The organism is Achromobacter sp. 18P8.1.1 (assembly GCF_057799415.1).
Map to the genome: position 1 here is coordinate 1 of NZ_JBYOKH010000021.1, position 56,828 is coordinate 56,828.

Sequence of the window (56,828 nt, forward strand, 5' to 3'; positions counted from 1 at the left end):
GATGAGGAAATCACCTCGACCCGTCTTGACCTGAGGGACTGACGTGCGGCAAGCCCAGATTCGCCAACTTCTTTTCCTGATCGTCCTGACGGTCATCTACCTCAGCTTCGAGCTGGGATTCAATGCGCGCCTGCTGGACGTGGTGGGCAGCCGCGCCACGCCGCACGACATCGAAGAGCTTGAGTTCTTCGGCCGCACGCTGTCCGGCATTGCCGCCGCGCTGGTAGTGCTGCAATTGCTGCTGACCCGGCGCCTGCGCACCGGTGGAAAGCCGTCATACCTGAAGATCGGCGTTGCCTGCGTCGTGACCGCGCTGGTGGTGTTCAGCGCCATCAAGGGGCTGGTGAACGTGCTGGTGGATAGCCGCGACGGGGATTTCCGCCGCATCGCCGCCAACGCCGGCTTGCTGCAGCGGTCGCTGGTGCAGGGGGACCTGCATCTGGACGGCCTGGTCGACGACGAGGTCTATGCGCGGCCCGAGGGCAAGGCGTTCCTGGCCGTGTTCCAGGTGCTGCTGTCCAATATCGACAACCTGGACGAGAAGGTCGAACCCAAGAAGCGCCAGGTGATCCGCACTGATCTGCAACGGCAGATGAAGACCTTCACGTTTGATGGCCGCGACGTCCGCATGACGGCGCCGGGGATCCGCGGCTATCACCAGGTCTACACCAGCGTGATGCAGTCTGTCGCCGATCGCTGGAAGCAGTATGCGGGCGTGCCGGTGGGCAACGACATCGGCCTGGCGCGCGAGCAGGACCGCGCTTGGAGCGACTACCGCAGGAACCTGTCCAAGCGGGGTTGGACGCCGGAGAGCGTGCCGGCGCGCTATCAGGGCCGCGTGGTGCAGGACGTGCGCAAGCGCATTCCGGTGCCGGGCGACTGGCAGCCTTATGACCGGGCCACCTTCAACGAGGCAGTGGCCCAGCAATATTGGAAGACCATGCGCAGCCGCACCGTCCATGTGGAAGGGGACGCGATTCCGCCGGGGCTATCGTACGAGGACTTCGTGGCGCGTCCCGGCGTGCAAAAGCTGCTGCGCCAGACCCTGATGGTGCCCGCCAGCATGAGCGTGGCCGCCAACTACACCGATGCGGCCAGCTTCAAGCGGCTGTACGACGGCATGTTGGACCGCGCCGTGGACGAGGCGATGCCGCGCTTTTCCGCCCGCAACGAAGACTTCGGCCGGGGCGGCCAGCACTACAAGCTGGGCCAGGATGCCGCGCGGGCGGCGATCGTGCCCCCGGTGGCGCTGCTGTTCTCCCTGCTGGGCGCGGTGGGCCACTTCGCCAAGCTGCTGTATCTGATCGCCAAGCTGGTCGTGTGGGTGCGCACGCCTGCCGGGCAGGAGCCGGGCCGCACCGCGACGCGCGCAGCCGGCCTGGCGCTGGTGTTGACGCTGGTATGCGTCTGGACCGCGTTTTCCTTCATGCAGAACGGCGTGACCCAGAGCGAACTGTTCCAGCAGATGTCGCGCGCGGAGTCCGGCCGGGATGATGAGTCGGCCGGCCAGGCGCTGCGCCGCCGCGCGCTGGCCAACATTGCGCACGTGGTGGTGGTGGGGCAGGCCTATACCTATCCCTTCAACGAGGCGGTGCGCACACGCGTGCTGGGCGGCATCAAGTACGGATACCACGGCGATGCGGATTAAGCGCTTGATCGCGGCGCTGCTTGCCGCCGTGCTGCCCGTGTCCGGCGCCAGCGCCGCCTGCCTGGGCATGCAGGTGCACGCCCATCGCGGCGCGCCGACGTTGCCCGAGAACTCGCTGGCGTCGATCAGCGCCGCCTACGCGGGCGGCTGGGACGGGGTCGAAATCGACATGCAGCGCTTGCAGGACGGCCGTTGGGTGCTGCATCACGACGTGCTTACGGGCAGGACGGTGGGCGGCGTGGGACGCAAGGCCGTGCTGCAACTGAACAGCGCCGATTGGCGCGGCGCAAAGCTGATAGGACAGGGCGGCGGGTCGCCGCCGCCGTTCCTGGACGACGCGCTGCGGGTTGCAGCCGCCCAACCCGCCAAGACGTTCAACGCCGAACTGAAGGTCGTCTACCGCGACTGCGCGCCGGTCAGCCAACTGGTCGCCGGCATGAAGCAATCGCTGCCGCACGGCAACTGGATGATTACGTCGGCCTTTCCAGAGGCGTTGCGCTGCGTGCGCGGTACCGACCGCCAAGGCTATCTGGGGCTGATCGTCTTTGACCCCCGGAATGCCGAATCCGTCAGCGCCAACCCCTTGGGCAAGTACGTGTCGCAGCGCGCCACGGCGCCCAAGCTCACCCGTCCGTGGCTGGCCAATCTGGCGAAAACCGTGGGCGCGCCGGTCGGCGTGCACGTGGACGCCCTGACGCTAGCTGCCAATCCCCAGCTGCTGCGCGACGCGGCGTCGGAGTCGGTACGGGTGTTCGTCTACGCGGTCGGCGGCGACGCCGCGCTGGCGCAGCAACTGCGTGCGACCAAGCAAAGGGAAGGCTATCTGCCGTCGGGCGTGATCATCGACGGTGACGCGCAGGCGTTTTGCCGGACGATGGGCGGGTAACACGAGTCGGCCACCGGTCGCATTGCCGACCGGATTTCCGCCTACACTTGGCGTCTCTCTTTTGCCGACCTCCCGCAAGGAAACGCCCATGACCGCACGCACCGCCTGGTTCCTGTCCTGCATGCTTTTCATGGGCGCTGCCCAGGCCGGGTCCGCCCCGGCCGAACTGTCCTGCACTTCGGAGAGCGGCAAGGTCGCGCTGAAAGGGGTGATCCCCTCGCCGTCATCTGAAGAACTGAACATCACGCTGAGCTATTTCGACGCGAACCTGAACTTCAACTCTGACACGAACGCCAACAGTCTCGTGGTAGAGGATTTTCCGCAATCGGTGTTCACGCTGCTCGCCCCATCCCCGGGAGGCGCGCTGACGCTCTATGCCTTGCCGTCCAGCGTGGCGGTGGCCAAGCAGGCCAACGGCGATATCGCGGGCAGCTTCCGGGCTAAGCTGGCCGGGCCCCGCCCTCGTTCGGCGGGCGGGGTGCAGACAGACCTCCCGCTCAAGGCCACGCTGCACTGCGATTACCGCTACTCGCTGTAGGCGGTTAGCGCGGGGCGATGATGGTGGCGGGCAGGTGCAGCGCCACCACTTCCGTGTCGCCATCCCTGAACGCCGGATACCGGCTTCGGACCAGCGGGTCGTGCCCGGGCACGATATGGTCCGGCGACTCTGCGTGCTTGAGCAGCGTTTCATAGCCTGCCAGCATGTCGGCCACGTTCAGCACGATGGGAAACGGCGCATCCAGGCCCATGTTGTCGTAGTAATGGCTGGCGTCGGAAGCCAGCACGATCCAACCGCGCGCCGTATGCACGCGCACGGCCTGCAGGCCTTGCGTGTGACCGCCGATGTGCAGCAGTTGCAGGCCTGGCGCGAGCTCGTCGTGGCCATGGTAGAAATCCACCCGCTTGTCATAGACCCCGCGCACCACGTCAAGCACGTCTTCCACCGCGTAGGCGTGGCGCAGCATGTCGAAGCGCATGTTGCAGCCGCAGGCGTAATGCAGCTCGCTTTCCTGCAAGTGCAGCCGGGCGTGCGGCAGCTTGCGCAGATTGCCGGCGTGGTCGTAGTGCAGGTGGGTCACGATCACGTCCTGGATGTCGGCCGCGGAGATGCCCAGGGTCTTCAACGCGTCGATGGGGCAGCGCAGGAAATCGCGGCCGCGCGCGCGGGCGGCCGCCTCGTTGAAGCCGGTGTCGACCAGCCAGACGCGCGGGCCCTGGCGGATGACCCAGACGAAATAATCCATCGGCATGGGGCCGTCGTGCGGGTCGGGCGGGGTAATGAAGTTCTGGCCGCGTCGGCGCGCGACGGTGGCATAGCGCAAGGCATAGACTTCGTGGTTCGGCAGCGTCATGCGATTCCCCGGGCGGTGCGGATGTGGTCGAGTTCGGGCCTTAGGTAGTCAAGCAGGCGTTGCGGGTTCTCCACCATGGGAAAGTGGCCCAGCTCGGGCATGGCGGCAAAGCGCGCGCCGGGAATCCGCGCGGCGACGCGGCGGCTGTCTTCGGGGCTGGCGGAGTAGTCGTAGGCGCCGGTCAGGAGCGACACGCCGAAGCGCCGGGTATCCAGGCCCGTCAGGTGTTCGGCGGCGTCGAAGTCTTCGCTGTAGAACCAGAGGTCGTTGGCGTAGACGTTGAAGCCGCCTTGCGCGTAGATCCACGCGGCGTCGCGGCGCGCCGCCAGTGTGGCCGCCGGGCCCATCAGCCCGCGCACGTAGGCCGGGTTGTGCGCCGCCTGGTTGACCTGCGGATGGCACAGCATGGGTGTGCGCCGGCCGGTGGCCTTCCAGGGGGCTTCCAGCGCCACGACGCCCGCCACGTCGTCCGGGCTGCGGGCAGCGGCAACGAGCGCCATTGCAGCGCCCATCGAACAGCCCAGCAGGACGGCGGGGGCGTCGGCCACCTGGCGGATGACGGCTACGCAGGTCTGCAGATAGGGGTCGCGGGTCAGGCCCGTTTCGGTCCAGGCCTGGCCGGGCAGTGGCATGCTGCGGCCGTGGCCGGGCATGTCGAAGGCGATCATGCGCCATTGGCGGCGCAGGCCGGGGTCCGCCATCAGCGCGTGGTACTGGCGTGAATCGGCGCCGGCGGTGTGCAGCATCAGCAGCGGTGGGCCATCCGCCAAGCCGCTGGTTTCATAGTAGAGGGACGTAGACGTCGCGCCCAGATCCAGGTTGGCGTAATGGCCGGTGATGGCGCTGCGGTCAAGCAGGGAAGGGGCCGCGGCGACCTGGCCACGCAGGATTTCGAACAGCCGTTCCAGGGGATGCAGCGCCTGGGCGATGGCCAGGGCGTCGCCTTTGACGCGCAGGCCCTGAGCCTGGCGATGTGCGGCGGTGAACGAGTGGTAGCCCGGAGGCGGGGTGGGATCCAGCAGCTTGCGCCAGGTATCGGGCGGAGCGCTGATGACGAGGCATTGCGAGGGTGCGGCGGGCTGGCCCGCCCAGGCAGGGATCCGGTCTTCCGGATCCGCGCCCACTTGCAGCCAGATGGCGCACGGCAGGCCCCTGGCTGCGGAGATGAATTCGCTATCCTGCTGCGCCAGGGCCGCCGCGGCCCTCAGTTCCTGGACGATCGCCTTCACTTGCGGATGCCTCCTCTTGTTGGCGCCTGAGCACCTCGAGCGCGGTGCGTTCCGCGTTCACGATATGGCTCTGTGCGGCCGCTTGGGCGCCTTGTGGATCCCGAGCATGGATGCGCTCGAAGATGTGATCGATTTCGGCCATGCTTTCCGGCAGCCGTTCGGGGCGCGCGAACGAGGTCGCACGCAGCAGGTTGATGCGCGACAGCAGGCCGGGCAGCATGTCCTTGATCAGATCGTTGTCACAGCCCGACAGCAGCACGTCGTAGAAATCGCGCTTGGCGGCCAGCAATGCCGATTTGTTGCTGCCCTTGGCCTGGCGGTGCAGCGCGTCCACGGCCTTGCGCAGGCGCTCGACGTCCGTGTCGCTGGCCAGCCTTGCGAATTCATGCGCGGCAAAGCCTTCCAGCAGGGCCCGCAGGGAATAAAGGTCGCGGGCGGCCTTCTCGGTGATGCGCACCACCGTCGGGCCGCGGTGCGGCTCGATGGAGATCAGGCGTTCGGCCTCCAGCGTGCGCAGCGCTTCGCGCAGCGTGCTGCGGCTGATGTTCAGCTGTTCGCACAGTTCGGCTTCGCGCAGGCGTTCGCCGCCCTTGATGCGCCCGTCCATGATGGACGTGCGCAGGAATTCCTCGACGCGGGTGCGCAAGGTGGTCGGTTTTTCGAATACTGCGCCGGTGGGGGTGGGCATGGCTGTCTCTCGTTTAGCGTAACGGCGGGCGCGAGCGGCAGCGGGGGCTTTTGGCCCGGCTGCGGCGAACCGCCGGTTCAACGTAAAGACGCAATATATCCCGCCGGCAGGCCATGGCTATAGCCCGAGGTAGGCCGCGCGGACCCGGCTGTCTTCCAGCAGCGCGTTGCTGGGGCCGGACAGCACCATCGTGCCGGATTGCAGCACGTAGGCGTGCTCGGCCACCGACAGGGCCAGCCGGGTGTTCTGCTCCACCAGCAGGATGGTCAGGCCGCTGCGGTGGATGTCGATCATGGCCTGGTGCATTTCCTCGACGATCTTGGGCGCCAGGCCGTGGCTGGGCTCGTCCAGCAGCAGCAGGCGGGGTTCAAGCATCAGCGCCCGGCCGAAGGCCACCATCTGCTGTTCGCCGCCGGACAGCGTGCCGGCCTGCTGCCGGCGCCGTTCGCGCAGGCGGGGAAACAGGGCGTAGACGCGGTCGCAGCTGCGTTTGAGGCCGGCCGCGTCCTGGCGGCGGGTATAGCCGCCCAGGTACAGGTTTTCCTCCACCGTCATTTCCGGGAAGACGTGGCGGCCTTCAGGGACGTGGGCGATGCCCAGTTCCGGGATGCGGTGCGGGGGCAGGCGCAGGATCTCCCGGCCGTCGAAGGCGATGCTGCCGCTGACCTTGTCCAGCAACCCCGAGATGCAGCGCAACAGCGTGCTTTTGCCCGCGGTGTTCGCCCCGACGACGGCGATGAAGCCGCCTTCGGGGACGTCCAGCGAGACCTCGTGCAGCACCGGGCTGCGGTCGTAGGAGGCGGTCAGCCCCTGGATCTGCAGCAGGCTCATGCGGCCACCTCCACCTGTTCCATGGATTTGCCCAGGTAGACCTCGATCACCGTCGGGTCTGCCGCGATGTCGGCGGGGCTGCCTTCGGCGATCTTCTGGCCGAAGGACAGCACTAAAATGCGGTTGCACAGCCGCATGATGGCGCGCATGTGGTGCTCTACCACGATGAAAGTGATGCCGGATTCGTCGCGCAGCGTGCGGATCAGGTCCAGCAGCGCGTCCATCTCGGATTCGTTCAGCGCCGCCATCACCTCGTCCAGCAGGAAGACCTTGGGATCGGTGCACAGCGCGCGGGCCAGTTCCACCCGGGCCTGCTCGGGAAAGGACAGTTCGCCGGCCGGCTTGGTGGCGATGGCGGACAGGCCGACACGGTCCAGGTTGTCTCGGGCGACCTGACGCGCGCGCGGCACGTCGTGGCGCAGCAGGCCGCCCACCAGCACGTTGTCCAGCACCGTCATTTCGGGAAACAGCGCCACGTTCTGGAATGTCTTGGTCATGCCGCGGGCGGCGATCTGATGGGGGCGCAGGCCGCTGACGTCCTCGCCTTCCAGTTCGATGCGGCCGCCCTGGCTGGCGTACAGGCCCACCAGCAAGTTGAACAGCGTGGTCTTGCCGGCGCCGTTGGGCCCGATCAAGCCCAGGATGTCGCCCCGGGCCACGGTGAACGACACATCGTCCACCGCTTTCAGGCCGCCGAAGCGCCGCTGGATGTTCGAAACCTTCAGGATGTCAGGCATGCTGGCCCCGCGTCAGGTTGCAGAGTCGCGCCCACAGCGCCGACAGGCCGCGCGGCTCGATCAGGATGATGGCGATCAGGATCAGTCCGAACGCCAGCTGCGACACGCCTGCGGTGTGCCCGGACAGCCAGTCGTTGAACACTTCTTCCAGCGGGATGATGACCAGCGCGCCGATCAACGGGCCCGCGACGGTGCCGACGCCGCCGATGATGCAGATCAGCGCCACGCGCACCGAGATGCCCACCAGCGAGAACACGGTGTCCGGGTCGAAGAAGTAGATGAACTGCGCGTACAGCGTGCCGCAGGCGCCCATCAGCGCGGCCGAGATCACGGCGGCCAGGATGCGCGTTTGCGCCGTGTTCACGCCGATGACTTCAGCCGCCTGCGGGTTGGCCTTCACGGCGCGCAGCCGGTAGCCCAGGCGCGAATGGCTGATCAGCGCGAAGACGATCGACGTGACCAGCGCGGCGCCCAGCATCAGGTAGTAGTACGGGATGCTGGACTTGAACTGCATCTGCGCCACGCCTTCCGAGAACGGGATGGACAGGCCGACCGGCCCGCCCGTCACCGATGCCCAGGTGTTGGCGATGGCGCGCAGCACTTCGCCGAACGCCAGCGTGGCCAGCGCGAAGTAGTGGCCGCGCAGCCGCATGGTGGGCAGGCTGAGCAGCGCGCCCGCCACGGCCGCCACCGCCATCGCGGCGACGATGCCCAGCCAGGGCGAAATGCCGTAGCGCATCAGCAGCAGGGTCGAGGTGTAGGCGCCCAGGCCGAAGAAGGCCGCGTGCCCCAGCGATATCTGGTTGGCCAGCCCGCCCACGATGTTCCAGGATTGGCCCATCGCGGCGAACAGCAGCACCAGCGTCAGGACGCGGATGCCGTAGCCCTGGTCTTCCATCAGCCAGGGGGCGGCCAGCGCAATGGCGAAAAGCGCGGCCCATGGCAGGGATTGTCGAGTCATGGTCATTACGCAGCCCTTTTCAAAAGACCTTCCGGGCGCACGGCCAGGACAAGGATGAAGATGGCGAACAGCACCAGGTTCTGCAGCTGCATGGGCAGCACCAGCGACGACAGCGACTGGATCACGCCGACCGCCACCCCGCCCACCACCGCGCCCATCACGCTGCCCAGCCCGCCCAGCACCACCGCCGTGAACATCAGCACGCTGAACTGCGCGCCGACGGTGGTGGAGGCCGTCAGGTAGGGCAGGATGATGCCGCCGCCCAAGGCGGTCAGCCCGACGCCCAGCCCGAAGGCCAGCTGGTGCACGCGGTGGGTGGAGATGCCTGACAGCCGGGCGGCCATCGGGTCCTGGGCGGTTGCGCGCACCGCCATGCCCCACCAGGTTTTCTTCAGCACCCACCACAACGTCAGTCCGGCGACAGACGCCACCGTGAAGGCCAGCAGATAAGGCGCGCTCAGGAGGATCGGGCCGATCGACAGCGCCGTCATCTGATAGGGCGTCTGCACCGAGCGGAACTCGGATCCGAACAGGATCAGGGCCAGGTTCTCCATCACGATGAGCAGGCCCACCGTCAGGAAGATCTGCGCCACCGCCGGCGCCTTCAGCACCCGGTTGATAAGGAACTTCTGCGTCAGCACGCCCAGCACGAAGGCCACCGCGAACGACAGTAGCGACCCCAAGAGCGGGTCCAGCCCCAGCAGCTTCCAGGCGAAGTACGCGACGAACATGCCCACCATCAGGAACTCGGCCTGGGCGAAGTTGACGATGGAAACCACCCCGAAGACGAGCGTCAGCCCGATCGAGATGACCGCGTACACGCCGCCCAGCAGAATGCCGTCTACCAGCGCCTGCAAGAATTGCATGACAGTCCTCCGGTTCGCGCCGCGCGCTCAGCTGGCGGTGATGACGCGGCCCTTGGCCAGCGCCTGCGGCCACACCGACACCAACTCGTTGTTCTGCCACTGGACCATGACGGGTTGGGCCAGCGTGTTCAGGCCGTTGGCATCGAAATGCACGCCGCCGCCCGACATCACGCCGGCCCAGCCCTGGTCGTACTTCTGCGCGCGCAGCGCTTTCGATACGGCCTCGGGCTTGTCGGAGGCCGCCACCTCAAGGGCTTGGGCCAGCACGCCGGCGCATACGGCGTGTTCCAGGGCTTCGTGCGGCATGAAGGTGCCGAAGCGCTTGCGGTAACGCTCGGTGTATTCCGGCGCCTGGTCGTAGTTGGCCGGGGCGATCGACAGCACGGCTTGCGAATACTGGCCCAGCGCCTTGGCGAAATCCGGGATCACGTAGCCCGCCGCGCCGCCCACGATCGGCACCGTCAGCCGTTGCTGGCGCATCACGCGGATGATCAGCAGGCTGTCGTTCAGGTAGGAAATCGGGAACACGATCTGGGCGTCGGACGCGCGCAGCTTGCTGATCAGCGGCGTGACGTCGGTGATGCCCAGCGGATAGGCCTCGTCCAGCACGACCTGGGCGCCAGCAGCCTTGGCCGCGTTGCGCACGCCCACGGCTTGCGAGGTGCCGTAGGCCGTGTCTTCGTACAGCAGCGCGATCTTCTTGATCTCGGAGGCGCCCGCGACGACGGACGCGGCATAGTCGTATTGGGCGCGGCCCAGCACCGAGCCTTTGGACACCACCTGGAAGATGTGCTTGAAGCCGCGCTCGGTCAGCACGTCCGAGAACGACATCGTCAGCAGCGGGATGCCGCGGCGTTCGGTCACTTCGGACACAGCCAGCGTCAGCGACGAGGCATAGGCGCCGATCAGGGCCACGCAGCGGTTCTGCGTGATCAGGCGCTGGGCGACCGTGGCGGCGGTGGTGGGCTGCGAGGTGGCGTCCGCGATGATCAGCTTGAGCTTGGCGCCGCCCAGCGACTTGATGCCGCCGGTCGCGTTGACCTCGTCCGCGGCCAGTTCCAGCCCCTGCCGGGAATTGATGCCGAACTGTGCATTGGCGCCCGACAGCGGCAGGATCACGCCGACATTGATTTCGGCTGGAGCGGCCAGCGCGCGGGCGGGCAGGGTGGCCGCCAGCGCGGCCGCACCCAGTCCAGCGACAAATTCCCGGCGCCCGTGGCGCACGGCCTGTTTGGGGTTGCTTTTCATGCTTGTCTCCTGGCTTTTGTGGGTATGGGCGCACGGCAGCCAGCCCGGCGCGTTGCCGCATTATTGTGCGCATTTTTTAAGCAGTCAAGAATATTGTCCGACAATCTGACTATTGACGATCCGACAAAAATTGACTGACAATCAGACAAAATAAATCGAGCAGAAGCCCGATTCGACGCCCGTCACCCATCATCAACGAGGAACTCATGGCAGACACCAAATCCGAAACCCAAGCCCTGTTCGACCAAGGCCTGAACCTGCGCCGCGAAGTGCTGGGCACTGAATACGTGGACGGTTCGCTGGCCCGCGCCAACGATTTCATGATGGCGTTCCAGCACATAACGACCGAATGGTGCTGGGGTTACACCTGGGGCCGCCCGGGCCTGGAGAAGAAGACGCGCAGCATGCTGAACCTGGCCATGCTGACCGCACTGAACCGCCCGGCCGAAATCAAGCTGCACGTCAAAGGCGCGCTGAACAACGGCGTGACGGTCGAAGAGATCAAGGAAATCCTGCTGCAAGCCACCGTGTATTGCGGCATTCCCGCCGGCCTGGACGCCTTCAAGGTGGCCAACCAGGTGCTGGAAGAAGAAGGCGCCTTCAAGGAGCAGCAAGCATGAGCGCACCGCAAGAACGCGTGGGCTTGGTTGGCATCGGCAGCATGGGCTGGCCGATGGCGGCCCGCCTCGTGCAGGCGGGTTATGCCGTGACGGTGTTCGACGCCGTGCCGGGGCAGGCCGACAAATTCGCAAAGGAAGTGGGCGGCCAGGCCGCGGCCACCTGCGCCGCGTTGGCCGCGCAATCCGACATCGTCTTCACGATGCTGCCCACCAGCGCCATCGTGGAACAGGTGCTGGGCGGCGAACAAGGCGTGCTGGCGGGCCTGCGCCCGGGCAGCGTCGTGGTGGAGATGAGCTCGGGCGTGCCGGCGCATACGCAGCGGCTGGCCCAGGCCGTGGCCGCCGCCGGCAGCCAGATGGTGGACGCGCCCGTGTCGGGCGGGGTGCCGCGTGCGCGCACGGGTGAACTGGCGATCATGTTCGGCGGCCCGGCCGCCACGCTGGAGCGCGTGCGCCCCGCGCTGTCCGCCATGGGCACGTCGATCACCGCCGTGGGCGACGTAGGCAGCGCCCACGCCATGAAGGCGCTGAACAACCTGGTGTCGGCAGGCGGCTTCCTCATCGGTGTCGAAGCCATGCTCATCGGCCAGCAGTTCGGCCTGGATCCCAACGTGATCGTGGACGTGCTGAACGCGTCGACGGGCATGAACAATTCCACGCAGAAGAAGTTCAAGCAGTTCGTGCTGTCCCGCGAGTTCAATTCCGGCTTCGGCCTGGACCTGATGGTCAAGGACCTGGGCATCGCGCTGGGCATTGCCACCGATACCGGCACGCCCACGCCGTTCGCGTCGCTATGCCGCGAGTTGTGGGCCTCTGCGGGCAAGACCCTGGGCAAGGGACAGGACCATACCGCCGTTGCGCGCCTGTCCGAGCAGTTGGCCGGCGTGGAACTGGCCGCCAAAAAGCGCTAGGCGGCTTGCACACGGCGCGGCAACGGCCGCGCCGCCTTTTCAACCTGCATCACAAAAATCTGCCAGGACAAGGCGGAGGGCCGGCTGCTGCCGGCATAAACAGCGAGGAGCAAACCATGAAGAAGACTTTTCTGGCGACCCTGGGCGCCGGCCTGATCGCGCTTGGCGCCAACGCATCCGCGCAGGGCTATCCCACGCGCGCCATCTCAATGGTGGTGCCGTACGCCGCGGGCGGATCCACCGACGGCCTGGCCCGCATCGTGGCGCAGGCCATGGGCGAGAACCTGGGCCAGACCGTGGTGGTGGAAAACCTGGGCGGCGGCGGCACCATGATCGGCAACCAGCGCGTGACCCGTGCCGCGCCCGACGGCTACACCCTCACCTTCGGCAACATGGGCTCGCTGGCCATCGCGCCGTCGCTGTATCCCAAGAGCAAGTTCGACCCGCGCCGCGACATGAGCGCCGTCGGGCTGGTGGCGACCGTGCCGATGGTGCTGTCCGTCAGCAAGAAAAGCGGCATCACCACGCTGCCCGATTTCGTTGCGCGCCTGAAGAAGAACGGCGCCGACGTGAACTTCGGCAATGCGGGGTCCGGGTCCACTAGCCATATTGCCGCGGCGTATTTCATGCACGTGACCCACACGCAAGGGATGCAGATCCCGTACCGCGGCGCGGGCCCGGCCATCGCCGACCTGATGGCGGGAACGGTGGACGCGGTGATCGACCAGACGGTCACGATGATCCCCATCCACGAGGGCAAACGCGTCACGGCCCTGGCGGTGGCCTCGGCCTCCCGCCTGCCGCAGATCCCCGACGTGCCGACCTTCGCCGAGGCGGGCGTGCCGGACTTCAACATGAGCGTGTGGAACGGCATCGCCGCGCCCGCCGGTACGCCGCCTGCAGTGATCGCGCGGCTGGAACAGGCCTTGGCCGCGGCGCTGAAGAGCCCTGGCGTGCGCGAGTCGCTGGACAAGCTGGCGGCCCAGGCGCCGGCTGAGAAAGAGCAGGGGGCGGCCGCCTTCCAGGCGCTGATCGCCCGCGACGTGCCGAATTTCGCGGCCTTGATCAAGGACGCCGGCATCACGGTAAATTGAGCCTTTATCCGGTTCGATTCCTTTCTGGGAGCTCCCCGCATGCGTCCGACCTCTTCCGATTCTTCCGTGCAAGAACCGCCCCTGTGCCTGGCGCCGCTGCCAGAGATGGACGCGGCGGCCTTCGAGGTGCCGCCTGGCGCGTGCGACACGCACGCGCATGTCGTGGCCGCGGATGCGGCGGCCTACCCGCTGGTGCCCGAGCGCACCTACACGCCGCCGCCAGCCCCCGAATCCGCGTATCTGGGCATGCTCAAGCAAACCGGCATGTCGCGCGGCGTGCTGGTGCAGATCAGCGTTTACGGCACCGATAACCGCTACATGCTGGAGGTGCTGCGCCGCCATCCCGATCAGTTGCGCGGCATCGGGGTGGTGGCCCCCACCGTGACGGACAACGAGCTGGCGGACATGCATGCCGCCGGCGTGCGCGGCTTGCGCATCAATGTGTTGTTCGGCGGCGGCATCGGCTTTGACGCGATGGAGACCTTGGCGCATCGCATCGCCGGCCTGGGCTGGCACATGCAGTTCCTGATGGATGCCCGCCAGTTGCCCGAGCTTTTGCCGCGCATGCGCAAGCTGCCGGTGCCGGGCGTGGTGGACCACATGGGCCACATGCCGGTGGCCGAGGGCGTGGACAGCGCCGGTTTCCAGGCCTTGCAGCATCTGGTCCGGGATCATGGCTGGTGGGTCAAGTTGTCCGGCGCCTACCGCATCAGCGACCGTTTCGACGATTTCAGCGACGTGGTGCCCTGGGCGCAGACGCTGATCGAGACCGCACCTGACCGCATGCTGTGGGGCAGCGACTGGCCCCATGTGCACCAGACGCGCATGGTCAACACGGGCCGGCTACGCAACCAGCTGGCGCTGTGGGCGCCGGACGCCGCTGTGCGCCGCCGCATCCTGGTCGACAACCCTGAACGCCTGTACGGTTTTGCGCCGACGCGGTAATTCGTGGACTGGAACCTTCCAAGAGGCAAACCATGCAATGGTATAGAGAGCTGAACAAGACGGAACGGCGGACCTTCATCGCCGCGTTCGGGGGCTGGGCCATCGATGCCCTGGACTTCATGGTGTTCACCTTCGTGATCGCCACCCTGATGACCCTGTGGGGCATCGACAAGGGCCAGGCCGGCATGCTTGGCACCGTCACGCTGCTGTTTTCCGCCATAGGCGGATGGCTGGCGGGCATCCTGGCCGACCGGTACGGCCGCGTGCGCGTGCTGCAATACACGATCCTGTGGTTCTCGGCTTGCACGGTGGCCATCGGCTTCGCGCAGAACTTCGAGCAGCTTTTCGTGCTGCGGGCCTTGCAGGGGCTGGGCTTCGGCGGCGAGTGGGCCGTGGGCTCGGTGCTGATGGGCGAAATCGTTCGGGCGGAACATCGCGGCAAGGCCGTGGGCACCGTACAAAGCGGATGGGCAGTCGGGTGGGGCGTCGCGGCCATCCTGTACACGGTCGCCTTTTCAGTCCTGCCGGCGGAGTGGGCCTGGCGCAGCCTGTTCTGGATCGGCGTACTGCCGGCCTTCCTGGTGCTGTACATCCGCAAGAACGTGCCCGAGCCCGAGGTGTTCCAGCGCGCCCAGGCCAAGGTGCAGGCTGGCGAGGCCCGCGCATCGTTCTGGACGATCTTCTCGCCCGCGCTGTTGAAAACCACCGTCATCACCGCCGTGCTCTGCACGGGCGTGCAGGGCGGCTACTACGCCATCACCACCTGGTTGCCGACTTACCTGAAGGTCGAGCGGCAACTGTCGGTGCTGAACACGGGCGGTTACCTGATGGTTATCATCTTCGGGTCGTTCTGCGGCTACATCGCCGGCGCTTATCTGGCCGACCGCCTCGGCCGCCGCGCCAACCTGCTGATCTTTTCGGTGCTGTCCACGGTCAGCGTCTACGTGTACACGCAATTGCCGCTGACCGACGGCCAGATGCTGTTCCTGGGCTTTCCGCTGGGCTTTGCCGCATCCGGCATCTTCAGTGGTATCGGCGCTTATCTGACGGAACTGTTTCCGTCAGGCGTGCGCGCGTCGGGGCAGGGGTTCGCGTACAACTTCGGCCGTGGCATCGGTGCGCTGTTCCCCAGCCTGGTGGGTTTCTTGAGCCAGACGCACGGGCTGGGCTGGGCCATCGGGGCGTTCGCCACCGGGGCCTACGCCGTGGTGATCGTGACGGCGCTGCTGCTGCCCGAAACGAAGGGGCGCGTGCTGGAGTGACACCTAGGCGTCCCGCAGGAAGCGCTTGCGGTAATCCGCGGGCGTCACCTGCAGGCGCTTGACGAAGACGCGGCGCATGTTGTCCGCGTTACCGAAACCGCAATCGTAGGCCACGGACTTCAGCGGCAGCCGCGTGCTCTCCAGCGCGCGGCGCGCCGCGTCGATACGCGCCTGTTCGATGAAGTCGTGCGGCGTCATCCCCGCGTGTTGCCGGAAGTGCCGCGCAAAGCTGCGGGCGCTGATGCCGGCGGCATCCGCCAGCGCTTGCACGGTGAATGCATGGCCGATGTTGTCCATCACGAAGGCCTGCGCGCGCGCAATCGGCGAGCCATCGGCCAGCGGCGCGACGAGATAGGGGCTGAACTGCGATTGCCCACCTTGCCGCTGCGCCAGCACCACGAGACGCCGAGCGATCTGCAAGGCCAGGTCCGCGCCATGGTCGCCCGCCACCAGCGCCAGCGCCAGGTCCATGCCCGAGGTCACCCCGGCCGAGGTGATGAGGGCGCCGCTGCGCACATAGATCCGGTCGGGTTCGACGCGCGCGGCGGGATAGCGCGCCGCCAGTTCAGCCGCGTATTCCCAATGCGTGGTGACGGTGTGCCCGTCCAGCAGCCCCGCGCGTCCCAAGGCGAAGGCGCCCGTGCAGATGGAGCCGTGCACGCCAGCCAGCGGTGCTACCGCGCGCAGCCATTCCGCTTGCAGGGGGTCTTCCGATGGCGCGGGCCCGCCCGCGGCCAACACCACGTCATACGCCTGGACCGCATCTTCATACGACAAATCGGCCAGCACGCGCGTGCCGTTGGACAGGCGCGTCGGCGCGGTGGATCGGCCGACCAGCAAGGTCCGGTAGCCGCCGGCTTCTCCCAGCAGGCTGTTGGCCGCTGAAAACACGTCCATCGGCCCGGCCAGGTCCAGGGCCGCCGCCCCTTCATGGATGGCGACGGCGACGGTGCGGCGGTTGGAGCGGAAGGGCGGCATGGCGGATTGGCGGGGTGGCGGAAATTGCGTGGCGATTGGCGGGATCGGGCGGCTGGCAACGATGGCCGGCGGGGCCGGCCAACACTATAAACAAGGGGCGATAACGCATGAACAATCAATAGGTGCAGCGATGAAGGTAGTGTGTTTCATGTTCCCCGGATTCACCTTGCAGGACATGGTGGGCCCCGTGACCGTATGGTCGATGATGCCTGAGGTGGAATTCGAATTCGTGGCGGCCGCCAAAGGCGACGTGATGACGGATTCTGGCCTGGCCGTGCGCGCCACGCATGACTTCAGTGACGTGGCCAAGGCGCCCGACGTGCTGCTGGTGCCGGGCGGCGGCCTGCCCGTTTTCGAGGCCATGCAGGACGACGCGCTGCTGGACGCGATCGCCGGTGTGGGCGCCGGCGCCAAATGGGTCACCAGTGTCTGCTCGGGCTCGATGCTGCTGGGGGCGGCGGGCTTGTTGCAAGGCTACCGGTCCGCGTCGCACTGGAGCGCGCGCCCCTACCTGGAAAAGTTCGGCGCTGTGGCCGACGCCGGGCGCGTGGTCATCGACCGCAACCGCGCCAGCGGCGGCGGCATCACGGCCGGCATCGATTTCGGCCTGGTGATGGTCGCGCAATGGGCCGGCGCCGAGACCGCGCGCGTGATCGAACTGGTGCTGGAATACGCGCCCGAGCCGCCCAACGGCTGCGGCCGCCCGGAATTGGCGGATGGGGCCACGCTGGCCCAGGCGCGCGCGCTGACCGCCACCGTCATGCCGGAACACCTGGCGGACGCGGCCGCGCGGCGACGCGGTTTCGCGACGGCGGCACGGTAGCCAGCGCAGCAAAGCAGCGGTTTTTTTTATCAGATACGGGTTTACCCGGTATTTGTTCAAAAGCCATAATTTGTATGATGACCCGATAACTTCTATTCAAGAGACACGTCATCATGCTGGTTGTGAAGTCGACTTCCCCGCGGGCCTTCCTGCGGTTCCGCCCCTGCTTGCCAGGGGTGTTCCATGACTGAAGAATCCCGCGTCCGCGAAGAAATCTGCGTCGTCGGCGCCAGCCTCTACAACCGCGGCTACACCGTGGGCGCCGCCGGCAACATCAGCGCCCGGCTGGACGATGGCTGGCTGATCACGCCCACCGACGCCTGCCTGGGCCGGCTGGATCCCGCCGAACTGGCCAAGGTCGATCTGGACGGCCAATGGGTTTCGGGCGCCAAGCCTTCCAAGACCCTGGTGCTGCACCAGGGCATCTACCGCGCCAGTCCCGAGTCGCGCGGCATCATCCACACGCATTCCACGCATCTGGTCGCGCTGACGCTGGCCGGCGTCTGGCGGCCTGATGAAGTGCTGCCGCCCATCACGCCCTATCAGGTCATGAAGGTCGGCCGCATTCCGCTGATCGGCTATCGCCGGCCCGGCGACCCGCAAGCCGCCGCCGAAGTTGCCGCGGTGGCGGGGCAGGTGCGCGGCGCGCTGTTCGAGCGGCTGGGCCCGGTGGTATGGGAACGCTCGGTCGCGCACGCGTCCTATGCGCTGGAAGAACTGGAAGAAACGGCCCGCCTGTGGCTGATGAGCGACCCCCGGCCCGCGCCGCTGGCCGCCGACGCCATTGAAGAACTGCGCGCGACCTTCGGGGCGCGTTACTAGATCCCCCATTCGTACAAAGCCGCCCGGACGCGTGTTGCGCGTATCGCGGTGGCGCACCCTCCTGGAGACTTGTCATGCCCCCGATGGAATTGGCGTCGACCGCGCCCGCTCAGGCGACGCAGCCTGAATCCCGCGAGACCGCCCGCGCTTACGCCAAGGTGTTCTGGCGCCTGGTGCCGTTCTTGATGCTTTGCTATGTGATCGCGTACCTGGACCGCGTCAACGTCGGCTTCGCCAAGCTGCAGATGTCGCAAGACCTGGGTTTCAGCGAAACCGTGTTCGGCCTGGGCGCCGGCGTGTTCTTCATCGGCTACTTCCTGTTCGAAGTGCCCAGCAACTTGCTGATGCACCGGCTGGGCGCGCGCATCTGGATCGCGCGCATCATGATCACGTGGGGCATCTTGTCCGGCATGTTCATGTTCGTCGAGACTCCCACGGGCTTCTACATCCTGCGCTTCCTGTTGGGCCTGGCCGAAGCGGGTTTCTACCCCGGCGTGATCCTGTATCTGACCTACTGGTATCCGGCCCACCGCCGCGCCAAGATCATCGCGCTGTTCATGTCCGCCATTCCGGTGGCCGGTATTTTCGGCAACCCCTTGTCCGGCTGGATCATGGAAGCCTTCCACGGCACGCACGGCCTGCAGGGCTGGCAGTGGATGTTCCTGATCGAAGCCATCCCCGCGCTGGTGATCGGCGTGGTCACCGTCATGTACCTGGACAACGGCATCTCCAGCGCCAAGTGGCTGACGGCCGAGGAAAAGCAGTTGCTGACCCGCGAGATCGAACAGGACCAGAAGCAGACGGGCACGCAGCAGCACTCGCTGCGCGCCGTGTTCGCCGACAAGCGCGTGTGGTGGATGTGCCTGATCTACTTCGCCTTCGTCGCCGGCCAATACGGTTTGACGTTCTGGATGCCGACGCTGATCAAGTCCACCGGTGTCACGGGCGCCTTCAACATCGGGCTGCTGAGCGCCATCCCCTTCCTCTGCGCCATCGTCGTGATGAACCTGCTGGGCCACTCGGCCGACCGTCGCCGTGAACGCCGTTGGCACCTGATCGTGCCGGCGCTGGCGGGCGCCATCGGGTTCACCGCGGCGGCGTCCTTTGCCGACAATACCGTGGTGTCGTTGATCTGCCTGTCGATGGCCGCAGCCGGCGTGCTGACGTGCGCACCGCTGTTCTGGTCGCTGCCGACGGCCTTCCTGTCCGGCACCGCGGCGGCCGCAGGCATCGCCATCGTCAACTCGGTCGGCAACCTGGCGGGTTTCGCCAGCCCGTACATGATCGGCTACCTGAAAGACCTGACCAGCTCGACCGCATCCGGCATGTACGTGCTGGCCGCCGTGCTGGTCATCGGCGCCATCGCGGTCTGGTTCACGCCGGCCAAGCTCGTCAACCGCTGATGCCGCCACGCTATTTACCTTTTGACCCCAAGGATTCGCCATGCCGCGCCTAGCCGCCAACCTGACCATGATGTACGCCGAGCATGCCTTCCTGGATCGCTTCCAGGCGGCTGCCAAAGACGGGTTTACCGGCGTCGAGTTCCTGTTTCCCTATGAATTCGCCGCCGCAGACTTGAAGGCCCGCCTGGCGGACAACGGCTTGACGCAGGCCCTGTTCAACGCGCCGCCGGGAGACTGGGGCGCGGGCGAACGCGGCATCGCGTCCTTGCCCGGGCGGGAAAGCGAGTTCCAGCGTGGGGTGGAGCAGGCGCTGGAGTACGCCGCCCAGTTGGGCAATCGCAGCCTGCATGTGATGGCCGGCCTGATCCGGCCGGGCGAGGACCGCGCGGCGCACCGTGACACCTATCTGAAGAACTTGGCGTTCGCGGCCCGCGCCGCGGCAACGACCGATATCACTATCGTGATTGAGCCGATAAACACCCGTGATATCCCCGGATTCTTCCTGAACCGCCAAGACGACGCGCAAGCCATCTGCGCCGAGGTCGGCGCACCCAACCTGAAAGTGCAGTTCGACTGCTATCACTGCCAGATCGTCGAAGGCGACATCGCCGTGAAGCTGCAGCGCGATATGGCGGGCATCGGCCACATCCAGATCGCCGGCGTGCCCGACCGGCACGAGCCCGACCTGGGCGAATTGAACTACCCCTACCTGTTCGAGCGGATCGACGCGCTGGGCTACACCGGCTGGATCGGCTGCGAATACCGCCCCAAGGCCGGCACGTCCGCCGGGCTGGGCTGGGCCCAACCCTATCTTGCCAACCATTGAGCATCCCATCATGAAGATCCTGATCACCGGCGGCGCCGGATTCCTGGGCCAGCGGCTGGCCCGCAAACTGCTGGAGCAAGGCACGCTGACGCTGGATGGCAGCGGCCCGCAAGCCATTACGCAGATCGACTTGCTGGACGTCGTGAAATCCGACGCGCTGACCGATCCGCGCGTGAATTCGCAGGTGGGCGACATCGCCGACCCGGCGGTGCTGCGCCAGGCCATCGACACGGAAACGCGCGCCATTTTCCATCTGGCGGCCATCGTCAGCGGCCAGGCAGAGGCGGATTTCGATCTGGGCATGCGCATCAACCTGGACGCCTCCCGCGCCCTGCTTGAAACGTGCCGCGCGCTGGGACACAAGCCGCGCGTGATCTTCACCAGCTCGGTGGCCGTCTACGGCGGCGCCCTGCCCGAGACCGTGCGCGACGACACGGCGCTGAATCCGCAGTCTTCCTACGGCACGCAGAAAGCCATCGCCGAACTGCTGCTGGCGGACTACACGCGCCGCGGCTTCGTCGACGGCCGCGTGCTGCGCCTGCCCACCATCAGCGTGCGCCCCGGCCGTCCCAATGCCGCTGCGTCCTCGTTCGCCAGCGGCATCATCCGCGAACCCCTGAATGGCGAAGCGGCGGTCTGCCCGGTCGGCGCCGACACGCGCTTGTGGCTGTTGTCGCCGCGCGGCGCGATCCAGGCTCTGATCGCCGGTTGCGAATTGCAGGCGGACGCCGTGGCCGACCGCGCGCCGATCAATCTGCCGGGCGTGTCCGTCACGGTGGCCGACATGGCGCAGGCGCTGCGCGAGGTGGCGGGCGATGAAGTCGCCGACCGCATCACGTGGCAAGCCGATGAACGCGTCGAACGCATCGTAGGCAGCTGGCCCGGCCGCTGGGACACCTCGCGCGCGACTCGCCTGGGCTTGAAAGGCGACAACAGTTTCGCGGACATCATCCGCGCCTACCAGGCCGACGACCAGCCGCGCTAAGCGGCGGACGGCGGCCTTCTTGGATTTCCCAGGACGACGAAAGACATGACTCTTACGCAACCTTCTTCACGCCGCGTCGGCGTCATCGGCCTGGGCGCCATGGGCGCGGGCATCGCGCAAAGCCTGCGCCGCGCCGGCCATGACGTGCACGTCTACGACATTCGCGCCGACGCCGCCGCGGCCTTTGCCGCGCAGGGCGGCGTGGCCTGCGCCACGCTGGCCGACATGGCCGCCGCGTGCGACATCGTGATCAGCGTGGTCGTCAATGCCCAGCAGACCGAAGCCGTGCTGTATGGCGAAGGCGGTATCGCCCCCGCCATGCGCGCCGGTGCCGTGTTCGTGATGTGCTCTACCGTTGATCCCAGCTGGTCCATCGCGCTGGAAGCGCGGCTGGCCGAACAGGGCGTGTTGTACCTGGACGCGCCCATCTCCGGGGGCGCGGCCAAGGCCGCTGCCGGCCAGATGACGATGATGACCGCCGGTCGCGCCGCCGCCTACGAGGCCTGCGGCGCGGTGCTGGAATCGATGGCCGGCAAGGTCTATCGCCTGGGCGACAGCGCCGGTGCGGGCAGCAAGGTCAAGATCATCAACCAGCTGCTGGCTGGCGTGCACATCGCGGCCGCCGCCGAGGCGATGGCGCTCGGCCTGCGCGAAGGCGTGGACGCGGACGCCTTGTACGAGGTCATCACGCACAGCGCGGGCAACAGCTGGATGTTCGAGAACCGCATGGCGCATGTGCTGGCGGGCGACTACACGCCGCTGTCCGCCGTGGACATCTTCGTCAAGGACCTGGGGCTGGTGCTGGATACCGCCCGGCACACCAAGTTCCCGTTGCCGCTGGCATCGACCGCGCACCAGATGTTCATGCAGGCGTCCACCGCCGGACATGGGCGCGAGGACGACAGCGCCGTTATCAAGATCTTCCCGGGCATTACCCTGCCGGAGGCGAAATGAGCATCAAACTGGGCTGTATCGCCGACGATTTCACGGGTGCGACCGACCTGGCCAACAACCTGGTGCGCGCCGGCATGCGCACGGTGCAGACCATCGGCATTCCCGGCGCGCCGTTGCGCGATGACGCGGACGCCGTGGTCGTGGCGCTGAAGACGCGCACGCTGCCGGCGGAGCAAGCCGTGGCGCAGTCGCTGGCCGCGCTGCAATGGCTGCAGCAGCAAGGCGCCGAGCAGATCTACTTCAAATACTGCTCCACCTTCGACAGCACGCCGCAGGGCAACATCGGCCCCGTGACCGATGCGTTGATGACGCAACTGGGCACGGCCTTCACCATCGCCACGCCGGCGTTTCCTGACAACAAGCGCACGGTCTTCAAGGGCTATCTGTTTGCGGGCGACGTGCTGCTGAACGAATCGGGCATGCAGCATCATCCGCTGACGCCGATGACGGATCCAAACCTGGTCCGTGTGCTGTCGGCGCAGACGTCGCGCAAGGTCGGCTTGATCGACTACAGCGTGGTGGCGGCGGGCAGCGAGGCGATCCGTGCGCGCATCCAGGCCTTGCAGGCGGAAGGCATCGAGATCGCCATCGTGGACGCGGTGTCCAATAACGATCTGCTGGCCCTGGGGCCGGCGCTACGCGGCATGCCGCTGGTCACGGCGGGTTCCGGCGTGGCGATCGGCCTGCCGGGCAACTGGGGCCTGACGCCGGCCAGCGCCGCCGGCCAGACCCGCGCCGCCGGTCTGCAAGCGGTGGTGGCGGGAAGCTGCTCCACCGCCACCAACGGGCAGGTGGCCGCCTTCATTGAAAGCGGCCGTCCGGCCTATGCGCTGGATCCCATGCGGATCGCGGCGGGCGAGGACGTGGTCGCGCAAGTGCTGGCCTGGGCCGAGCCCCGCATGCAGGACGGCCCGGTGCTGGTCTATTCCACCGCGCAACCGGATCAGGTCAAGCAGGCGCAGGGCGCATTGGGCGCGGCGCAGGCGGGCGCCATGATCGAAGACGCCATCGCGCGCATTGCGGTCGGCCTGGTCGAACGTGGCGTGCGGCAACTGATCGTGGCGGGCGGTGAGACCTCGGGTGCGGTGGTGCAGGCGCTGGGGCTGGAACAGATCGCCATCGGTGAACAGATCGATCCCGGCGTGCCCTGGTGCGCGGGTTACACGCCGGTGGCAGAAGACGACGTCAGCATCGCACTGAAGTCGGGCAACTTCGGCACGCCGGACTTCTTCATCAAGGCGTTCGGGTAGTTTCCGAGCTGGCGGGGCGGGCGAAAAAGGCGACGCGCTTAGCGATGCGCCTGGCTCAGCCGCTTGGCCGCATTCACCATGTGGATGCGCGCCGCCTCGCGGGCGCCTTCCACGTCCTGGCTGCGGATGGCTTCGACGATGGCGATGTGTTCCTGCATCACGTCGCGCATCAGGTTGGCATGGCGGGCCTCGTTGCCACGCGTCACGCGCGTGGCGGCTTCCAGGAACTGGCTGACGAAAGCCAGGGTGGTCAGGAAGTACGGGTTGCCGGTGGCGCGCGCGATGCTGCGGTGAAACGCCACGTCTTCCTTTACGCCGTCGCCACCATCGGCGACCGCTTGCGAGATCGCGGCCAGCGCGCGGTCGATATCCGTCATGTCGCGCTTCTTGCGTACCGCCGCGGCCTGGGCCGCGATTTCGGTCTCCAGCGCGCGACGCAAATCCACGATGTGCAGCACGGCGTCCAGCGAGCTCAGCTCGGTGGCGTCGATGCGCAGCGCCCGGTTGCCAGTCATCCCGGTGACGAACACGCCGCTGCCTTGCCGCGCTTCCACGATGCCGTCTTGCCGCAAGCGCGACACCGCTTCGCGGATGACGGTGCGGCTGACGCCGAACTGTTCGGCCAGCATGGCTTCGGTGGGCAGCTTTTCACCGGGCAGCACGCGCCCCTCGTCGATTTCGGCGAGCAGGCGCTTGGCGACGGTGTCGGTCAGCGTGGGAGGGGAAGGAAGTCGTGGAAACGCCATGGATGATGAACGCAGAGAGGAGGCGGCAGGCCGGTCTGAAGGCCTGCGGCTGAGTCCGGCGCCAATGATAACCGGTTGCCTGGGGCAGGGCCTGTCGGCATTGAAAGGCGCTACGTGCCGGCCCTAGGCCGCGGGCCCGGCGCGCGCCGCCATCAGGCAATCGACGAAGCACTGGGCGGCCGGCGTGGGCGGCGAGTCGGCGCGCGTCAGGATGGACACGCGCGCAGCGGGCAGCTCGTGCGCCAGCGGCACCATGCGCAAGGGCCGCGGCATCAACTGGTGGTCGAACAAGGCCCGCACGAAGATGCCCAGCGCATCGCTTTCGGCCATGATCGCCAGCGCGATGGCGATGGACTGACAGGGGATGATGTCGCGTGGCGGCGGCAGCCCGTGGGCGTCGAATGCTAGCCGCAGCAGGTTCGCCGGCGCCTGGATGTTGCCGGGCAGCAGCCACAGCGCGTCGTGCATGTCGGCCAGGCTGCGCGCGTGGCGCAACGGATGGCCGATCCGCGCGCCCACCGCCATCGGCAGCGTGAACAGTGTCTGGCGCGCAAAGCCGTCGTCGATGTTGCCGTCGTATTCCGTCTGCACCAGCAGGTCGTAGCGGCCCGATTCCAATTGTTCGTGACTGTAGGGCGGCGCGACCTCGTTGAACGACACCGCCACGCGCGGCATCCGGGTGCGGAATGCCATCAGCGCGGCGGGCAGCGCCGTCAGCGCCGAAGAACTGATGGCCAGGTTCAGCGTGCCGCCTTCGCCGTCGCGCATCTGCCCGATTTCTTCCTGCGCTTTGCGCGCTTCCTGCAGGATCAGCACGGCGCGCCTGTATAGCGCCTCGCCATAGGTCGTGAGCTCTACGCCGCGGGCGCTGCGGCGCACCAATTCGGCGCCCACACTTTGCTCCAGCTCGCGCAGGCTGCGCGTGGCGGCGGGCTGGGTGACGAACAGGGCACGGGCCGCCGCACGGATGCTGCGGTGTTCGGCGATCAGGACAAAAGTGCGCAGTTGGCGCAGGTTCATGGGCAGGGTCCGGAATCGGAGCAGTCCGAAGACTGGGCAGGGATATAAGAAAAAGGTTTCACTGGAACAAAAATACTGTCTTTTCCTTATCGTGCGCCATCCGTATATTCATCCACACGGGGTCGTCACAGCGTCCGGGTTCACGGAACGGCCACCCCGGCACGGACATCAAGGGGAAAACATGTCTATCGCCATCGCCGCCACGCCTGGCCGGCAGGATCTGCATTCATCGACGATGCGCCGGCGCGTGATCGCCGGCACCACCATCGGCAACGCGCTGGAGTTCTTCGACTTCACCGTGTTCACGTTCCTGATGCTCGTCATCGGGCCGTTGTTTTTTCCGGCCGCGTCCAGTTATGGCCAGTTGCTGTTGACCACCGCCACCTTCGGCGTTGGCTTCCTGATGCGGCCGGTGGGCGGCATGCTGATCGGTTCCTACGCCGACCGCCACGGCCGCCGCGCCGCCATGACGCTGACCTTGTGGCTGATGGGGCTGGGCTGCGGGCTGATCGCGGTGGCGCCCACCTACGCCCAGATGGGGGTGATGGGGCCTGTGCTGATGGTGCTGGCGCGCTTGATCCAGGGCTTTGCCGCCGGCGGCGAGGTAGGCGCGTCCACGACGCTGCTGGTGGAGCACGCGCCGGCGAACCAGCGCGGCTTCTATTCCAGCTGGCAGTTCGGCAGCCAGTCGCTGGGCGTGATGCTGGGCGCGCTGACCGTGGCGTTGTTGACGGCCGCGCTTACCAAGGAACAGATGCAGGACTGGGGCTGGCGCGTCCCTTTCGTGATCGGCATCCTGACCGTGCCGGTCGGCGCCTACATTCGCCGCAACCTGGAGGAAACGCTGGAGCCCGCCCAGGCGCCCGCGGCGACGCGCGCCGCCTCCACCCACCAGCCCCTGCGCCGCGTCTTCGCCGACCACAAGGCCCAGATCGTCAAAGGCATCCTGCTGGTGATCGGCGGCATGGTCTGCGCGCAGATCATCGGCTTCTACATGCCCGCCTACGCCAGCAAGGAACTGGGCCTGCCGGCCACGTCCACGCTGGCTGCCAGCGTGGTGCTGGGGGCCATCGGCTTCGTGCTGGCGCCGTTTGTCGGCATGCTGGCCGACCGGGTCGGGCGCAAGCGGGTCATCTTCTGGTCGCGCGCGGTGACCGTGTGCGCGTTGCTGCCGTGCTTTCAGTGGCTGGTGTCCGCGCCCAGCACTGCGCGGCTGATGACGGTGATTGCGCTGCTGGCCATCCTGCTGGCGCTGCAGACGGCGCCCACCATCACCATGCTGCCCGAACTGTTTCCGAAGGCCGTGCGCACGACGGGGATGTCCGTGGTGTATGGGCTGGGCATATCTGTGTTCGGCGGCTTCGCGCAGTTCTTCGTGACCTGGCTGCTGCACGTCACCGGCAACCCGATGGCGCCCGCCTGGTACTTGATGGTGACCGTGACGCTATCGACCGTGGTGCTGTTCTGGATCCAGGACCGCACCGGCCATGAAATCGACAAGCAGGAGGCATGATGCCCAGCAGTACGAGCTACTTCCCCCGCAGCTACGCCGAATCGCGCGAGCGGTTCCTGTCCGACGCCGCGCGCCTGGGCGCCCACGTGCAGTCTTATCCGATCGAGGCGGTGGGCCGCGAAGGCGAGGCGCTGGCAACCGACACGGCGCTGATCGGCGCCCCGGGTGCCGAACGCCTGCTGATCATGACGTCCGCCACGCATGGCGTGGAAGGGTTCTGCGGCGCAGGCTGCCAGGCCGCATTGATGGACGATGCGCCGATGCTCAAGCGCGCCGCCCAAGCGGGCGTGGCGTTGCTGCTGGTGCACGCCGTGAATCCTTACGGCTTTTCGTGGATCGCCCGCACGGACGAGGGCAATGTGGACCTGAACCGCAACGCCCAGCCGTTCGACGGTACGCCGCTGCCCATTAATCCCGGCTATGGCGATCTGCATCCGTTGCTGCTGCCGGCGCAATGGCCGCCGTCGGAAGAAAACCAGCGGGGCCTCGCGTGCTACGTGGCCGAACATGGGCAGGCCGCCTTTGCGCAGGCCGTGTCGCGCGGCCAGTACACGCACGACGATGGCTTGTTCTATGGTGGCGCGGCGCCTGCCGCATCGCTGGCGAACCTGCGGCGCATCCTTCAAACGCAGGCCAGCCCCCATGCCCACATCGGTTGGATCGACGTGCATACGGGCCTGGGCCCGCGCGGGCACGGCGAAAAGATCTACGCGGGCCGGCGCAACGATGCCGAAGTGGCGCGCGCGCGGCAATGGTGGGGCCTGGACATCGCCGTGCCGTTCCAGGGCACGTCGGCATCGGTCGACATCACGGGCCACCTGGCGGGCCTGATCTACCAGGCCTGCCCCGAGTCGTCGCCGACGCTGATGGCGCTGGAGTACGGCACCTTGCCGTTTGACGACATCGTGCTGGCACTGCGCGGCCGCAACTGGCTGCGGGCCAACCCGGACGCGCCGGCGGCGCTGCGCCGCGACATCCTGCAGGCCACGCAGGACGCGTTCTACTGCCCCATCGACGACTGGCACGGCATGGTGCTGGGGCAAAGCCGCGTGGCGGTGCTGCAAGCGCTGTGCGGGCTGGAATCCGCCGGGCTGGGAGCGTCCGCGGCGGCCTGACGAACCCGGCTTGGTCTGATTTTCACCTCGATCAGGCCGATCGTCGAGCCCCTGCGGCCCGCCGGGACATCGCGCCAGATGTCCCGGATCCGACAGCCGTTTTGAAGATGCTGCGCAGCGCCAAAATCGCCGAAAACGTATTCCAGGAAGACGGAATGCCCCGCGAAAAGCCGGCATTCCCATCCCGGCGAGGCCTATGTTGCACTGCGCTGGCGCGATGCGCCGCGAGAGGGCGCGGCGGTGCGTCAAGACGTTCGAACGCTTGATGCCCGATCGGCGCCGGCGCATGCCGGACCCATCGAAACTTGAGAAAGTGAGCTTCTCCCGGCCGAATGCCGTCCGTATATTGCGTGCCACGCTGCGGGCGCCATCCACGGGCTTCGGGGCCTGCCGTCGCGCAGCGCAATAAGGGGGAGGAGCATGTCCACTGTCACGATGCCGAGGGCCAGCGGCCAAGGGCTGTATTCACCGTCCATGCGCCGGCGGGTTATCGCCGGCACCACGATCGGCAATGCGTTGGAGTTCTTCGACTTCACCGTCTTTTCGTTCCTGATGCTGGTCATCGGGCCACTGTTCTTCCCCGAGGCGTCCAGCTATGGTCAGTTGCTGCTGACCACCGCGACGTTCGGCGTGGGTTTCCTGATGCGCCCCGTGGGCGGGATGCTGATCGGTTCGTATGCGGACCGCCACGGCAGGCGGTCGGCAATGGCGTTGACGCTCTGGCTGATGGGGGCGGGCTGTGCGTTGATCGCCGCGGCGCCGACCTACGCGCAGATGGGGGTGGCCGGGCCCGTGATGATGGTGTTGGCCCGGTTGATCCAGGGCTTTGCCGCAGGTGGTGAAGTCGGGGTGTCAACCACGCTGTTGGTGGAACATTCGCCGGCATCGAAGCGGGGCTTTTATTCCAGCTGGCAATTCGGAAGCCAATGCCTGGGCGTCATGCTGGGCGCGCTGGTGGTGACGCTTCTGACCGCGGCGTTGAGCCCTGAGCAGATGCAGGCCTGGGGCTGGCGCCTGCCCTTCGTGATCGGCATATTGACCGTTCCCGTCGGCGCCTACATCCGCCGCAACCTGGAAGAGACGCTGGCGCCGGTAGCGGCCGGCGTTGTTGGACCCGAAGCCGGCCGTGCCGGAACGAGCCATCAGCCGCTGCGCCGCGTGTTCACCGAGCACAAGGTGGTCGTGCTGAAGGGAGTATTGCTGGTGATTGGCGGCATGGTCAGCGCGCAGATCATCAGCTTCTATATGCCGGCCTACGCCAACCGGGAACTGGGCCTGCCGGCGACGTCCACGTTGTCTGCCAGCGTTGTGGTGGGCGCCATCGGCTTTCTGACCGCGCCCTTCATCGGGATGCTGGCGGACAGGGTGGGGCGCAAGCGGGTGATTTTCTGGTCGCGCGCCGCGACGGTGGCCGTTCTGCTGCCGAGCTTTCACTGGCTGGTTTCCGCGCCGAGCACGGGCCGTCTGATGGGGGTCATCGCGGTGCTGGGCCTGTTGCTGGCCTTGCAGACCACGCCCGTCATCACGATGTTGCCCGAACTTTTCCCGAAAGCCGTGCGCGCGACCGGGATGTCCGTCGTCTACGGGGTGGGCATTTCGGTGTTCGGCGGATTCGCGCAGTTCTTTTTGACCTGGCTTTTGCACGTGACCGGCAGCCCGATGGCGCCCGCGTGGTATCTGATGGCGACGGTCGCGCTATCCACGGTCGCGCTCTTCTGGATACGCGACCGTACGGGTCAAGACATCGATTCCCGGGAGGCATGATGCAGACGGCCTCACGCTATTTTTCCCGCAGCTACGCCGAGTCCCGCGGCCGCTTCGAAACACGGGCCAGGCCGCTGGCCACGCACTTCCAATCCTATGGCATCGATGCGCGAGGGCGCCAGGGCGAGGCGCTGGCAACTGACGTCGCCCTGATCGGGGATCCGCGCGCCAGTCGGCTCTTGATCGTGAGTTCGGCCACCCACGGCGTGGAAGGTTTCTGCGGTTCGGGCTGCCAGTTGGCGTTGCTTGACGATGCGCCCATGCTGGAGCGCGCGCGGCGCGCCGGCGTGGCGTTGCTGCTGGTGCATGCGGTGAATCCCCATGGTTTTTCGTGGCTTGCCCGCACGGACGAGGGCAATATCGACCTGAACCGCAATGCGCAGCCATTCGATGGCAGACCGTTGCCGGTCAATGCCGGATATGCGGGGATACACGGCTTGCTGCTGCCCGAGGAGTGGCCGCCGTCCAGGAAAAATCAGCAGGACCTTGCGCGCTACGTGGCCGAGGCGGGGCTGCAGGCCTACGCGGCTGCCGTGACGGCGGGGCAGCATACCCATCCCGATGGCCTGTTCTACGGAGGAACCGGCCCGGCGGCGTCGCTCCTGAATCTGCGGTCCATCCTTGGCGAATATGCCGGCACAGCGCGCACGCAGGTGGCGTGGATCGACGTGCATACCGGGTTGGGCCCGCGCGGCCACGGCGAAAAGATCTATGCCGGAAAGCGCGATGCCGCCGGCGTGGCGCTGGCCAGGCAGTGGTGGGGGGCGGACCTGGCCGTGCCTTTCCTGGGCAGCTCCGCATCGGCCGACGTGACGGGGTACGTCGGCGGGCTGTTGCACGAGGCATGTCCGGCGGCTGTCACCGCCGCCATATCGCTTGAATTCGGCACGGTGCCGTTGCCGGACATGGTGCAGGCGTTGCGCGGCCGTAATTGGCTGCTTGCGCACCCTGACGCCAGCGACGCGCTGCGCCGGGACATTCTGCAGGGCATTCTGGACGCGTTCTATTGCGATGCCTCGGACTGGCACGGCATGGTGCTGGGGCAAAGCCGCGTGGCCGTGCTGCAAGCATTGTGCGGGCTGGAAGCCGCGCGCTGACCCCAGGCTCCGTCGGCCCTGCAGTCCGTATGGATTCCCTGGGTTGCACCTGCTTCGGGCCTTCTATCGCAGCGGGTTGCACCTGCACGCGCGGCTGCGCCAGGGAATACCCGCAAGTGCGGCGCAGTGTTGGGTTATCCCTAGTTGAGCCAGGCAGCAACCCATCGATATGCTTGGGTTAACCGAGCGAACCGAAGAGTTCCATCCGGAGGAGTTTCAAACCGAGCCGGCACCTCGCTGACAAGGAACCAGGATTTGCATAGCGCGCCTCCTTTGAACTCGGCCGTCACGGCCGCCCGGATCAAGCCCATTCGCGTGATCCCGTGGGCAACGTGGCTGCACCGCGTTTTCGTCGTCCTCATGTATGCGTTCATGCTCTGCCCCATCGTGCTGGTGGTCTGGCTGAGCTTCTTCAAGGACGCCATCCTCTACTTCCCCCCGTCCGGCTACACGCTGTCCTGGTACGTGAAAGCGTGGCAGAACCCGGCGTTCGCCAACGGATTCCTGTTCAGCCTGCAAGTGTCGCTGGTGGCCGCCGCCATTGGCGTGGTGATGGGCGTGCTGGCGGCGGTGGGCATCGCCCGCTACCGCTTCCAGGGCAGCAAGGGCATCAACACCTTGCTGCTGTCGCCGTTGCTGATCCCCGGCATCGTCGCGGGCGTGGGCATCTACCTGTTCTACCTGCGCGCCGAAGAGATGCTGGACCAGGACATCATCGGCACCTTCGGCGGTCTCGTCATCGCGCACGTGTGCCTGACGATTCCGTGGACGGTGCGCCTGGTCACCGCCGGCATGGCCGGTCTGGACGGCTCCATCGAAGAGGCCGCGCGCAACCTCGGCGCCAGCGCGCCGGTCGCCTTCATGCGCGTGACGCTGCCGATGCTGCGCCCGTCCATCGTGGCGGCGGCGCTGTTCAGTTTCGTGGTGTCGTTCGAAAACCTGGAGCTGTCGCTGTCGCTGGTGGGGCCGGGCCGAACGACGCTGCCGATCGCCATCATGCAGTACCTGGAATTCAATCTGGACCCGACCATCGCCTCGGTGGCTTCGGTGCAAATCTTGCTGTTGGGGATCATCATGCTTGTGACCGACCGCTACGTGAAACTCAGTCAGGTGGTGTAAGAAATGGCGAAGGTCTCAATCGAGAATATCCGCAAGCAGTTCGGATCGGCGGTGGCGGTGTCGGATTTTTCACTGGAGATCGCCGAGGGCGAGCTGGTGACGTTCCTGGGCCCCAGCGGCTGTGGCAAGACCACCACGTTGCGCATGATTGCCGGTTTCATCACACCGACCGCGGGCCGTATCCGCATCGGCGAGACCGACGTGACCCGGCTGCCCGTGCACAAGCGCGACACCGGCATGGTGTTCCAGCGCTATGCGCTGTTTCCGCACATGACGGTAGCCGAGAACGTGGCGTTCGGGCTGGAGATGCACAAGGTGCCCAAGGCCGACCGCGACGCCAAGATCCGCCGCGTGCTGGACATGGTGCGCATGACCGAATTGCGCGAACGCTATCCGCGGCAGTTGTCCGGCGGCCAGCAGCAACGCGTGGCGATCGCCCGCGCGCTTGCCATCGAGCCCAAGGTGTTCCTGCTGGACGAGCCGCTGTCCAACCTGGACGCCAAGCTGCGCCTGGAAGTGCGCGAAGAGATCCGTTCCCTGCAGCAGCGCCTGGGTCTGACGACCGTGTTCGTTACGCACGACCAGGAAGAAGCGCTGGCGATCGCCGACCGCATGGCCATCATGCACGACGGCATCGTGCAGCAGGTGGGTGCGCCCGCCACCCTGTATGAGCGTCCGGCCAATCTCTTCGTGGCGGACTTCCTGGGCAAGATGAACGTGTTCACGGGCCGTGGGCAGGCCGACAACCAGTTCCACACCGACACCGGCCAGCACATCGCCACGCCGGGCGGGGCCGGCGCCACGCACGTGGGTGTGCGGCCGGAACGGGTACGGCTGGCCGCCCAGCCCGAAGGCGGCAACGCGCTGGCCGGAGTGGTGGAATCGTCGTTGTACCTGGGGTCGGTGCTGGAAGTGCGTGTGCAGCTCGAAGGCGGCAATCGCATGATCAGCCAGATCGTCAACGGCGGCGCGGGCCGCGCCCAGCCGGCGCCGGGCGCGCGAGTCTACGCATGCTTCGAGCCCGAAGACTGCGTGGCCTTCACGCAATAGGAGCCGCCATGACGACCGCGATAAAAGACGGGCGGCCCAGCCGCTGGCTGGGGCCGGGGCTGGCCTTTCCGGCGTCGCTGGTGGTGCTGGTGATCATCCTGGTCCCCATCCTCCAGCTGGCGCGCTACAGCTTCAACCATTTCGATCCGGCGGACCTGATGCAGACCGCCTTCACCTTCGAGAACTACGCCAAGTTCTTCGGCGACCCCTACTACCGCGACATCTTCTTCACGACCTTGTGGGTGGCCGGGCTGTGCACCGTGCTGGCGCTGGTGCTGGGCTTTCCGGTGGCGTACTTCCTGGCGCGCACGCAAAGCCGGTACAAGAGCCTGTTCGTGATCCTGCTGGTGTTCCCGCTGATGGTGGGCAACGTGGTGCGCGCGGCGGGCTGGATGGTGGCGCTGGGCAACGCAGGCGTGGTGAACGCCGTGCTGCAGGGGCTGGGGCTGATCGACAAGCCGCTGACCCTGATGTACACGCCCACCGCGGTCGTCATCGGCACCACCGCCGTGGTCATGCCTTACCTGATCCTGACGCTGCAAAGCGTGCTGGAAGGCATGGACCTGTCGGTGGAGGAGGCCGCCCGCAACGTGGGTGCCAGCTTCTTCACGACGTTTCGCCGCATCGTGTTGCCGATCGCCGCGCCCGGCGTGGCGGCCGGCACGATGCTGGTGTTCATCCTGTGCATGAACGCCTACGCCACGCCCGTGCTGCTGGGCGGCTCCGGCCTGACGATGATGGCGCCCGCGCTCTACGACCAGATCACGCGCGCGTCGAACTGGCCGTTCGGCGCGGCGCTGGCCGTCATCCTGGTGTGCGGCACGCTGGCCATCGCACTGGTCTCGAATTGGCTGATCCATCGACGCTACATCAAGACCATGGCGTCTTGACCCCGCATTTCCAACAAGGAACTTTCATGGCATCCGTATTGTTCAAGAACGCGAACCTGCTTGATCCCTTGCAGGCCGACCTGCTGGAAGGCCATCACGTGCTGGTCGAGGACGGCCTCATCAAGGAGGTGTCGGACAAGCCCCTGTCCAGCGCATCCGCGCAGGTGATCGACGCGGCGGGCCGCACGCTGATGCCGGGGCTGATCGACCTGCACGTGCACGTATTGGCGACCCAGCTGAACCTCAGCACGCAAGGCGTGCTGCCCGATGCGCTGGTCATGATGCGCGCGGTGCCCATCATGGCGGCGATGCTGCGCCGGGGCTTCACTACCGTTCGCGATGCGGGCGGTGCGGGCTGGGGGCTGAAATGCGCGGTGAACGAAGGCACGGTCAAGGGGCCGCGTCTCTTCATCTCGGGCCGCGCCATCAGCCAGACGGGCGGCCATGGCGACCCGCGCCCGCGTTCCGATCATCTGCGTCCGATGAGCTTTTGCGGCTGCTGTTTCCGTGCCGGCGACATCGGCCGCGTGGCCGACGGCATCGACGACGTGCGCCGCGCCGTGCGCCAGGAGCTGCAGATGGGCGCCGACCAGATCAAGATGATGGCCTCGGGCGGCGTGGCGTCACCCACCGACCCCATCGCGTCCTTCGGCTATTCCGAGGAAGAGATCCGCGTCATCGTCGACGAGGCCGCCAGCCGCCAGACCTATGTGATGGCGCACTCGTACACGGCCGACGCCATCGAGCGCGCCATCCGCAACGGCGTGCGCACGATCGAACACGGCAACCTGGTCGACGAGCGCGTGGCGCGCTTCATGGCCGAGAAGGGCGCGTTCGTGGTGCCCACGCTTGTCACGTACGAGGCGCTGGCCAACGAAGGGGCCGACTATGGCCTGCCACCGGATTCGGTGGCGAAGATTGCCACGGTGCGCACTGCCGGCCTGCATTCGCTGGAAATCTACAAGAAGGCGGGCGTGAAGATCGGCTACGGATCGGACTTGCTGGGGCCGTCGCAGCGCTTGCAGAGCGACGAATTCCGCATCCGCAACGAGGTCCTGTCCACGCAGGAAGTCATCCAGTGCGCCACCACCACCGCGGCCGAAGTGCTGAACCAGGTGGGGCAGCTGGGCCGCATCCAGGCGGGCGCCTTGGCAGACGTGCTGCTGGTGGACGGCAACCCGTACCGCGACTTGTCCTGCCTGTTGGGGCAGGGCGAACATCTGGCCCTGATCATGAAGGGCGGGGTCATCGAACACAACGCACTGGGGGTGTAAGCGCCATGAGCGATCCCACGTTTTCGCAATCGGAAGTCGGCGAAGAATCCCGCGACGTCAACGCCGCCAAAGGCTGGCATCCGCCGTCGGTACCGGTCTCGCGCGACCGCGGCCTGGGCCCGTTTCCCAGGCTGATCCTGCGCGGGGCGACGATCATCGACGGTACCGGCGCACCGCCCTGGGGGCCGGTGGACATCGTGATCGAGAACGACCGCATCACCGCGCTGGTCAACGTGGGCACGCCGCACAAGGCCATCGACCCGAAACGCCGGCCCGGCGCCGGCGACCACGAGATCGATTGCCACGGCAAGTTCGTCACCCCCGGATTCGTCGATGCGCACGCGCACATCGGCACGCCGTACCACGCCATGAGCGGCATCGTCCCGCCCGCCGACTACATCTACAAATTGTGGCTGGCGCATGGGGTCACGACCGTACGCGAAATGGGCGCGATGGGCGGCCTGGGCTGGACGATGGAGCAGCGCGAGCTTTCCGCCGCCAACAAGATCGCCGCGCCGCGCATGGTGGTGCATTCCGTGTTCCCCGCCGTGAACGACCGCGTCAAGACGATCCACACGCCGGAGCAGGGCCGCGAATGGGTGCGCAAGCTGGCCGCGCGCGGCGCGGACGGCATCAAGTTCTTCGGCGCGCCGCCCGCCATCATGGAAGCGGCATTGGACGAAGCCGCGCAGTTGGGGCTGCGGTCCGGCTGCCATCACGCGCAGATGGCGGTCACGCGGGTGAACGCGCTGAAGTCCGCGCGCTGGGGGCTGACCAGTTCCGAACACTATTACGGCTTGCCGGAAGCGCTGTTCGAAGACCGCATCGTGCAGTCCTTTCCCACCGACTACAACTACAGCGACGAGTACTACCGCTTCGCCGTCGCCGGCCAGACCTTCATGCAGGCGGCGCAGCCGGGGTCGGCCAAGTGGTGCCAGGTCATGGACCAGTTCCTGGAGCTGGGCCATACCTTCGTGCCCACGTTCAACATCTACGATGCCAACCGCGACCTGATGCGCGCGCGTCGCGCCGACTGGCACGACGACTACACCTGGAAGGCGGTCTGGAAGTACTTCCAGCCGCAACGCGGCGGGCACGGCGCGTACTGGTACCGCTGGAGCACCACCAACGAGATCGAGTGGAAGCAGAACTACCGGTTGTGGATGCAGTTCATCAACGAATACAAGAACCTGGGTGGCCGCGTGTGCGCCGGCAGCGATTCGGGCTTTATCTTCCAGATCTACGGCTTCGGCTTCGTGCGCGAACTGGAACTGCTGCAGGAAGCGGGGTTCCATCCCATCGAAGTGCTGCGCGCGGCCACGTCGCAAAGCGCCGCGCTGCTAGGCATCGATGAAGACACCGGCTCCATCGACGTGCAAAAGCGCGCCGACCTGCTGATCCACGACCAGAATCCGCTGACCGATTTCAAACTGCTGTTCGGCACCGGCGCCATGCGCCTGAACGACGACACGGCCAAGGTGGAATGGAAGCGCTGCCTGCAAACCACCATCAAATCGGGCGTGGTGTATGACACCGCCGAATTGCTGGCCGACGTGCGCAAGATGGTCAAGGACAGCTGGGAGCAAGATCCGGACGGCGAGCGCCCGCCGTTCGGCGGATCGCCGGCAGGCTCGCCCTGCGACGGCGGGCAAGAGGTATCCTGACATGGCCGTCGACCTCTTCCTGCTTTGCGGCTTCCTGGGCAGCGGCAAGACCACGCTGCTGGTGGACTACCTGCGTGATCCGGCGTCCCGCGACACGGGCGTGATCGTCAACGAGGCGGGCGAGGTCGGCGTGGATGGCGCCATCGTCGCCAATGACAGCGACAACGTGCCGATGACGCTGATGGCCAACGGCTGCGTGTGCTGCTCGCTGCGCAGCGATCTGGTCTACACCTTGAGTGCGCTGCTGGACGCGCCGCGCCCCGACGGCGAAGGGCCCTTGCAGCGGGTCATCCTGGAGTGCAGCGGCTTGTCGCGGCCCGGCCCCATCATCGCGTCCCTGGCGGATCCCGAGCTGGCCCGCCGCGGCCTGCGGCTGACGGTGGTCTGCACCGACGACTGCGCGCGCGACCCGGACGCATTGGCCGAGATGGACGAAGCCATGGCCCAGTTCGGTGCCGCGCACCGCATCGTGTTGACCAAGACGGACTTGCTGCCCGACGGCGCTCTGGACGCACGCGCCGTGCGCGCCGCCGCCCTGAACCCCTTGGCGGCCGTCATTGCCGACCCGGACCGCCGGCGCGCCGTGCAAGCCGCGTTTGCCCCGTCCCAAGGCGTGGCGGATCTGGCGGGGCTGGCCGCGCGGATGCTGACAGCGGGCGGGCAGGGGGTTGCGCACCCCCGCATCCGCGTCATGGCGGCTCGCGCCCACGCGGGCATCAGCTGGACGGATTTTTCGGAATGGCTGGACAACCTGGCCGGGCTTTGCGGCGAACGCCTGTTGCGGGTCAAGGCGGTGGTGCGCGTCAACGAATGCGCCGAACCCATCCTGATCCAGTCGGTGGGCACCACCTTCAGCGCGCCGCAACGCCTGACCCGGCAACCCGATGCGCCCGACGCCATCATCGTGATCGCGCGCGACATCGATGCGGGCGAGATCCGGGCGTCCTCGCCGCACGCACCCGTGGACATGCTGGCCTGAAGCATTTTTCGTACCGGGGCGCGCGGCCGGGCACAGCCGGCCACGCGTCCGCACCGTAGCAAGTCTTCAGTTCCCCTTCGATACGAGGTCGTTATGCAAGAGAAAAACCTGACTCGCCGTGGCTTCATCAAGACCGCCTCCGGCCTGGCGCTCGCTCCCGCTTTGGGCTGGGTGCCGGGCATGGCGCACGCCGCCGAAAAAGAAATCGTGGTGGGGACCTGGGGCGGCGACTACCAGAACCTGCTGCAGCAGATCATCAACCCCATCGTCGACAAGCAAGGCGTGAAGGTCGTCTACGACACGGGCAACGCCGTGGGCCGCGTGACCAAGTTGCGCGCCGAAAAGAATTCGCGGCGTGGCAGCATGGACGTGGCGCTGCTGGGTGAAGTCGACATGTACGACGCCGAGCGCTCCGGCACGCTGGAACCGATCGACGCGAAGAAGCTGCCCAATCTGGCGCATGCGATCGGCGCGCTGAAGACGGCATATTCGATTCCCCATATCTTCAGCGCGATGACGCTGGTCTACAACACCGAAAAATTCCCGACGCCGCCGGATTCGCTGGAAGTGTTGCTGGACCCAAAACTGAAAGGGCAGGTGGGCTTTTCGGACATCCTGTACCTGTACAACGCCGTCTTCGTCGGCCTGGGCGCGGGCGGCGACACCAAGAGTTTTGACGGGGGCAAGCGCTTCCTGACCAAGCTCAAGGCGAATGCGCCGCGCATCTACCCGTCCAACGAGGCGGTCGCGGCCGCCTTCAAGTCCGGCGAGATTGCCATCGCGTGCATGTGGAAGGCGCGCGCGCTGCAATGGAAAGACAGCGGCCTGCCGTTGGGTTTCGTGATTCCCAAGGAGGGCTCGGTGCCCGTGTCGTTCGAGGCCGGCATCGCCAAGAACAGCCGCAACAAGGACGCCGCGTGGGAATACCTGAACGCCATGCTGGACCCGCAAGGCCAGATCGGTTTCGCCGAAAAAATGGGCTATGCGCCCACGGTGACCAACGCGTCGTTGCCGGAAAACTTGAAGCGCGTGGGTTTCTCGGAGGCGGAAGTTAAGCTCTTGCACGCCTATGACCTGAAGCGCCTGACGGAAGGCAAGGCCGACATGCTGGAATTCTGGAACAAGGAATTCAAGGCGGGTTGAGGCGCCGCTTCCGGATGCGGCCGGTCCGCATCCGGAGGGACGTTGCAGATCGGTCCCCGTCTGCGATGGGCGGCCGATGAATCTACCCTGGACATCTTGCGTCAATCTTGAAATGTTATATCATTCGTTAGCTATTTGTAATGATATAACATCCGAGAGAGCGAAGATGAAAGGCAAGAAGCTAGGGGCGGTTGAGGAAAGAGGCGGGGCGAAGGCCCTGCGGGCCAGCCGCCGGGGGGCGTTGAAACCGCTGGTCTGCTCACTGATGCTGATCGCGCCGGTCGCGCAGGCCGAGGCCGAAACGGAGTCCGATCGCGCCAAGACGCTGGCCCCCATTACCGTGTCCGCCAACCCGCTGGGGCTGGACTTGAACAGCACGACGTTGCCCGCCTCGGTGCTCGAAGGCGATGCCCTGATCGAGCAGCGGTCCGGCACGTTGGGCGAGACCCTGAAGAACCTGCCCGGCGTCAACAGCGATACCTTCGGCGGCGGCGCGAGCCGGCCGGTGATCCGCGGGCAGACCGCGCCGCGAGTCAAAGTGCTGTCCGACGGTTCTGAAGTCATGGACGCGTCCAGCATTTCCCCCGACCACGCGGTGACGGTCGAACCGCTGCTGGCCGAGCGGATCGAAGTGCTGCGCGGCCCGGCGACGCTGCTGTACGGCGGTGGCGCGATCGGCGGTGTGGTGAACGTGGTGGACAAGAAGATCCCCACCGCGGTGCCGGAAAAGGGCATCGAGGCCGAAGCCGAACTGCGCGGCGCGACCGGTACCAAGGAACGTGCGGGTGCGGTGGGCATCACGGCGGGCGAAGGCCAGTTCGCGGTGCGCGTTGAAGGGATGAAGCGGCGCACCAGCGACTACGACGTGCCCGATTGGCCGGGCGGCAAGCTGGAAGGTTCGTACAGCGAATCCACCCAGGGCTCTGTCGGCATGTCGTGGATCACCCCGCGCGGATACGTCGGCCTGGCCTTCACGCATCTGGAAAGCAAGTACGGCCTGCCGGGGCATAACCACGAATACGAAGGCTGCCACCCGCACGGCACGCATCTGCATTGCGGCGGGCACGATCACGACCACGACGAAGAAGGCCATGACCATGATCACGAGCATGAACATGGCGGCGTGCCGTACGTGAAGCTGCGCAGCAACCGCCTGGACCTGCGCGCGGAGTACCAGGACCCGTTTGCCGGCTTCGAGAAGATTCGCGTGCGCGGCGGCCTGACCGACTACCAGCACGACGAGATCGAAGGCGGCCAGGTCGGCACCCGTTTCAAGAACAAGGGCTACGACCTGCGGGTGGAGCTGCAGCACAAGCCCATCGCCGGCTGGCGTGGCGTGGTGGGCGTGCAGAACGCCTATAGCGATTTCCGCGCCGAAGGCGAAGAGGCCTTCCTGCCGCGCAGCAAGACGCGGTCCAACGGCCTGTTCGTGCTGGAGGAATACCAGCTGAACGACTGGCGCTTCGAAGTGGGCGCGCGCCAGGACTGGCAGCGCATCTCGCCGTCGGGCGGCGCCTCGCGCAGCAGCCTGTCGGGCACGTCGCTGTCGGCCGCGGCCATCTGGGACTTTGCGCCGCAGTATTCCGTGGCGCTGTCGCTGTCACGCTCGCAACGCCTGCCCAATGCGCAGGAGCTGTATGCGGACGGCGTCCACCTGGCCACTAACACCTACGAACTGGGCAATGCAGACCTTGGTCGCGAGATCTCGCACAACATCGACCTGACCTTGCGCAAGCATTCGGGCGACACGACGTTCTCGGCCAGCGTGTTCCACAACCGCGTGAAGAACTACATCTACGCGAACACCCTCGACCGCTACGAAGACTTCCGGCTGATCGAATACACGCAGCGCGACGCGGAATTCACGGGTGTCGAGGGCGAACTGCGCCATCAGTTCACGCCGGTGTTCTCGGCGGCGGTATTCGGTGACTATGTGCGCGGCAAGCTGACGGGCGGCGATGGCAATCTGCCGCGCATCCCGGCGGCGCGCGCGGGCGTGCGCGGCAACGTGGCGTGGCAGCAATGGTCGGGCGGCGTGGAATACGCGCGCGTGTTCTCGCAAAAGGACATCGCGTCGTACGAAGACAGCACCCCGGGCTACAACCAGGTCAATGCCGTGGTCGCCTACCGCGGCCACTACGGCGCGACCGGCTACGAAGTCTATCTGCGCGGCACCAACCTGTTGAACAAGCTGGCCTATAACCACGCCTCGTTCATCTCGTCGGTGGCGCCGCTGCCCGGGCGCAGCGTGCTGCTGGGCGTGCGCATGACGTACTGACAAGGCAGGGCGTCCGAGATGGACGCCTGGCCGCAAGACGGACGCCGGGGCCATGCGCCCCGGCGTTTTTTTGCTGCACTGCGGGCGCACAGCCTCTACGGGTAGACCCCGAGTCCGATCTTGTTGACGCCCGAACATGCCGTTCCTAGAATCAGATTTGTGATCACATATCAGAAATAGCGTCCGGCAACCGCCGGTACGCGGGCAGCGGCGAAGCAGGCATGACCCAACAACTATTCAGTGTTCGAGACAAGATCGTTTTGATTACCGGTGCCGCGGGCGGTATCGGCGCTGCGCTCAGCCGGGCTTTCGCCCAAGGCGGCGCGACGCTGGTGCTGGCCGACCTGGCGGGGGAAAAGCTGGACGCGCTGGCGTCCGAGCTGCGCGAATCCGGCGTGAAGACCGGAGCCATCGCGCTCAGCGTGGAAAACCGCGAGGCCTGCGCAGATGCGGTGGCCGACGTGGTGGCGCGCTACGGCGGCGTGGACGTGCTGGTCAACTGCGCCGGCGTCAATACGCGCATGCGGCCCGAGCTGTACGCGGAAGACGTGTGGGACCGCATCGTCGATATCAACCTCAAGGGCACGTTCAACATGTGCCAGGCCGTGCACGCGCCGATGAGCCTGCGCGGCAAGGGCAAGATCATCAACATCGGCTCGATCCTGGCGCTGGCGTCCAACGCGGTGACGGCGGCCTATTCCGCCAGCAAGGGCGGTGTCCTGCAGCTGACGCGTTCGCTGGCGTGCGCCTGGGCGGCGGACGGCATCACCGTCAACGTGATCCAGCCGGGCTGGATCGACACGGCGCTGTCGCGCCAGGCGCGGGTGGACATTCCCGGCCACGCCGAACGGGTGGTGGCCACCACGCCGCTGGGCCGTTGGGGCGAACCCGAAGACCTGATCGGCGCGACGTTGTTCCTGGCCAGCACCGCATCCGACTTCGTGACGGGCGCAAGCCTGGTGGTGGACGGCGGCGTGACCGCGCATATCTGAACGGCAGGCTGCCGGCCCGTCAGAGGCCGGTCTTGCACAAGGAGAAGACATGCTTTTCGAGGACATCGGGCAGACGACAGAAGCGCGCACGCTGGTGGTGGAAGACAGCGATTGGGCGCAGCTGACGCGCGCCGAGGCCATGCGGTTGACGACCTTGTTCCTGGCGGCGCGCCGCTTCGAGGAAAAGATCCTGCAACTGGATAAGCTGAACCTGGTGCACGGGCCGGCGCATTCCAGCATCGGCCAGGAAGGCGGCGCGGCGGGCTGCGTCGCGGCCCTGCCTATCGATACGCTGATGAACGGCACGCACCGCGCGCATCACCAATGCGTCGCCAAGGCGGTCAATGCGCTGTATGAAGACGGCTTCGACCCGGCCGCCAGCGGGCTCACCCCGCGCATGCGCCAGGAGATCCAGGGCCTGATGCACGAGATCCTGGGCTTGAAGGACGGCTGGACGGGCGGGCGCGGCGGTTCCATGCACCTGCGCCGCGCCGACCTGGGCATCATGGGCACCAACGCCATCGTCGCCGGCGGCATCCCCATCGCCTGCGGCCACGCGTTCGCGGAAAAACAGCGCGGATCGGGCAAGCTGATGGTCACGTTCTTCGGCGACGGTGCGGTGCATCAGGGCGCCACGCACGAGGCCATGAACCTGGCGGCGCTGTACGGCCTGCCCATGATCTTCTTCCTGGAGAACAACAAGTACGCGGTGTCGATGAGCGTGGAGCAATCCACGTTCCAGACCGAACTGCTGACGCGTCCGCAGGCGCATGGCATCGCTGCCGTCAAGGTAGACGGCATGAACCCCTTCGCCGTCTGGCTGGCCACGCGCTGGGCGCAGGCGCATATCGAACGCGAAGGGCGGCCGGCATTCATCCTGGCCGAGGTCTACCGCTACTACCATCAGAGCTCGTCGATTCCCGGCAGCGCCTTCGGCTACCGCACGCGCGACGAAGAAAACGCCTGGAAGGCGCGCGATCCCTGGCTGTTCCTACAGCGTGAACTGACCGCGCGCGGCATTCTGGACGCCGACACCCTGGCCGCCATCGACGCCACCGTCACCGATGCCGTGGAAGCGGCCGCGGACTCGTGCGTGGAAGGCACGGGCTCCGCCACCCGTATCCGCGCCGCGCTGTGGCCGGCAGCCGCCAGCGTGGACGATCATTTGACCAGCGATATGCGTGAATTCGACCGCGCGCGCTTTGCCGAGGCGGAAGACTTCGATGTGGACGACATGGAAAGCCTGTCCTACATCGAAGCCATGTCGCGCACCATGGGCGCGCGCATGGCCGAAGACGATCGCATCTACGTGTTCGGCGAAGACGTGGCCAACATGGGCGGCGGCACGGTCGGCGCCACGCGCGGGTTGACGGACACCTACGCGGGCCGTCTGGTGAACACCCCGATCACTGAAAACGGCTTCTGCGGCCTGGCCACGGGCGCGGCGCTGTCGGGCCTGCGCCCGGTGGTGGAACTGATGTACAGCGACTTCTTCCTCGTGGCGGGCGACCAGCTGCTGAACCAGGCGGGCAAGATCCGCCACCTGTTCAACGGCACGGCCAACGTGCCGCTGGTGCTGCGTACGCGCATCCCGGGCGCGGAGGGCTACGGTTCGCAGCATTCCATGGACCCGGCCGGCGTGTTCGCGCTGTTTCCGGGCTGGCATATCGTGGCGCCGTCCAACGCCTTCGACTATGTCGGCCTGATGAATTCCGCGTTGCGCTGCCAGGACCCGGTGCTGGTAATCGAGCCGCAGGAGCTGCACAAGCGCAAGACGCTGGTGCCGAAAGACCTGGACTACTGCATTCCCATCGGCCGCGCCAAGCGCGTGCAGGAAGGCGACCAGATCACGCTGCTGGCCACGCTCAGCATGGTCGAGCGCTGCCGGCAGGTCGTCGAGGAAACCGGCGTGCGCGCCGACATCATCGACCTGCGCACGCTGTCGCAGCGCGACATCGACTACGACACCATCGGGCGTTCGGTCATGAAGACGGGCCGCGTGGCGATCGTCGAACAGACGACGCGCGGCGCCAGCCTGGGCGCGTTGATCGCCGACGAGATCCAGCGCCGCTATTTCGACTATCTGGACCAGCCGGTGCAGCGCGTCACGGGCCGCTGGGCGCCGCCCACGGTGTCGCAGGCGCTGGAGCGCGCGGCGCTGGCGGACGAGGACGACCTGCGCACGCTGATCGCCGCCATGCGGCGCGACAGCGCCCTGGACCTCACACAAGGAAATGTCCGTGCCCTACGCGCTTGAAGGCAAAACCATTCTGATCACGGGTGCGGCCGGCGGCATCGGCAGCGAGACGGCGCGCGTCTGCGCCGAACAGGGCGCCGCACTGGTGCTGGCCGACCGGGAAGCCCCCGAGGCCCTGGCCGCGGAATTGCGCGCGCAGGGATCGGCGGCACAGGCGATCGCGTTCGACGTGACCGATCGCGCCGCGGCGGAAGCCGCCGTCCAACGCCTCGACAAGCTGGATGCGCTGGTGGCCAACGCGGGCTATTGCCCCTGGGACGACTGGAACGCCGACGGCTGGGACGACGTGTTCCGGCAGGTCATCGACATCAACCTGCTGGGCGTCATGCACCTGACCCGCGCGGCGCTGGCCAAGATGGCGCCGCAGGGCAGCGGCCGCATGGTGCTGGTGTCATCCGTGGCGGCGCGCATGGGCGGCCTGGCGGCCAGCCCCCACTATGTGGCGGCGAAAGGCGGCACGCACGCTTTCGTGAAATGGCTGGCGCGCAAGGGGGCGGAGTCGGGCATCACCGTCAACAGCGTGGCGCCGGGCGCGACCGCCACCGCCATGGTGCAGGGCGCCGCCCTGGATGCGAATAGAATTCCTCTGCGACGCATGGCCCAGCCCCGCGAGATCGCCTTGCCCATCGCCTTTTTATGTTCGGATGGCGCAAGCTACATTTGCGGCGCCACGCTGGATGTGAACGGTGGCGTCTACATGAACTAGGCGCAAGAACATGGACAACAGCATCCTGGAAGGCCTGCTCGACAAGCAGGAACGCGTGACCGTCGCGGACCAGATCTATCAACAGACGCGCCAGCTCCTGATGAGCGGCGCGGTGCCGCCCGGGGAAAAGATCACCTTGCGCGGCCTGGCCGCCGCCTTGAACACCAGCCCGATGCCGGTGCGCGAAGCCGTGAACAAGCTGGTGGCCGAAGGGGCGCTGGAAATGCTGCCCAGCCGCGGCCTGCGCGTTCCGAAACCCAGCCTGCCGAAGTTTCGCGAGATCGTGCGCATCCGGTGCTGTCTGGAAGGTTTTGCCGCGGCCGAAGCCGTCAAAGTGATCAACGACGAGACCGTGGCGCGCATCGAACGCCACGCCCACGAGTTCGACAAGTTGGGGCACCAGCGCAAGATCGACACCTTGAAGACGATCGAAGCGAACCGGAACCTGCATTTCACGCTGTACGAAGCGGCGGCGATGCCGCTGCTGGTCACGATGATCGAGAACATCTGGCTGCAGATCGCGCCCCTGTTCTCGCTCAGCATGAGCAGCAAGGACCGGAAATCCGAAAGCTGGGAATCGTTCAGTCACCACGACGCGCTGCTGGCGGCGCTGCGGCGGCGCGACGCCGATGGCGCACGCGACGCGGTGGTGGCGGACATTTCCGATGCGGCGGCTTATATCGAGAAGACGGGCAATTTGGCCATCACCTGAAGCGAGTGAGACATGGATATCGAAGTCGTGATGCCCGCGATCGGCGCGGGCACGACGCAAGGCAGGATTCTCCAGTGGTTGAAGCAGTCCGGCGACACCGTCAAGGTGGGCGATATCCTGGCCGAAATCGAAACGGACAAGGCGGTCATTGAGCTGGAGGCCGTGGACAGCGGCGTGCTGGACCGCATCCATGTCGAAGCGGGCGACACCGCCGTGCCGGTGGGCGACGTCATCGCGACCTTGCTGGCGGAGCAGGACGCACGTCGCGAGGCGCATGCGCCCATCGCTGAACCGACCGCGCCCGTGCTGGCCATGCCGGCGCCACCTGCGGCCAAACCGGCGCAGGCGGTCGTTGCGCCGCCTGCCACCGCCGTCGAACCGCCCGCGCACCGGCTCTTCGCCAGCCCCTCGGCGCGCCGGCTGGCCCGCATCATGGGCGTGGACCTGCATGCGTTGACCGGCAGCGGCCCGAACGGACGGATCGTGCGCGTAGACATCGAGCAGGCTGCGCAGGATCGTCCCGCGGCGGATGCCAGGCCGGCAGCCAAGGCGCCCGCCACAGCCCCAGGCACGCTGACCCCGCACACCCCGATGCGCGCCACGATCGCGCGTCGGCTGGCGCAATCCAAGCAGCAGATTCCCCATTTCTATCTGACCGTGGACTGCCGCATGGACGCGATGATGGCGGCGCGGCAGTCATTGAACGACAGCGCGCAGGCCAGCCCCGATCCCGTCCGCTATTCCCTGAATGACCTGTTGCTGCTGGCGGTCGCCCGCGCCGTGGCGCGCGTGCCCGAGATCAACGCGCAATGGACCGACGAGGGCGTGCTGCGCCAGGAGCAGGTCGACCTGAGCGTCGCCGTGGCGCTGGAGACCGGCCTGATCACGCCGATCCTGCGCGATGCCGGCCGCATGGGGTTGCGCGAACTCTCGGCGCAGGTCCGGCAATTGGCGGACCAGGCGCGCAGCGGCCGGTTGCGGCCCGACCAATACGAAGGCGGCAGCATGACGGTATCGAACCTGGGCATGCATGGCGTGAAGTCGTTCGCGGCGATCATCAATCCGCCGCAGTCAGCCATCCTGGCCGCGGGTGCCGTGACGCGCCAACCGGTGGTGGACGGCGACGCGCTGGCGATCGGCCACGTGATGAGCCTGACGCTGTCCGCCGATCACCGCGTGGTGGACGGCGCGCTGGGCGCGCGGTTCCTGAAGGATGTCCGGCACTTCATGGAGCATCCCATCGAATTGATTCTCTAGCGGGTTGAGTGGAAAGGTTGTTCTAGGTGTCCACATCAGCAGCGCGCAGGGTGGACCGCGAACGGCGTACAGACCGATGGCGGCGGTAAGTCGAAGCACCATTACATAAAGTCTGGAGACAAAGCAATGAACAAGCAGAATCCGCTGACGCGCCTCGCGTTGGCTGCCGCCTTGGCAATGGCCGCGCAGGGCGCCTGGGCACAAAGCGAAATCAAGATTGGATACAACAGCGACATGTCCGCCAGCGGCTCGGCCGACTTCGGCGTGTCGGCCTTGTCGGGCGCGCGGCAGGCCGCCGAAGAGATCAACGCCGCCGGTGGCGTGCTGGGCAAAAAGCTCGTCATCGTGCCGCGCGATGACGTGGGATCCCCGCCCAAGTCCATTCAGAACGCCAACGAACTGGTGGACAACGAGAAGGTCGTCGCGATGCTGGGCGGCGTGAACTCGGGCAACATGCTGGCGTGGCTGCACATCGTGCAGCAGAAGAAGATCCCGACCATCTCGCCATCGGCGACCGCCACCGAGATCACCAACCGCTACAGCAAGGAACCCGCCAACTACATCTTCCGCGTGTCGATGCGGGACCTGGACCAGATCACGCTGTTGGCGGCGTATGCGGCGCGCGCCACGCAGAACAAGAAGGTCGCCATCATCGCCGACACGACGGGCTATGGGCAGCAGGGCGCCAAGGATGCGGCGGCCGTGTTGCAGCTGCACGGCATCACGCCGGTGGCCAACGAGAAATTCGGTCCGAAGGATACGGACATGAGCTCGCAGCTGAACAAGATCAAGGCGTCGGGCGCCGACACGCTGATCGTCTACGCGCTGGCGGATTCCAACGGCCATCTGATGCGCAGCCAGGAGAAGATCGGCTACTACCCGACCACACTCGGTTCCTGGTCGAACCTCAGCCCCCCGTTCCTGCGCATCGCGGGCCCGGAACTGGCCAAGAAGATGATTTTTTCGGCATCCATCACGCAGGATTCCACGCCGCAGTCCAAGGCGCTGTACGACACCATCATGAAAAAGGAGGGCAAGCTGCCCACCTATGTGTTCGCCGCGCACGCGTATGACTCGGTGAAGATCCTGGCGGCGGCCATGACGCAGGCCAAGTCCACCGACGGCGAAAAGGTCCAGCAGGCGCTGGAGAACCTGGGCAAGGTCGACGGCGTGATCAAGAGTTATGCGCCGGCCTTCACCAAGGCCAACCACGAAGCGCTGTCGTACAAGGACTTCCGCCTGGTCCGCTGGATCGACGGCAAGGTGGTGTCGGTGGATGACGCCGTCACGCAGGCCATCAAGCCCGAAGACCTGAAGCAGTAAGCGGGCGCGCGGCCGGCCGGTTCAGGCCTGGCCGCGGCTCAGGTGGTTGACGAAGAGCTTGGCGGCGGTGGGCAGCGATTCGAACGAGCGCACGCAGATCTGGATCTTGCGGCGCGCCCACGGTTCGGCCAGCGGAATGATGCGCAGGTCGAACATGACCGAGTAGCGGCGCGCGATGTCCAGCGGCAGCACGCCGATGCCCAGCCCCGAGTTCACCATGAAGCACAGGGCGTCGAAGCCCGTGACCTGCACCTTGAGCCGGATGGTGCGCTTTTCGTCGCTGGCGGCGTTCGACAGGATGCGGTTGATGGCGCTGCCGCGATGCAGGCCGATGAAGTCGTGTTCCAGCGCGTCGGCGAAGCGGAAGCCGGGCTTGTCGCGCAAGGGGTGGTCGGCGGGCACGACCAGCGCCAGCGTGTCTTCGCGGTAGGGGTGGATCTCGACGTCGTCGTCGGGCGCGTCGCCGGAAAAGATGCCGACGTCCGCCGCGTTCTCGGCCACTGACTTGATGATGGTGGACGTGATCTTCTCTTCCAGGTCCACCTGCACGTTGGGGTAGTCGTTCAGGAACAGCTTGATGTCTTGCGGCAGGAACTGCGTGATGGCGGAGATGTTGGCGTAGACGCGGATGAAGCCGCGCAGGCCGCGCGAGTAGTCGCGCATCTGCACGGCGATCTCGTCCAGCTCGTGCAGGGCGCGGCGCGCCATGGTGGACAGCGCAATGCCGGCCGGGGTGGGGCGGATGCCCTTGTTGGTGCGGATCAGCAGCCGGATCTTCAGGTTCTCTTCCAGCTCGCTGATGCGCTTGCTGATCGCGGCTGCGGCGATGTGCTCGTGTTCGGCGGCCGCCGCGATGGTGCCTTGTTCGACCACGCTGATGAAAAGCTTGAGGGAAGTGGGGTCTAAACGCATGGCGGCAGGCGAAGGCGGCAAGGGAACGGCCATTGTAGCGAGCGACACGCTTGCCATCGCGTTTGGCGATGGCAGCATCGTTAATGACTGCTATTGGGGACGGCAAGCCCGTTGCTATTCTCCCCAAAAATAGCGACCGGCCCGCCTGTTTGAGCGGACGGCGCAAGAAGGATGGATGGAGCGCAAAGCAATGAATCTGCAGAATAGCCAGCTGCTGCGGCAGCAGGCGTACATCGGCGGCGCCTGGTGCGACGCCGACAACCGGGCCACCATCACGGTGCGCAATCCCTTCGACGCCAGCCCGCTGGGCACGGTCCCAAATCTGGGCCGGGCCGAAACCGCGCGTGCCATCGCGGCCGCCGATGCCGCGCTGCCGGCATGGCGGGCCAAGACGGGCAAGGAACGCGGGGCCATCCTGCGCCGCTGGCATGCCCTGATCGAGACCAACAGCGACGATCTGGCGCTATTGCTGACGCTGGAGCAAGGCAAGCCGCTGGCCGAGGCCCGCGGCGAACTGAACTACGCGTTGTCGTTCGTGGAATGGTTTGCCGAGGAAGCCAAGCGCGTCTACGGCGACGTGCTGCCGCACACCCGCAGCGACCAGCGCATGCTGGCCATCCGCCAGCCGGTCGGCGTGTGCGCGGCCATCATCGCGTGGAATTTTCCGTCGGCGCTCGTCACGCGCAAGGTCAGCCCCGCGCTGGCAGCCGGTTGTACCGTCGTGCTCAAGCCCTCTGAATTGACGCCGTTCACCGCGCTGGCGCTGGCCTGGCTGGGCGAGCAGGCGGGCATCCCCCCTGGCGTACTGAACGTGGTCATCGGCGACCCGGCCCCCATCGGCACGGAACTGACGCAGAACCCCACGGTGCGCAAGCTGACCTTCACCGGCTCGACGCAGACGGGGCGCCTGCTGATGCAGCAAAGCGCCTCCAACATCAAGAAGCTGTCGCTGGAATTGGGCGGCAACGCGCCTTTCATCGTGTTCGAGGACGCTGATCTGGACGAGGCGGTGCAGGGGCTGGTGCTGTCCAAGTTCCGCAACGCCGGCCAGACCTGCGTATGCGCCAACCGCGTCTACGTCCACGCCAGCGTGGCAGACGCGTTCAACGCCAAGCTGCTGGCTGAGATCCGCCGCATGAAAGTGGGCGGCGGGCTGGAAGACGGCGTGACGCAAGGCCCGCTGATCGACCAGCGCGCAGTCGACAAGGTGACGCGCCTGGTGGCCGACGCCACCGCGCATGGCGCCACGCTGCTGGCGGGCGGCAAGCTGCGCCAGGCCGGCACCCTGCTGTATGAACCGACGCTGCTGACGGGCATCACGGATGCCATGGAACTGGCGCACGAAGAGATCTTCGGACCCGTGGTGGGCATCAGCACCTTCGACTCCGAAGCTGCCGTGCTGGAGCGCGCCAACGACAGCGCCTCCGGCTTGGCCGCCTATTTCTACACGGCCAACCTGGAACGCGTCTGGCGCATGATGGAAGGGCTGGAATACGGCATCGTGGGGGTCAACACCGGCGCGGTCTCCAACGAGGTCGGCCCGTTCGGCGGCATCAAGGAATCGGGCGTGGGCCGCGAAGGCTCGAAGTACGGCATCGAAGAGTTCCTCGAAATCAAGTACGTGTGCCTGGCCGGCAAGTCGTTCAACGCGCCGCGCTAACCCTTCCGGAACCCTGACATGAGCCAAGCCCAGCAAGCGTCCCTGCGGGACGCCGACTCGTTCGATTATGTGATCGTCGGTTCCGGCGCGGCCGGATCCATCCTGGCCAACCGCCTGTCAGCCGACGGGGCGACCGTTTGCGTGCTGGAGGCGGGCCCGCCGGACAACAGCCCGTTCCTGCACATTCCGGCCGGCTTCATCAAGGCGGTATTCAACAAGAAATACGCCTGGCAGTTCTCAAGCGAAGGCACGGCGCAGACCAACGGGCGACGCGTGCCGATCCCGCAGGGCCGCACGCTGGGCGGCTCCACGTCCATCAACGGCCTGGTCTACAACCGTGGCCAGGCGGCCGACTTCGACCATTGGGCGAGCCTCGGCAACCCTGGCTGGGCGTATGCGGACGTGCTGCCGTACTTCAAGTCGATGGAGCGCCGGGTGGGCGGCGACGACCGCTATCGCGGCCGCCAGGGCGAACTGCCCGTCACCGACATCGACTGGATTCACCCGCTGTGCGAGGCCTTCATTGCCGGCGCGGTAGAGCAAGGCCTTCCGCGCAACCCCGATTACAACGGTGCCGACCAGGCGGGCGTGGGCTACTTCCAGCGCACCATCAGCAACGGCTGGCGCATGAGCACGGCGAAGTGCTTCCTGAAGCCTGCGATGGCGCGCAAGAATTTGGACGTGCGCACCTATGCGCAGGCTACCCGCGTGCTGTTCGACGGCGCCCGGGCCGTGGGCGTGGCCTATTGCCACCCCGCGCATCCTGCCCGGGTGCGTGCCGTGCGCGCCAAGCGCGAGGTCATCGTGGCCTGCGGCGCGATCAACACGCCCAAGCTGCTGCAATTGTCCGGCCTGGGGCCGGCCGAGCTGCTGCGCGAGCACGGCATCCCGGTCGTATGCGATCTTCCCGGCGTGGGCGAGAACCTAAGTGACCACTATTCCGTGCGCATCGTTGCGCGCGTGAAGAACAGCCAGACCATGAATGAACTGGTCAAAGGCCTGAACCTGGCCGGCCAGATCAGCCGCTGGCTGTTCAAGCGGCCCAGCATCATGGCGCTCAGCCCATCGCTGCTGCACTATTTCTGGAAATCGCGGCCGGAACTGACCGCGCCCGACCTGCAGGGCGTGTTCACGCCCGCCAGCTACAAGGAAGGCTACGTTGGCGTGCTGGACGACTTTCCCGGCATGACGGCGGGTGTCTGGCAGCACCGCCCGGACAGCCGCGGTCAGGTTCGCATCCGTTCGGCCGATCCGCTGCAGGACCCGGTGATCCTGGCCAACTACCTGGCGGACGAACGCGATCAGCAGACGCTGGTGCGCGGCATTCGCCTGGCTCGCCGGCTGTTGCAGTCGCAGGCACTGGCGCCGTACTTCGACAGCGAGGCGCTGCCTGGCCCCCTGTGCGAATCGGATTCCGAACTGCTGGATTTCGCGCGCCGTTTCGGCGTGTCGTCCTATCACGTCAACGGCACGGCCCGCATGGGTCCGGAGGGCGACAAGTACGCCGTGGTGGATGCGCAGCTGCGCGTGCACGGCGTAGAGAACCTGCGCGTGATCGATTCGTCGGTCATGCCCGCCATGCCGTCGGCGAATATTTGCGCCGCCACGATGATGATCGGCAACAAGGCGGCCGACCTGATCAGGAATTCCTGAAAACCCAAGATGCGGTCACTCGAGTGACCCGTTAGGAGACAACGTGTACACCAAGCATTTCCCCAAGATCATGAAGACCTTGCTGCTGTCGGCGGCGCTTGCGAGCGCCAGCGGCGCTGCGCTTGCCGACGACATCAAGATCGGTTTCAACAGCGACATGTCGGCCACCGGCTCGGCGGACTTCGGCATTTCGGCCCTGGCCGGCGCGCGCCAGGCCGCGGATGACCTGAACGCCGCAGGCGGCGTGCTGGGCAAGAAGGTCGTCATCGTCGAACGCGATGACGTCGGCGCCCCGCCCAAGGCGATCCAGAACACCAACGAACTGGTCGACAACGTCAAGGTCAACGCCATGCTGGGCGGCGTGAATTCCGGCAACATGCTGGCCTGGTTGCACATCGTGCAGCAGAAGAAGATCCCGACGATCTCGCCGGTGGCGACCGCCACCGACATCACCGGCCGTTACGCCAAGTCGCCTCCGAACTACGTGTTCCGCGTGTCCATGCGCGACCGTGACCAGATCGCGCTGCTGGCCGCCTATGCGGCGCGCGCCAGCAAGTCGGGCAAGGTGGCGATCATCGCCGACACCACCGGCTACGGCCAGCAAGGCGCAAAGGATGCGCTGGAGATCCTGGCGCTGCACAAGATCACCCCGGTCGCCAACGAGAAGTTCGGTCCCAAGGACACGGACATGAGCTCGCAACTGAACAAGATCAAGGCGTCCGGTGCGGACACACTGATCGTCTATGCGCTGGCCGACTCCAACGCGCACGTCATGCGCAGCCTGGAGAAGATCAATTACTTCCCGACGACGCTCGCGTCCTGGGCCAACCTGAGCTCGCCGTTCCTGCGTATCGCCGGCCCGGAGCTGGCCGGCAAGATGATCTTCACCGCGTCGATCACCGAAGACTCGTCGAAAGAATCCAAGGCGCTATACGACACGCTGATGAAGCGCGACGGCCGCGTGCCGACCTACGTGATGGCCGCGCAGGCCTATGACTCGGTCAAGCTGATCGCCGCCGCCATGGAGCAGGCCAAGTCCACCGACGGCGCCGCCGTGCAGGCCGCCCTGGAGCAACTGTCGCAGGCGCAAGGCGTCATCAAGGCCTACCAGAAGCCGTTTTCGGCAGACAACCACGAAGCCCTGTCGGTCAAGGACTTCCGCCTGGTGCGCTGGATCGACGGCAAGGTCGTGACGGTTGACGACGACGTCACCCGCGCCATCAAGCCCGAAGACCTGAAGCTGTAAACGGCAGGAAAGCGGTACATCAAGGATCTCTCCCCCGCGGCGGCAGCGCTGCGGGGGAGTCGTCAAAAGGGGGCCTTCAGCATGCAAATACTACAAGCCATATTGAGTGGATTGGCCATGGGCAGCGTCTATGCCCTGGTCGCTTTCGGTTTCAGCATCACCTACACCACGACCAAGACGTTCAACTTCGGCCAGGGCGCGTTCCTGGCCCTGGCCAGCCTGATCGGCATCAGCGCGATCCTGCTGGTCACGCAAGGCAAGCTGATCGGCTTTCCCAGCCCCGAGGACGTGACCTGGGGATCGTTCCTGTTCGCGCTGCTGGCGGCCATGCTGGTCCTGGGCCTGCTGGGATTCGTGCTGTACATCACGGCCATCAAGCACTTCGTGGGCGAAGCGGGGCTGTCATGGGTGATGAGCACCATCGGCTTTGGCATCATCATCCAGAACCTGGCGCTGCTGATCTGGGGCCCGGCCCCGATCGCGGTGGCCTCGCCGCTGGGTGAAGGCATCATCACGATCTTCGGCACCGGCGTGCGTCCCCAGGAGATCCTGGTGTTCTGCACCACGCTCGTCCTGATGATCGTGTTTGACTGGGCGCTGCACAAGACCAAGATGGGCAAGGCGGTGCGCGCGGTGGCGTTCAGCAAGTCTACCGCGAGCCTGATGGGCATCAATGCCAACGCGGTGGCGGTGGCGGTGTTCGTCATCAGCTCGGCGCTGGCCGCAATCGCCGGCGTGATGATCGCGCCGATCGCAACCGCCTCCGTGTTCGTGGGCACGCTGCTGTCGCTCAAGGCGTTTTCCGCTGCCATCCTGGGTGGGCTGGAGAACCCGCGCGGCTGCATCTTCGGCGGCTTCCTGATCGGGCTGCTGGAATCGCTGATCGGCCTTTGGTATTCGAACCTGCGCGAGATCGCCGTGTTCGCGCTGATCATCGTCGTGCTGTATTTCCGCCCGGCCGGCATCCTGGGCCGCGTGCACGCGGAGAAGGTGTGAACATGTCCAAACTCCTCATTCCGCTCGTCATCGCCGCCCTGGCCGTGGGTTTCGCCTATTCGGGGCTGAACGATTTCTACCTGCTGATCCTGTTCAACATCGGGGTCTATTACATCGCCGCCACCGGCTTCAACATCCTGGTCGGCCAGACCGGGCAGAAGTCGCTGGGCCACGCCGGCCTGTTCGGCGTGGGCGCCTACACCGTGGCGCTGCTGACGGTGAACTACCAGGTCAATCCGTGGCTGGCGCTGCTGTGCGCGGCGGGCGTGTCCGCCGTCTTCGGCGTGGCGATCGCCATCCCGGCGCTGAAGGTCAAAGGGCCCAGCCTGGCAATGGTCACCATCGCCTTCGGCCTGCTGATCGAAAAGATCGTGTCCGAATGGACCGACGTGTTCAAGGGCCAGGAAGGCTTCTACGGCATCACCGGCCTGACCTTCAACGGCGCCACGCTGGACAGCCGCCAGTGGGTGGTCGTGGTGGTGCTGGTGGGGCTGGCGTTGCATGCGATGACCTCGCTGTTGCTGAACGGTCGCTTCGGCCGCGGCTTCGCTGCCGTGCGCACCTCTGAAATCGCCGCGGAAAGCGTGGGCATCAGCGTCTACCGTTTCAAGATCCTGGCGTTTGCAATCAGCGCCATCACCTGCGGCATCGCGGGCGGGCTGGTCGCGCAGCAGAACCAGTACATCAACTCCGACTTCGTCAATTTCAACCTGTCGGTGTTCTTCCTGGTGCTGGTGCTGTTCGGCGGCCGCACCCCGGTCGGCTCGTTCCTGGGCGCGGTGGTGCTGACCGTGCTGGACGCCATGCTGGCGCGCTGGCCCGAAGTGCAGCATTTCGCCTATGGCCTGATCCTGCTGTTTGCGCTGTACGCCATGCCCGAAGGCCTGGCCGGTTTGCTGCGCCGCGTCTTGCCGCAGCGCGGCCAGCGCGACGCCTTGGCGCGCAGCACGAACGCGGCCGAATGGACGCCCAAGCGCACCGCGCCGCCCGCCAAGCCCGGCCAAGGCCGGGCCGCGCCCGAGTTCCTGGAAGTGAAGGACCTGTACAAGGCCTTCGGCGGCGTGGTTCCCACCAACAAGGTGTCGTTCTCGCTGGCGCAAGGCTCGATCGTGTCGCTGATCGGGCCCAACGGCGCGGGCAAGACCACGACCCTGAACCTGTTGTCCGGGCTGGTTGCGCCGGACGCGGGCAGCATCCGCTTCAAGAACAAGCAGATGGTGGGCCTGTCGGCCAACGAGATCGCGGCCTCCGGCATCGGCCGCACGTTCCAGAACCTAAAGCTTTTCGACGGCCTGACCGCGCTTGAAAACGTGATGGTGGGGTTCTATCGGGTGCAGAAGTCCGGCTTCTTCTCGAACCTGCTGGGGTTGCCGGCCAGCCTGGCCGAAGAACGGCGCATGCGCCAGGAGGCATTCGCCATCCTGAAGTTCTTCGACCTGGACCGCTACGCGGACGATGCCGCCAACAGCTTGCCCTACGGCTTGCAGCGCCGGCTGGAGATCGCCCGCGCGGTGGCCGCCATGCCCGACCTGCTGCTGCTGGACGAACCCGCGGCGGGCCTGAACCCGGCCGAGACCGACCAGCTTACCGATCTGATCGTCAAGCTCAAGGGCATGGGCCTGACCATTCTGCTGATCGAACACCACATGGATCTGGTCATGGCGATTTCGGACCACATCGTCGTGCTGGACTATGGCGTGAAGATCGCGTCCGGCCTGCCGAACCACATCCAGGAGAACCCGAAAGTGATCGAAGCCTACCTGGGCGCGCCCGCATAGGAGACCACCATGAGCCGATTACTGGATATCAAAGACCTGGCGGTCAGCTACGGCGCCGTCAACGCATTGAAGCGGGTGTCGCTGCATGTGGACACGAACGAGATCGTGACCATCATCGGCGGCAACGGCGCGGGCAAGAGCACGATGATGCGCGCGCTGTCGGGCATCGAGAAGTCCACGGGGTCCATCGCGTTCGCCGGGCAGGACCTGGGTGGCGTCAGTGCGCACAAGCGCGTTGGGCTGGGTATCGCCCACGTGCCGGAAGGCCGCCAGGTGTTCCCGGACCAGACCGTGTTCGACAACCTGATGCTGGGCGCCTTCCTGCGCAAGGAGCCGCCCGCGGAACTGGCCGCCGAGATCGAGCG

General features: G+C 66.5%; 51 protein-coding genes (1 of these 51 running past the window's edge). 39 read left to right on the forward strand and 12 right to left on the reverse strand.

From position 1 onward, the window contains the following. The first annotated feature begins 43 nt into the window (after nt 1–43). The 3 genes from AC27VE_RS14985 (at nt 44) to AC27VE_RS14995 (ending at nt 3,072) form a co-directional block, all read left to right on the forward strand. Nucleotides 44–1,648: a hypothetical protein gene (locus AC27VE_RS14985; RefSeq protein WP_488704317.1), complete on the forward strand. Its 1,605-nt coding sequence runs from the start codon at nt 44–46 to the stop codon at nt 1,646–1,648. Further along, nucleotides 1,638–2,534 (forward strand): glycerophosphodiester phosphodiesterase, encoded by an 897-nt coding sequence (locus AC27VE_RS14990; RefSeq protein WP_488704318.1) that lies wholly within the window; start codon nt 1,638–1,640, stop codon nt 2,532–2,534. The genes AC27VE_RS14985 and AC27VE_RS14990 overlap by 11 nt, the downstream gene beginning before the upstream one ends. A gap of 88 nt (nt 2,535–2,622) precedes the next feature. Then, nucleotides 2,623–3,072, forward strand: a complete 450-nt coding sequence (locus AC27VE_RS14995; RefSeq protein WP_488704319.1) for a hypothetical protein — start codon at nt 2,623–2,625, stop codon at nt 3,070–3,072. Between the two features lie 4 nt (nt 3,073–3,076). Here AC27VE_RS14995 and AC27VE_RS15000 read toward each other — a convergent pair whose 3' ends face one another. From AC27VE_RS15000 to AC27VE_RS15035, 8 genes are all read right to left on the reverse strand, one after another. Continuing rightward, complete coding sequence (locus AC27VE_RS15000) at nt 3,077–3,886, reverse strand: N-acyl homoserine lactonase family protein (RefSeq protein ID WP_488704320.1); 810 nt, start codon at nt 3,884–3,886, stop codon at nt 3,077–3,079. Further along, the gene (locus AC27VE_RS15005) at nt 3,883–5,115 is read right to left on the reverse strand and encodes an alpha/beta fold hydrolase (protein ID WP_488704321.1); all 1,233 of its coding nucleotides are present in this window, start codon (nt 5,113–5,115) and stop codon (nt 3,883–3,885) included. The genes AC27VE_RS15000 and AC27VE_RS15005 overlap by 4 nt, the downstream gene beginning before the upstream one ends. Continuing rightward, nucleotides 5,060–5,803, reverse strand: a complete 744-nt coding sequence (locus AC27VE_RS15010; protein WP_088588829.1) for a GntR family transcriptional regulator — start codon at nt 5,801–5,803, stop codon at nt 5,060–5,062. The genes AC27VE_RS15005 and AC27VE_RS15010 overlap by 56 nt, the downstream gene beginning before the upstream one ends. 117 nt (nt 5,804–5,920) lie before the next feature. Further along, a complete protein-coding gene (locus tag AC27VE_RS15015; RefSeq protein ID WP_088588830.1) occupies nt 5,921–6,634 on the reverse strand; it encodes an ABC transporter ATP-binding protein in 714 nt (237 codons plus the stop codon). Continuing rightward, nucleotides 6,631–7,371, reverse strand: coding sequence for an ABC transporter ATP-binding protein (locus tag AC27VE_RS15020; protein ID WP_488704322.1), 741 nt, complete (start codon nt 7,369–7,371; stop codon nt 6,631–6,633). Before AC27VE_RS15020 ends, AC27VE_RS15015 begins: the two co-directional genes overlap by 4 nt. Further along, nucleotides 7,364–8,332, reverse strand: coding sequence for a branched-chain amino acid ABC transporter permease (locus tag AC27VE_RS15025; RefSeq protein ID WP_488704323.1), 969 nt, complete (start codon nt 8,330–8,332; stop codon nt 7,364–7,366). Before AC27VE_RS15025 ends, AC27VE_RS15020 begins: the two co-directional genes overlap by 8 nt. 5 nt (nt 8,333–8,337) lie before the next feature. Continuing rightward, nucleotides 8,338–9,198, reverse strand: a complete 861-nt coding sequence (locus tag AC27VE_RS15030) for a branched-chain amino acid ABC transporter permease (protein WP_088588833.1) — start codon at nt 9,196–9,198, stop codon at nt 8,338–8,340. Between the two features lie 27 nt (nt 9,199–9,225). Then, nucleotides 9,226–10,446 (reverse strand): ABC transporter substrate-binding protein, encoded by a 1,221-nt coding sequence (locus AC27VE_RS15035; protein WP_488704324.1) that lies wholly within the window; start codon nt 10,444–10,446, stop codon nt 9,226–9,228. 206 nt (nt 10,447–10,652) lie between these two features. Here AC27VE_RS15035 and AC27VE_RS15040 point away from each other — a divergent pair, with 206 nt between their 5' ends. The 5 genes from AC27VE_RS15040 (at nt 10,653) to AC27VE_RS15060 (ending at nt 15,278) form a co-directional block, all read left to right on the forward strand. Beyond that, nucleotides 10,653–11,066 (forward strand): carboxymuconolactone decarboxylase family protein, encoded by a 414-nt coding sequence (locus AC27VE_RS15040; RefSeq protein ID WP_088588835.1) that lies wholly within the window; start codon nt 10,653–10,655, stop codon nt 11,064–11,066. Beyond that, nucleotides 11,063–11,977 carry an NAD(P)-dependent oxidoreductase gene (locus AC27VE_RS15045; protein WP_088588836.1) on the forward strand — a complete coding sequence of 305 codons (915 nt, stop codon included), beginning with the start codon at nt 11,063–11,065 and terminating at the stop codon, nt 11,975–11,977. The genes AC27VE_RS15040 and AC27VE_RS15045 overlap by 4 nt, the downstream gene beginning before the upstream one ends. A gap of 116 nt (nt 11,978–12,093) precedes the next feature. Beyond that, a complete protein-coding gene (locus AC27VE_RS15050; protein ID WP_315139915.1) occupies nt 12,094–13,071 on the forward strand; it encodes a Bug family tripartite tricarboxylate transporter substrate binding protein in 978 nt (325 codons plus the stop codon). A gap of 39 nt (nt 13,072–13,110) precedes the next feature. Then, complete coding sequence (locus AC27VE_RS15055) at nt 13,111–14,016, forward strand: amidohydrolase family protein (RefSeq protein WP_454678001.1); 906 nt, start codon at nt 13,111–13,113, stop codon at nt 14,014–14,016. 32 nt (nt 14,017–14,048) lie between these two features. Next, nucleotides 14,049–15,278, forward strand: coding sequence for an MFS transporter (locus AC27VE_RS15060; RefSeq protein WP_488704325.1), 1,230 nt, complete (start codon nt 14,049–14,051; stop codon nt 15,276–15,278). A 3-nt stretch (nt 15,279–15,281) separates the two neighbouring features. Here AC27VE_RS15060 and AC27VE_RS15065 read toward each other — a convergent pair whose 3' ends face one another. After that, a complete protein-coding gene (locus AC27VE_RS15065; RefSeq protein ID WP_488704326.1) occupies nt 15,282–16,256 on the reverse strand; it encodes a GlxA family transcriptional regulator in 975 nt (324 codons plus the stop codon). A 130-nt stretch (nt 16,257–16,386) separates the two neighbouring features. Between AC27VE_RS15065 and AC27VE_RS15070 the strand changes: the two genes are divergently transcribed. The 7 genes from AC27VE_RS15070 (at nt 16,387) to otnK (ending at nt 23,319) form a co-directional block, all read left to right on the forward strand. Beyond that, nucleotides 16,387–17,079, forward strand: coding sequence for a DJ-1/PfpI family protein (locus AC27VE_RS15070; RefSeq protein WP_488704327.1), 693 nt, complete (start codon nt 16,387–16,389; stop codon nt 17,077–17,079). Nucleotides 17,080–17,262: 183 nt separating this feature from the next. Beyond that, nucleotides 17,263–17,901, forward strand: coding sequence for a 3-oxo-tetronate 4-phosphate decarboxylase (otnC, locus tag AC27VE_RS15075; RefSeq protein ID WP_006227082.1), 639 nt, complete (start codon nt 17,263–17,265; stop codon nt 17,899–17,901). An 83-nt stretch (nt 17,902–17,984) separates the two neighbouring features. After that, complete coding sequence (locus AC27VE_RS15080; protein WP_088588906.1) at nt 17,985–19,304, forward strand: MFS transporter; 1,320 nt, start codon at nt 17,985–17,987, stop codon at nt 19,302–19,304. Between the two features lie 40 nt (nt 19,305–19,344). Continuing rightward, on the forward strand, nt 19,345–20,130 hold the full coding sequence (gene otnI / locus AC27VE_RS15085) for a 2-oxo-tetronate isomerase (RefSeq protein ID WP_488704328.1): 786 nt from the start codon (nt 19,345–19,347) through the stop codon (nt 20,128–20,130). A gap of 10 nt (nt 20,131–20,140) precedes the next feature. Then, the gene (gene denD, locus AC27VE_RS15090; RefSeq protein ID WP_488704329.1) at nt 20,141–21,115 is read left to right on the forward strand and encodes a D-erythronate dehydrogenase; all 975 of its coding nucleotides are present in this window, start codon (nt 20,141–20,143) and stop codon (nt 21,113–21,115) included. Between the two features lie 45 nt (nt 21,116–21,160). Further along, a complete protein-coding gene (gene ltnD / locus AC27VE_RS15095; protein WP_488704330.1) occupies nt 21,161–22,069 on the forward strand; it encodes an L-threonate dehydrogenase in 909 nt (302 codons plus the stop codon). Beyond that, nucleotides 22,066–23,319 (forward strand): 3-oxo-tetronate kinase, encoded by a 1,254-nt coding sequence (otnK, locus tag AC27VE_RS15100; RefSeq protein WP_488704331.1) that lies wholly within the window; start codon nt 22,066–22,068, stop codon nt 23,317–23,319. The genes ltnD and otnK overlap by 4 nt, the downstream gene beginning before the upstream one ends. Before the next feature lie 38 nt (nt 23,320–23,357). On the opposite strand, the gene AC27VE_RS15105 is transcribed toward otnK, so the two are convergent. Both AC27VE_RS15105 and AC27VE_RS15110 read right to left on the reverse strand, forming a co-directional pair. Then, nucleotides 23,358–24,065: a FadR/GntR family transcriptional regulator gene (locus tag AC27VE_RS15105; RefSeq protein ID WP_488704332.1), complete on the reverse strand. Its 708-nt coding sequence runs from the start codon at nt 24,063–24,065 to the stop codon at nt 23,358–23,360. Between the two features lie 123 nt (nt 24,066–24,188). Then, the gene (locus AC27VE_RS15110; protein ID WP_488704333.1) at nt 24,189–25,085 is read right to left on the reverse strand and encodes a LysR substrate-binding domain-containing protein; all 897 of its coding nucleotides are present in this window, start codon (nt 25,083–25,085) and stop codon (nt 24,189–24,191) included. A gap of 181 nt (nt 25,086–25,266) precedes the next feature. On the opposite strand from AC27VE_RS15110, the gene AC27VE_RS15115 reads away from it, so the two are divergent. The 18 genes from AC27VE_RS15115 (at nt 25,267) to AC27VE_RS15200 (ending at nt 48,218) form a co-directional block, all read left to right on the forward strand. Beyond that, a complete protein-coding gene (locus AC27VE_RS15115; protein WP_488704334.1) occupies nt 25,267–26,598 on the forward strand; it encodes an MFS transporter in 1,332 nt (443 codons plus the stop codon). Further along, nucleotides 26,595–27,713, forward strand: coding sequence for a M14 family metallopeptidase (locus AC27VE_RS15120; RefSeq protein WP_488704335.1), 1,119 nt, complete (start codon nt 26,595–26,597; stop codon nt 27,711–27,713). Before AC27VE_RS15115 ends, AC27VE_RS15120 begins: the two co-directional genes overlap by 4 nt. A 420-nt stretch (nt 27,714–28,133) precedes the next feature. Next, on the forward strand, nt 28,134–29,477 hold the full coding sequence (locus AC27VE_RS15125) for an MFS transporter (RefSeq protein WP_488704336.1): 1,344 nt from the start codon (nt 28,134–28,136) through the stop codon (nt 29,475–29,477). Then, nucleotides 29,474–30,574, forward strand: coding sequence for a M14 family metallopeptidase (locus AC27VE_RS15130; RefSeq protein ID WP_488704337.1), 1,101 nt, complete (start codon nt 29,474–29,476; stop codon nt 30,572–30,574). The genes AC27VE_RS15125 and AC27VE_RS15130 overlap by 4 nt, the downstream gene beginning before the upstream one ends. A gap of 255 nt (nt 30,575–30,829) precedes the next feature. Continuing rightward, nucleotides 30,830–31,693: an ABC transporter permease gene (locus tag AC27VE_RS15135; RefSeq protein ID WP_035214014.1), complete on the forward strand. Its 864-nt coding sequence runs from the start codon at nt 30,830–30,832 to the stop codon at nt 31,691–31,693. Nucleotides 31,694–31,696: 3 nt separating this feature from the next. After that, complete coding sequence (locus tag AC27VE_RS15140) at nt 31,697–32,743, forward strand: ABC transporter ATP-binding protein (protein ID WP_488704338.1); 1,047 nt, start codon at nt 31,697–31,699, stop codon at nt 32,741–32,743. Nucleotides 32,744–32,751: 8 nt separating this feature from the next. Further along, complete coding sequence (locus tag AC27VE_RS15145; RefSeq protein ID WP_006227096.1) at nt 32,752–33,633, forward strand: ABC transporter permease; 882 nt, start codon at nt 32,752–32,754, stop codon at nt 33,631–33,633. Nucleotides 33,634–33,659: 26 nt separating this feature from the next. Next, nucleotides 33,660–34,907 (forward strand): metal-dependent hydrolase family protein, encoded by a 1,248-nt coding sequence (locus AC27VE_RS15150; RefSeq protein ID WP_006227097.1) that lies wholly within the window; start codon nt 33,660–33,662, stop codon nt 34,905–34,907. 5 nt (nt 34,908–34,912) lie between these two features. Next, nucleotides 34,913–36,571, forward strand: coding sequence for an amidohydrolase family protein (locus AC27VE_RS15155; protein WP_488704339.1), 1,659 nt, complete (start codon nt 34,913–34,915; stop codon nt 36,569–36,571). 1 nt (nt 36,572) lies between these two features. After that, on the forward strand, nt 36,573–37,550 hold the full coding sequence (locus AC27VE_RS15160) for a CobW family GTP-binding protein (protein WP_424625558.1): 978 nt from the start codon (nt 36,573–36,575) through the stop codon (nt 37,548–37,550). Nucleotides 37,551–37,643: 93 nt separating this feature from the next. Then, nucleotides 37,644–38,693 (forward strand): ABC transporter substrate-binding protein, encoded by a 1,050-nt coding sequence (locus AC27VE_RS15165; protein WP_280029195.1) that lies wholly within the window; start codon nt 37,644–37,646, stop codon nt 38,691–38,693. Between the two features lie 265 nt (nt 38,694–38,958). Then, nucleotides 38,959–40,971 carry a TonB-dependent receptor domain-containing protein gene (locus tag AC27VE_RS15170; protein WP_488704366.1) on the forward strand — a complete coding sequence of 671 codons (2,013 nt, stop codon included), beginning with the start codon at nt 38,959–38,961 and terminating at the stop codon, nt 40,969–40,971. A 221-nt stretch (nt 40,972–41,192) separates the two neighbouring features. Continuing rightward, complete coding sequence (locus tag AC27VE_RS15175; RefSeq protein ID WP_035214019.1) at nt 41,193–41,963, forward strand: SDR family NAD(P)-dependent oxidoreductase; 771 nt, start codon at nt 41,193–41,195, stop codon at nt 41,961–41,963. Nucleotides 41,964–42,012: 49 nt separating this feature from the next. Beyond that, nucleotides 42,013–44,220 (forward strand): alpha-ketoacid dehydrogenase subunit alpha/beta, encoded by a 2,208-nt coding sequence (locus tag AC27VE_RS15180; RefSeq protein ID WP_488704340.1) that lies wholly within the window; start codon nt 42,013–42,015, stop codon nt 44,218–44,220. After that, nucleotides 44,198–44,926, forward strand: a complete 729-nt coding sequence (locus tag AC27VE_RS15185) for an SDR family NAD(P)-dependent oxidoreductase (protein ID WP_488704341.1) — start codon at nt 44,198–44,200, stop codon at nt 44,924–44,926. The genes AC27VE_RS15180 and AC27VE_RS15185 overlap by 23 nt, the downstream gene beginning before the upstream one ends. A 10-nt stretch (nt 44,927–44,936) precedes the next feature. Next, nucleotides 44,937–45,638, forward strand: a complete 702-nt coding sequence (locus tag AC27VE_RS15190) for a GntR family transcriptional regulator (RefSeq protein WP_006227105.1) — start codon at nt 44,937–44,939, stop codon at nt 45,636–45,638. Nucleotides 45,639–45,650: 12 nt separating this feature from the next. Further along, on the forward strand, nt 45,651–46,895 hold the full coding sequence (locus AC27VE_RS15195; RefSeq protein ID WP_488704342.1) for a dihydrolipoamide acetyltransferase family protein: 1,245 nt from the start codon (nt 45,651–45,653) through the stop codon (nt 46,893–46,895). Between the two features lie 126 nt (nt 46,896–47,021). Further along, nucleotides 47,022–48,218, forward strand: a complete 1,197-nt coding sequence (locus AC27VE_RS15200) for an ABC transporter substrate-binding protein (RefSeq protein ID WP_088588857.1) — start codon at nt 47,022–47,024, stop codon at nt 48,216–48,218. A 21-nt stretch (nt 48,219–48,239) separates the two neighbouring features. Here AC27VE_RS15200 and AC27VE_RS15205 read toward each other — a convergent pair whose 3' ends face one another. Continuing rightward, the gene (locus tag AC27VE_RS15205; RefSeq protein WP_035214028.1) at nt 48,240–49,130 is read right to left on the reverse strand and encodes a LysR substrate-binding domain-containing protein; all 891 of its coding nucleotides are present in this window, start codon (nt 49,128–49,130) and stop codon (nt 48,240–48,242) included. A gap of 190 nt (nt 49,131–49,320) precedes the next feature. On the opposite strand from AC27VE_RS15205, the gene AC27VE_RS15210 reads away from it, so the two are divergent. The 6 genes from AC27VE_RS15210 to AC27VE_RS15235 form a co-directional block, all read left to right on the forward strand. Beyond that, complete coding sequence (locus AC27VE_RS15210; RefSeq protein WP_488704343.1) at nt 49,321–50,790, forward strand: NAD-dependent succinate-semialdehyde dehydrogenase; 1,470 nt, start codon at nt 49,321–49,323, stop codon at nt 50,788–50,790. Nucleotides 50,791–50,808: 18 nt separating this feature from the next. Beyond that, the gene (locus AC27VE_RS15215; protein ID WP_488704344.1) at nt 50,809–52,443 is read left to right on the forward strand and encodes a GMC family oxidoreductase; all 1,635 of its coding nucleotides are present in this window, start codon (nt 50,809–50,811) and stop codon (nt 52,441–52,443) included. A 43-nt stretch (nt 52,444–52,486) separates the two neighbouring features. Beyond that, a complete protein-coding gene (locus AC27VE_RS15220; RefSeq protein ID WP_454677985.1) occupies nt 52,487–53,689 on the forward strand; it encodes an ABC transporter substrate-binding protein in 1,203 nt (400 codons plus the stop codon). A gap of 81 nt (nt 53,690–53,770) precedes the next feature. Further along, nucleotides 53,771–54,685 carry a branched-chain amino acid ABC transporter permease gene (locus AC27VE_RS15225; protein WP_088588861.1) on the forward strand — a complete coding sequence of 305 codons (915 nt, stop codon included), beginning with the start codon at nt 53,771–53,773 and terminating at the stop codon, nt 54,683–54,685. Next, entirely contained in the window at nt 54,682–56,463 is a 1,782-nt protein-coding gene (locus AC27VE_RS15230) for a branched-chain amino acid ABC transporter ATP-binding protein/permease (protein WP_006227113.1), read from the forward strand. The genes AC27VE_RS15225 and AC27VE_RS15230 overlap by 4 nt, the downstream gene beginning before the upstream one ends. 9 nt (nt 56,464–56,472) lie before the next feature. Beyond that, on the forward strand, nt 56,473–56,828 hold the 5' end (the start) of the coding sequence (locus AC27VE_RS15235) for an ABC transporter ATP-binding protein (protein WP_280029210.1). It continues 367 nt past the right edge of the window; only the first 356 of its 723 coding nucleotides appear in the window; the start codon lies at nt 56,473–56,475; its stop codon lies beyond the right edge, outside the window.

What these genes read in the sequence shown, in the direction of transcription:
- AC27VE_RS14990 (WP_488704318.1), top strand. Translation starts at nt 1,638, where the DNA reads ATGCGGATTAAGCGCTTGATCGCGGCGCTGCTTGCCGCCGTGCTGCCC.
- AC27VE_RS14995 (WP_488704319.1), top strand. Translation starts at nt 2,623, where the DNA reads ATGACCGCACGCACCGCCTGGTTCCTGTCCTGCATGCTTTTCATGGGC.
- AC27VE_RS15000 (WP_488704320.1), bottom strand. Translation starts at nt 3,886, where the DNA reads ATGACGCTGCCGAACCACGAAGTCTATGCCTTGCGCTATGCCACCGTC.
- AC27VE_RS15010 (WP_088588829.1), bottom strand. Translation starts at nt 5,803, where the DNA reads ATGCCCACCCCCACCGGCGCAGTATTCGAAAAACCGACCACCTTGCGC.
- AC27VE_RS15015 (WP_088588830.1), bottom strand. Translation starts at nt 6,634, where the DNA reads ATGAGCCTGCTGCAGATCCAGGGGCTGACCGCCTCCTACGACCGCAGC.
- AC27VE_RS15020 (WP_488704322.1), bottom strand. Translation starts at nt 7,371, where the DNA reads ATGCCTGACATCCTGAAGGTTTCGAACATCCAGCGGCGCTTCGGCGGC.
- AC27VE_RS15025 (WP_488704323.1), bottom strand. Translation starts at nt 8,332, where the DNA reads ATGACTCGACAATCCCTGCCATGGGCCGCGCTTTTCGCCATTGCGCTG.
- AC27VE_RS15030 (WP_088588833.1), bottom strand. Translation starts at nt 9,198, where the DNA reads ATGCAATTCTTGCAGGCGCTGGTAGACGGCATTCTGCTGGGCGGCGTG.
- AC27VE_RS15035 (WP_488704324.1), bottom strand. Translation starts at nt 10,446, where the DNA reads ATGAAAAGCAACCCCAAACAGGCCGTGCGCCACGGGCGCCGGGAATTT.
- AC27VE_RS15040 (WP_088588835.1), top strand. Translation starts at nt 10,653, where the DNA reads ATGGCAGACACCAAATCCGAAACCCAAGCCCTGTTCGACCAAGGCCTG.
- AC27VE_RS15045 (WP_088588836.1), top strand. Translation starts at nt 11,063, where the DNA reads ATGAGCGCACCGCAAGAACGCGTGGGCTTGGTTGGCATCGGCAGCATG.
- AC27VE_RS15050 (WP_315139915.1), top strand. Translation starts at nt 12,094, where the DNA reads ATGAAGAAGACTTTTCTGGCGACCCTGGGCGCCGGCCTGATCGCGCTT.
- AC27VE_RS15055 (WP_454678001.1), top strand. Translation starts at nt 13,111, where the DNA reads ATGCGTCCGACCTCTTCCGATTCTTCCGTGCAAGAACCGCCCCTGTGC.
- AC27VE_RS15060 (WP_488704325.1), top strand. Translation starts at nt 14,049, where the DNA reads ATGCAATGGTATAGAGAGCTGAACAAGACGGAACGGCGGACCTTCATC.
- AC27VE_RS15065 (WP_488704326.1), bottom strand. Translation starts at nt 16,256, where the DNA reads ATGCCGCCCTTCCGCTCCAACCGCCGCACCGTCGCCGTCGCCATCCAT.
- AC27VE_RS15070 (WP_488704327.1), top strand. Translation starts at nt 16,387, where the DNA reads ATGAAGGTAGTGTGTTTCATGTTCCCCGGATTCACCTTGCAGGACATG.
- otnC (WP_006227082.1), top strand. Translation starts at nt 17,263, where the DNA reads ATGACTGAAGAATCCCGCGTCCGCGAAGAAATCTGCGTCGTCGGCGCC.
- AC27VE_RS15080 (WP_088588906.1), top strand. Translation starts at nt 17,985, where the DNA reads ATGGAATTGGCGTCGACCGCGCCCGCTCAGGCGACGCAGCCTGAATCC.
- otnI (WP_488704328.1), top strand. Translation starts at nt 19,345, where the DNA reads ATGCCGCGCCTAGCCGCCAACCTGACCATGATGTACGCCGAGCATGCC.
- denD (WP_488704329.1), top strand. Translation starts at nt 20,141, where the DNA reads ATGAAGATCCTGATCACCGGCGGCGCCGGATTCCTGGGCCAGCGGCTG.
- ltnD (WP_488704330.1), top strand. Translation starts at nt 21,161, where the DNA reads ATGACTCTTACGCAACCTTCTTCACGCCGCGTCGGCGTCATCGGCCTG.
- otnK (WP_488704331.1), top strand. Translation starts at nt 22,066, where the DNA reads ATGAGCATCAAACTGGGCTGTATCGCCGACGATTTCACGGGTGCGACC.
- AC27VE_RS15105 (WP_488704332.1), bottom strand. Translation starts at nt 24,065, where the DNA reads ATGGCGTTTCCACGACTTCCTTCCCCTCCCACGCTGACCGACACCGTC.
- AC27VE_RS15110 (WP_488704333.1), bottom strand. Translation starts at nt 25,085, where the DNA reads ATGAACCTGCGCCAACTGCGCACTTTTGTCCTGATCGCCGAACACCGC.
- AC27VE_RS15115 (WP_488704334.1), top strand. Translation starts at nt 25,267, where the DNA reads ATGTCTATCGCCATCGCCGCCACGCCTGGCCGGCAGGATCTGCATTCA.
- AC27VE_RS15120 (WP_488704335.1), top strand. Translation starts at nt 26,595, where the DNA reads ATGATGCCCAGCAGTACGAGCTACTTCCCCCGCAGCTACGCCGAATCG.
- AC27VE_RS15125 (WP_488704336.1), top strand. Translation starts at nt 28,134, where the DNA reads ATGTCCACTGTCACGATGCCGAGGGCCAGCGGCCAAGGGCTGTATTCA.
- AC27VE_RS15130 (WP_488704337.1), top strand. Translation starts at nt 29,474, where the DNA reads ATGATGCAGACGGCCTCACGCTATTTTTCCCGCAGCTACGCCGAGTCC.
- AC27VE_RS15140 (WP_488704338.1), top strand. Translation starts at nt 31,697, where the DNA reads ATGGCGAAGGTCTCAATCGAGAATATCCGCAAGCAGTTCGGATCGGCG.
- AC27VE_RS15145 (WP_006227096.1), top strand. Translation starts at nt 32,752, where the DNA reads ATGACGACCGCGATAAAAGACGGGCGGCCCAGCCGCTGGCTGGGGCCG.
- AC27VE_RS15150 (WP_006227097.1), top strand. Translation starts at nt 33,660, where the DNA reads ATGGCATCCGTATTGTTCAAGAACGCGAACCTGCTTGATCCCTTGCAG.
- AC27VE_RS15155 (WP_488704339.1), top strand. Translation starts at nt 34,913, where the DNA reads ATGAGCGATCCCACGTTTTCGCAATCGGAAGTCGGCGAAGAATCCCGC.
- AC27VE_RS15160 (WP_424625558.1), top strand. Translation starts at nt 36,573, where the DNA reads ATGGCCGTCGACCTCTTCCTGCTTTGCGGCTTCCTGGGCAGCGGCAAG.
- AC27VE_RS15165 (WP_280029195.1), top strand. Translation starts at nt 37,644, where the DNA reads ATGCAAGAGAAAAACCTGACTCGCCGTGGCTTCATCAAGACCGCCTCC.
- AC27VE_RS15170 (WP_488704366.1), top strand. Translation starts at nt 38,959, where the DNA reads ATGCTGATCGCGCCGGTCGCGCAGGCCGAGGCCGAAACGGAGTCCGAT.
- AC27VE_RS15175 (WP_035214019.1), top strand. Translation starts at nt 41,193, where the DNA reads ATGACCCAACAACTATTCAGTGTTCGAGACAAGATCGTTTTGATTACC.
- AC27VE_RS15180 (WP_488704340.1), top strand. Translation starts at nt 42,013, where the DNA reads ATGCTTTTCGAGGACATCGGGCAGACGACAGAAGCGCGCACGCTGGTG.
- AC27VE_RS15185 (WP_488704341.1), top strand. Translation starts at nt 44,198, where the DNA reads ATGTCCGTGCCCTACGCGCTTGAAGGCAAAACCATTCTGATCACGGGT.
- AC27VE_RS15190 (WP_006227105.1), top strand. Translation starts at nt 44,937, where the DNA reads ATGGACAACAGCATCCTGGAAGGCCTGCTCGACAAGCAGGAACGCGTG.
- AC27VE_RS15195 (WP_488704342.1), top strand. Translation starts at nt 45,651, where the DNA reads ATGGATATCGAAGTCGTGATGCCCGCGATCGGCGCGGGCACGACGCAA.
- AC27VE_RS15200 (WP_088588857.1), top strand. Translation starts at nt 47,022, where the DNA reads ATGAACAAGCAGAATCCGCTGACGCGCCTCGCGTTGGCTGCCGCCTTG.
- AC27VE_RS15205 (WP_035214028.1), bottom strand. Translation starts at nt 49,130, where the DNA reads ATGCGTTTAGACCCCACTTCCCTCAAGCTTTTCATCAGCGTGGTCGAA.
- AC27VE_RS15210 (WP_488704343.1), top strand. Translation starts at nt 49,321, where the DNA reads ATGAATCTGCAGAATAGCCAGCTGCTGCGGCAGCAGGCGTACATCGGC.
- AC27VE_RS15215 (WP_488704344.1), top strand. Translation starts at nt 50,809, where the DNA reads ATGAGCCAAGCCCAGCAAGCGTCCCTGCGGGACGCCGACTCGTTCGAT.
- AC27VE_RS15225 (WP_088588861.1), top strand. Translation starts at nt 53,771, where the DNA reads ATGCAAATACTACAAGCCATATTGAGTGGATTGGCCATGGGCAGCGTC.